This is a genomic window from Schaalia georgiae DSM 6843 (assembly GCF_000429245.1).
Lineage (GTDB): Bacteria > Actinomycetota > Actinomycetes > Actinomycetales > Actinomycetaceae > Pauljensenia > Pauljensenia georgiae.
The window spans coordinates 1-57,671 of record NZ_KE386870.1 but is presented as its reverse complement, the minus strand read 5'-3'; the positions used below and the strand labels follow the sequence as shown (position 1 = coordinate 57,671).

49 protein-coding genes, 1 tRNA gene and 2 pseudogenes (1 of these 52 running past the window's edge) are annotated in these 57,671 nt (G+C 70.8%); 20 read left to right on the top strand and 32 right to left on the bottom strand.

From position 1 onward, the window contains the following. Together G447_RS0108850 and G447_RS0108845 are read left to right on the top strand one after the other, a co-directional pair. Positions 1-884, top strand: the 3' portion of a protein-coding gene (locus G447_RS0108850; RefSeq protein WP_026430781.1) for an asparaginase. Its footprint begins 151 nt before the window's first position; the window shows 884 of its 1,035 coding nt (coding positions 152-1,035); its start codon lies off the left edge, out of view; it ends in the stop codon at positions 882-884. A 54-nt stretch (positions 885-938) separates the two neighbouring features. Continuing rightward, the gene (locus G447_RS0108845) at positions 939-2,447 is read left to right on the top strand and encodes an aminopeptidase P family protein (RefSeq protein WP_026430780.1); all 1,509 of its coding nucleotides are present in this window, start codon (positions 939-941) and stop codon (positions 2,445-2,447) included. A 390-nt stretch (positions 2,448-2,837) separates the two neighbouring features. On the opposite strand, the gene G447_RS0108840 is transcribed toward G447_RS0108845, so the two are convergent. Next, entirely contained in the window at positions 2,838-3,758 is a 921-nt protein-coding gene (locus G447_RS0108840; protein WP_026430779.1) for a YflT domain-containing protein, read from the bottom strand. Positions 3,759-3,860: 102 nt separating this feature from the next. On the opposite strand from G447_RS0108840, the gene G447_RS0108835 reads away from it, so the two are divergent. From G447_RS0108835 to G447_RS12405, 5 genes and pseudogenes are all read left to right on the top strand, one after another. Beyond that, positions 3,861-5,150, top strand: coding sequence for a magnesium transporter MgtE N-terminal domain-containing protein (locus tag G447_RS0108835; RefSeq protein WP_034476949.1), 1,290 nt, complete (start codon positions 3,861-3,863; stop codon positions 5,148-5,150). After that, entirely contained in the window at positions 5,143-5,691 is a 549-nt protein-coding gene (locus tag G447_RS0108830) for a DUF1003 domain-containing protein (protein ID WP_005868044.1), read from the top strand. The genes G447_RS0108835 and G447_RS0108830 overlap by 8 nt, the downstream gene beginning before the upstream one ends. 64 nt (positions 5,692-5,755) lie before the next feature. After that, complete coding sequence (locus G447_RS0108825) at positions 5,756-6,886, top strand: Mrp/NBP35 family ATP-binding protein (RefSeq protein WP_005868048.1); 1,131 nt, start codon at positions 5,756-5,758, stop codon at positions 6,884-6,886. A gap of 119 nt (positions 6,887-7,005) precedes the next feature. Continuing rightward, positions 7,006-7,653 (top strand): O-methyltransferase, encoded by a 648-nt coding sequence (locus G447_RS0108820; protein ID WP_005868063.1) that lies wholly within the window; start codon positions 7,006-7,008, stop codon positions 7,651-7,653. A gap of 872 nt (positions 7,654-8,525) precedes the next feature. After that, positions 8,526-8,885, top strand: a pseudogene (locus tag G447_RS12405) (integrase core domain-containing protein); the annotation flags it as partial. Positions 8,886-8,986: 101 nt separating this feature from the next. Here G447_RS12405 and G447_RS11430 read toward each other — a convergent pair. The 9 genes from G447_RS11430 to G447_RS0108770 all read right to left on the bottom strand — a co-directional run bounded on the left by G447_RS11430 (position 8,987) and on the right by G447_RS0108770 (position 16,711). Beyond that, positions 8,987-9,151: a DUF3117 domain-containing protein gene (locus G447_RS11430; RefSeq protein ID WP_005872368.1), complete on the bottom strand. Its 165-nt coding sequence runs from the start codon at positions 9,149-9,151 to the stop codon at positions 8,987-8,989. A 124-nt stretch (positions 9,152-9,275) separates the two neighbouring features. Next, positions 9,276-10,028, bottom strand: a complete 753-nt coding sequence (locus G447_RS0108805; RefSeq protein WP_034476942.1) for an LOG family protein — start codon at positions 10,026-10,028, stop codon at positions 9,276-9,278. Between the two features lie 4 nt (positions 10,029-10,032). After that, complete coding sequence (dapE, locus tag G447_RS0108800; RefSeq protein ID WP_026430775.1) at positions 10,033-11,181, bottom strand: succinyl-diaminopimelate desuccinylase; 1,149 nt, start codon at positions 11,179-11,181, stop codon at positions 10,033-10,035. Between the two features lie 166 nt (positions 11,182-11,347). Further along, positions 11,348-12,538, bottom strand: coding sequence for a BMP family lipoprotein (locus G447_RS0108795; RefSeq protein ID WP_026430774.1), 1,191 nt, complete (start codon positions 12,536-12,538; stop codon positions 11,348-11,350). 65 nt (positions 12,539-12,603) lie between these two features. Then, entirely contained in the window at positions 12,604-13,698 is a 1,095-nt protein-coding gene (locus G447_RS0108790) for a mannose-1-phosphate guanylyltransferase (protein WP_026430773.1), read from the bottom strand. A 98-nt stretch (positions 13,699-13,796) separates the two neighbouring features. Then, positions 13,797-14,390, bottom strand: coding sequence for a 50S ribosomal protein L25/general stress protein Ctc (locus G447_RS0108785; RefSeq protein WP_005869112.1), 594 nt, complete (start codon positions 14,388-14,390; stop codon positions 13,797-13,799). Between the two features lie 156 nt (positions 14,391-14,546). Further along, a complete protein-coding gene (locus G447_RS0108780; RefSeq protein ID WP_026430772.1) occupies positions 14,547-15,518 on the bottom strand; it encodes a ribose-phosphate diphosphokinase in 972 nt (323 codons plus the stop codon). Between the two features lie 24 nt (positions 15,519-15,542). After that, positions 15,543-16,592: a bifunctional UDP-N-acetylglucosamine diphosphorylase/glucosamine-1-phosphate N-acetyltransferase GlmU gene (locus tag G447_RS0108775; protein ID WP_026430771.1), complete on the bottom strand. Its 1,050-nt coding sequence runs from the start codon at positions 16,590-16,592 to the stop codon at positions 15,543-15,545. A gap of 48 nt (positions 16,593-16,640) precedes the next feature. Further along, positions 16,641-16,711: transfer RNA gene (locus G447_RS0108770), tRNA-Gln, on the bottom strand. A gap of 238 nt (positions 16,712-16,949) precedes the next feature. On the opposite strand from G447_RS0108770, the gene G447_RS0108765 reads away from it, so the two are divergent. After that, entirely contained in the window at positions 16,950-17,573 is a 624-nt protein-coding gene (locus G447_RS0108765) for a TetR/AcrR family transcriptional regulator (RefSeq protein ID WP_026430770.1), read from the top strand. 846 nt (positions 17,574-18,419) lie between these two features. Here G447_RS0108765 and G447_RS0108760 read toward each other — a convergent pair. From G447_RS0108760 to G447_RS0108720, 9 genes are all read right to left on the bottom strand, one after another. Then, entirely contained in the window at positions 18,420-18,698 is a 279-nt protein-coding gene (locus tag G447_RS0108760) for a DUF1540 domain-containing protein (protein WP_005867496.1), read from the bottom strand. Between the two features lie 354 nt (positions 18,699-19,052). Beyond that, complete coding sequence (locus tag G447_RS0108755) at positions 19,053-21,038, bottom strand: ABC-F family ATP-binding cassette domain-containing protein (RefSeq protein WP_026430769.1); 1,986 nt, start codon at positions 21,036-21,038, stop codon at positions 19,053-19,055. A gap of 4 nt (positions 21,039-21,042) precedes the next feature. Next, on the bottom strand, positions 21,043-22,008 hold the full coding sequence (locus G447_RS0108750) for a 4-(cytidine 5'-diphospho)-2-C-methyl-D-erythritol kinase (protein WP_026430768.1): 966 nt from the start codon (positions 22,006-22,008) through the stop codon (positions 21,043-21,045). Beyond that, entirely contained in the window at positions 22,001-22,951 is a 951-nt protein-coding gene (gene rsmA, locus G447_RS0108745; protein ID WP_243441521.1) for a 16S rRNA (adenine(1518)-N(6)/adenine(1519)-N(6))-dimethyltransferase RsmA, read from the bottom strand. The genes G447_RS0108750 and rsmA overlap by 8 nt, the downstream gene beginning before the upstream one ends. Before the next feature lie 122 nt (positions 22,952-23,073). Then, a complete protein-coding gene (locus G447_RS0108740; protein WP_005867487.1) occupies positions 23,074-24,498 on the bottom strand; it encodes an aggregation-promoting factor C-terminal-like domain-containing protein in 1,425 nt (474 codons plus the stop codon). 54 nt (positions 24,499-24,552) lie between these two features. Continuing rightward, positions 24,553-25,704, bottom strand: a complete 1,152-nt coding sequence (locus tag G447_RS0108735; protein ID WP_005867498.1) for a resuscitation-promoting factor — start codon at positions 25,702-25,704, stop codon at positions 24,553-24,555. 177 nt (positions 25,705-25,881) lie between these two features. Further along, positions 25,882-26,793 (bottom strand): TatD family hydrolase, encoded by a 912-nt coding sequence (locus G447_RS0108730; protein ID WP_026430766.1) that lies wholly within the window; start codon positions 26,791-26,793, stop codon positions 25,882-25,884. 156 nt (positions 26,794-26,949) lie between these two features. After that, positions 26,950-27,534 (bottom strand): DJ-1 family glyoxalase III, encoded by a 585-nt coding sequence (locus G447_RS0108725; protein ID WP_026430765.1) that lies wholly within the window; start codon positions 27,532-27,534, stop codon positions 26,950-26,952. Positions 27,535-27,667: 133 nt separating this feature from the next. Then, the gene (locus tag G447_RS0108720) at positions 27,668-31,102 is read right to left on the bottom strand and encodes an ABC transporter ATP-binding protein/permease (protein WP_026430764.1); all 3,435 of its coding nucleotides are present in this window, start codon (positions 31,100-31,102) and stop codon (positions 27,668-27,670) included. A gap of 118 nt (positions 31,103-31,220) precedes the next feature. On the opposite strand from G447_RS0108720, the gene G447_RS0108715 reads away from it, so the two are divergent. Then, positions 31,221-31,808: a GNAT family N-acetyltransferase gene (locus tag G447_RS0108715; RefSeq protein WP_005870143.1), complete on the top strand. Its 588-nt coding sequence runs from the start codon at positions 31,221-31,223 to the stop codon at positions 31,806-31,808. A gap of 47 nt (positions 31,809-31,855) precedes the next feature. On the opposite strand, the gene G447_RS0108710 is transcribed toward G447_RS0108715, so the two are convergent. Then, the gene (locus G447_RS0108710; RefSeq protein ID WP_026430763.1) at positions 31,856-33,766 is read right to left on the bottom strand and encodes a cation:proton antiporter; all 1,911 of its coding nucleotides are present in this window, start codon (positions 33,764-33,766) and stop codon (positions 31,856-31,858) included. Positions 33,767-34,012: 246 nt separating this feature from the next. On the opposite strand from G447_RS0108710, the gene G447_RS0108705 reads away from it, so the two are divergent. After that, entirely contained in the window at positions 34,013-34,660 is a 648-nt protein-coding gene (locus tag G447_RS0108705; protein ID WP_005870147.1) for a methylated-DNA--[protein]-cysteine S-methyltransferase, read from the top strand. A 28-nt stretch (positions 34,661-34,688) separates the two neighbouring features. Here the strand turns inward: G447_RS0108705 and G447_RS0108700 are convergent, their stop codons facing one another. After that, entirely contained in the window at positions 34,689-36,005 is a 1,317-nt protein-coding gene (locus G447_RS0108700; protein ID WP_026430762.1) for a YkvI family membrane protein, read from the bottom strand. Positions 36,006-36,231: 226 nt separating this feature from the next. Here G447_RS0108700 and G447_RS0108695 point away from each other — a divergent pair, with 226 nt between their 5' ends. The 5 genes from G447_RS0108695 (at position 36,232) to G447_RS0108675 (ending at position 42,018) form a co-directional block, all read left to right on the top strand. Beyond that, a complete protein-coding gene (locus G447_RS0108695; protein ID WP_034476936.1) occupies positions 36,232-37,512 on the top strand; it encodes an MFS transporter in 1,281 nt (426 codons plus the stop codon). 151 nt (positions 37,513-37,663) lie between these two features. Beyond that, a complete protein-coding gene (locus G447_RS0108690; RefSeq protein ID WP_005870145.1) occupies positions 37,664-38,398 on the top strand; it encodes an ABC transporter ATP-binding protein in 735 nt (244 codons plus the stop codon). A gap of 7 nt (positions 38,399-38,405) precedes the next feature. After that, the gene (locus G447_RS11425) at positions 38,406-39,830 is read left to right on the top strand and encodes an FtsX-like permease family protein (RefSeq protein ID WP_051226301.1); all 1,425 of its coding nucleotides are present in this window, start codon (positions 38,406-38,408) and stop codon (positions 39,828-39,830) included. Next, on the top strand, positions 39,830-41,311 hold the full coding sequence (locus G447_RS11420; protein WP_051226300.1) for a sensor histidine kinase: 1,482 nt from the start codon (positions 39,830-39,832) through the stop codon (positions 41,309-41,311). Before G447_RS11425 ends, G447_RS11420 begins: the two co-directional genes overlap by 1 nt. Next, entirely contained in the window at positions 41,308-42,018 is a 711-nt protein-coding gene (locus tag G447_RS0108675) for a response regulator transcription factor (protein ID WP_005869536.1), read from the top strand. The genes G447_RS11420 and G447_RS0108675 overlap by 4 nt, the downstream gene beginning before the upstream one ends. A 66-nt stretch (positions 42,019-42,084) precedes the next feature. Here the strand turns inward: G447_RS0108675 and G447_RS0108670 are convergent, their stop codons facing one another. Continuing rightward, on the bottom strand, positions 42,085-42,810 hold the full coding sequence (locus G447_RS0108670; protein WP_026430759.1) for a nitroreductase: 726 nt from the start codon (positions 42,808-42,810) through the stop codon (positions 42,085-42,087). Between the two features lie 256 nt (positions 42,811-43,066). On the opposite strand from G447_RS0108670, the gene G447_RS0108665 reads away from it, so the two are divergent. Continuing rightward, a complete protein-coding gene (locus G447_RS0108665) occupies positions 43,067-43,999 on the top strand; it encodes a 5'-nucleotidase (RefSeq protein WP_026430758.1) in 933 nt (310 codons plus the stop codon). A 469-nt stretch (positions 44,000-44,468) separates the two neighbouring features. On the opposite strand, the gene G447_RS0108660 is transcribed toward G447_RS0108665, so the two are convergent. The 6 genes from G447_RS0108660 to G447_RS0108635 all read right to left on the bottom strand — a co-directional run bounded on the left by G447_RS0108660 (position 44,469) and on the right by G447_RS0108635 (position 50,749). Further along, positions 44,469-45,323 carry a hypothetical protein gene (locus G447_RS0108660; protein ID WP_026430757.1) on the bottom strand — a complete coding sequence of 285 codons (855 nt, stop codon included), beginning with the start codon at positions 45,321-45,323 and terminating at the stop codon, positions 44,469-44,471. Positions 45,324-45,391: 68 nt separating this feature from the next. Next, entirely contained in the window at positions 45,392-46,396 is a 1,005-nt protein-coding gene (locus G447_RS0108655) for an AraC family transcriptional regulator (protein WP_034476932.1), read from the bottom strand. 7 nt (positions 46,397-46,403) lie between these two features. Beyond that, a complete protein-coding gene (locus G447_RS0108650; RefSeq protein ID WP_026430755.1) occupies positions 46,404-47,225 on the bottom strand; it encodes an oxidoreductase in 822 nt (273 codons plus the stop codon). Positions 47,226-47,402: 177 nt separating this feature from the next. Further along, entirely contained in the window at positions 47,403-48,110 is a 708-nt protein-coding gene (locus G447_RS0108645) for an SDR family oxidoreductase (RefSeq protein WP_026430754.1), read from the bottom strand. Next, positions 48,110-49,972: a Na+/H+ antiporter NhaA gene (gene nhaA, locus G447_RS0108640; RefSeq protein WP_026430753.1), complete on the bottom strand. Its 1,863-nt coding sequence runs from the start codon at positions 49,970-49,972 to the stop codon at positions 48,110-48,112. The genes G447_RS0108645 and nhaA overlap by 1 nt, the downstream gene beginning before the upstream one ends. Continuing rightward, complete coding sequence (locus tag G447_RS0108635) at positions 49,973-50,749, bottom strand: SDR family oxidoreductase (RefSeq protein WP_026430752.1); 777 nt, start codon at positions 50,747-50,749, stop codon at positions 49,973-49,975. A 461-nt stretch (positions 50,750-51,210) separates the two neighbouring features. On the opposite strand from G447_RS0108635, the gene G447_RS0108630 reads away from it, so the two are divergent. Continuing rightward, positions 51,211-52,044: a class I SAM-dependent methyltransferase gene (locus G447_RS0108630; protein ID WP_026430751.1), complete on the top strand. Its 834-nt coding sequence runs from the start codon at positions 51,211-51,213 to the stop codon at positions 52,042-52,044. A gap of 36 nt (positions 52,045-52,080) precedes the next feature. Here the strand turns inward: G447_RS0108630 and arfB are convergent, their stop codons facing one another. The 4 genes from arfB to G447_RS0108610 all read right to left on the bottom strand — a co-directional run bounded on the left by arfB (position 52,081) and on the right by G447_RS0108610 (position 54,820). Next, entirely contained in the window at positions 52,081-52,521 is a 441-nt protein-coding gene (gene arfB / locus G447_RS0108625) for an alternative ribosome rescue aminoacyl-tRNA hydrolase ArfB (protein ID WP_026430750.1), read from the bottom strand. 555 nt (positions 52,522-53,076) lie between these two features. After that, positions 53,077-53,454 (bottom strand): hypothetical protein, encoded by a 378-nt coding sequence (locus G447_RS0108620; RefSeq protein ID WP_005868549.1) that lies wholly within the window; start codon positions 53,452-53,454, stop codon positions 53,077-53,079. Further along, entirely contained in the window at positions 53,451-54,206 is a 756-nt protein-coding gene (locus tag G447_RS0108615; protein ID WP_131295730.1) for an ATP-binding cassette domain-containing protein, read from the bottom strand. Before G447_RS0108615 ends, G447_RS0108620 begins: the two co-directional genes overlap by 4 nt. Positions 54,207-54,274: 68 nt before the next feature. Beyond that, positions 54,275-54,820, bottom strand: a complete 546-nt coding sequence (locus tag G447_RS0108610) for a PadR family transcriptional regulator (RefSeq protein ID WP_005868552.1) — start codon at positions 54,818-54,820, stop codon at positions 54,275-54,277. A gap of 271 nt (positions 54,821-55,091) precedes the next feature. Here G447_RS0108610 and G447_RS0108600 point away from each other — a divergent pair, with 271 nt between their 5' ends. The 3 genes and pseudogenes from G447_RS0108600 to G447_RS11790 all read left to right on the top strand — a co-directional run. Beyond that, positions 55,092-55,667: a DapH/DapD/GlmU-related protein gene (locus G447_RS0108600; protein ID WP_026430748.1), complete on the top strand. Its 576-nt coding sequence runs from the start codon at positions 55,092-55,094 to the stop codon at positions 55,665-55,667. Positions 55,668-55,999: 332 nt separating this feature from the next. Further along, on the top strand, positions 56,000-57,124 hold the full coding sequence (locus G447_RS0108595) for a DUF6318 family protein (RefSeq protein WP_081697904.1): 1,125 nt from the start codon (positions 56,000-56,002) through the stop codon (positions 57,122-57,124). Positions 57,125-57,416: 292 nt separating this feature from the next. Beyond that, positions 57,417-57,671: pseudogene (locus tag G447_RS11790) on the top strand (hypothetical protein); the annotation flags it as partial.

The following is a 57,671-nucleotide window of genomic DNA, read 5'->3' as shown; positions in this document are numbered from 1 at the left end:
CCCTCATCGACTCGGCTGAGGCCACCCCCGGCGACTGGCAGGCCATCGCCGATGACATCCGCGTCCACGCGCCCGCGGCCGACGCCTTCATCGTCCTGCACGGCACGGACACGATGGCGTACACCAGCTCCGCGCTGTCCTACGCGTTGGCGGACCTCGGCCGGCCCGTCGTCCTCACCGGCTCCCAGTGCCCCCTCGGAGTCGTCGGCTCCGACGCCTCGCCCAATGTCACCGGAGCGTTGCGCGCTGCGATGTCGGGGCGCGCACAGGGCACCACACTGTTCTTCGGGCACCTGCTGCTGGCGGGCAACCGCGTCACGAAAACATCGTCGTGGGCCTTCAACGGCTTCGACTCGCCCGCGGTGCCGCCCCTGGCGCGCACTGGGGGCCCCTGGCGGTGGGGCGGCCCGCCCTCCCCCGGGACCGGCTGGGAGTCGCCCAAGCCCTTCACCGCCCACGACGTGGCAGTCATCAACGTCGTCCCCGGTATGAGCGGCGCCCGTCTGCGAGCGATGCTCTCCCCCGCCCCCGACGCGGTCGTCCTGCGCTGCTTCGGGGTCGGCAACATCCCGGCCTCCCAGCCGGGCCTCGTCCCCGCCCTGGCCGCCCTCCACGAGGCGGGCGCGCCGCTCGTCGTCGCATCCCAGTGCCACCAAGCGGAGGTCGTGCTCGGCCACTACGAGGCGGGGGGCGCCCTGGCCGGGCTCGGCGCGATCAGTGCCCACGACATGACCTTGGAAGCCGTCTACGCCAAAACGGTGTTCCTGCTGTCCCAGGGTCTGCGCGGGGAGGAGTTCGCAGCGTGGATGAACCGGTCCATCGCCGGGGAGCTCACGGCGCCGCAGGACGGGGCCCACGACCACCACGGTCCGGCGCGCCCCTGAGGGCCGCTCGTGTTCGCGATCACCCGTGGGCCGGCGGCGTCTAGAATCGTGCTCATGAGCGAACAAACCTCCCAATCGATGGCGGACCGCGGCGAGAACCGCTCCCGCCGCCCCAGTTCCACCGCCTTCCGCGACTTCATCGGCTCCGGGTGGGGGCCTCGGCCCTCGGCGCTGCCGGAGCGCCAACCGGTGGCGGACTACGTGGAGGCACGGGCGCAGCTGGCGGGCGCGCCGTTCACGGGCCAGCGCCTCGTCGTCCCAGCCGGCCCCTACAAGGTCCGCTCCAACGACTGCGACTACCGCTTCCGCGCGCACTCCGCTTTCGCGCACCTGTCGGGCCTGGGCGCCGAGCGCGAGGCGGACACGGTCCTGGTCCTGGAGCCCACCGACGACGGCGGGCACGAACCGGTCCTCTTCTTCAAGCCCCGGGCGCCCCGCTCGTCGAAGGAGTTCTACGCCGACGCCCGGTACGGGGAGTTCTGGGTGGGCGCCCGCCCCTCGCTGGAGGAGCTGAGCGCTGAGACCGGCCTGCGCTGCGAGCACGTCGACACCCTCCGCGACGCGCTGGCCAAGGACGCCGGAGCCATCCAACTGCGCGTTGTGCGCGGCGTCGACGCCAACGTCGAGGCCATGGTCGACGAGGTGCGCCTCCAGGCCGGACTGCCTACCGGGGAGGACGCGCGCGAGGCCGACGAGGCCCTCGAGGAGCGCCTGTCCGAGATCCGCCTCAAGAAGGACCGTTTCGAACTGGACGAGCTCGCCCGCGCCGTCGCGGTCACGAAAGCGGGCTTCGACGACATCATCCGGGCGCTGCCCCGCGCCGTCGGCCACCGCCGGGGCGAGCGCGTCATCGAGGGCGCGTTCAGGGCCGTCGCCCGCGAGGAGGGCAACGGCGAGGGCTACGAGACGATCGCCGCCTCGGGCAACCACGCGAACACGCTCCACTGGATCGACAACGACGGCGAGGTGCGCGAGGGAGACCTGGTGCTGGTGGACGCCGGAGTCGAAGTGGACTCCCTCTACACGGCGGACATCACCCGCACCCTGCCGGTCAACGGCCGCTTCACCGAGGTCCAGGCCCGCGTGTACCAGGCGGTGCTCGACGCGTGCGAGGCGGCTCTGGCGCGCGCGAACCAGCCGGGCTGCCGCTTCAAGGACGTGCACGACGCCGCCATGGGCGTCATCGCCGCGCGCCTGCATGAATGGGGCATCCTGCCCGTGACCCCCGAGGAGTCCCTTTCGCCCGAGGGCCAGCAGCACCGCCGGTGGATGCCGCACGGCACCAGCCACCACCTGGGCCTGGACGTGCACGACTGCGCGAAGGCGCGGGCAGAGCTCTACCAGGGTGCGCTCCTGGAGCCCGGGATGGTGTTCACCATCGAGCCGGGCCTGTACTTCCGCGCCGACGACATGCTGATCCCCGAGGAGTACCGGGGCATCGGCGTGCGCATCGAGGACGACGTGGTGGTCAACTCCGACGGATCCGTCACCCGTATCTCCGAGGACATCCCCCGCACAGTCGCCGATGTCGAGGCGTGGATCTCCAGGGTCCAAGCCGGGTAAGCAGCGGGAGGGGCCATGTAGGCCGCGGGAGGGCCGGTCGGTCGGGCGTGCGCTCGGTCGGCTGCGCCCTCCAAACGGAGTTTTGTAACGCGAAAAGGTTCGTATCGCGAAGCGGGACGGGGTCGAGCCTGCGCCAGGCCGGTAGGGCCCTCCAGGCGGAGCTTTGTATTGCAAAGCGCGCCGACTGGGGCAGCGCGCAGGCTGTTTTGCAAGCGAAGCGGAGTTTTCAAAGGGATACCGTCACTTTGCAAGTGTTATAACGCTTGCAAAGCGTGGTATCGCTGTGAAAGCGGAGGTGTCGCTGTGAAAACAGCCCACGTCATGGGGCACCTGGGCTCCAGTCGCTCGCGGCCCCAGTAGCCGGGCAAGTGGCCGTAGCCGCTCTGTTCTCTATCGGTTAGAGCCGCCGGTGGGGCCGCCGTGGCCGGGGGCGCCCCCGTCGCTCTCCCCCATCGGCACGTCAACCGCCCCGGTCCGGGCCTCTCCGCCTGCAGGCGCAGCCTCGTCCGTCGGCACAGGTGCAGGCGCGGCCTCGTCCACCGGCGCGGGCGCCCCCTCCCCCGTCACCGCTGCCTCCTCTGACGACGCCGCCACGGGCACGGAAGCGAGCCCCTCAGCAGCGGCCCCCACGGCAGCGCGCCCACCGTGCGCCGCCCCGGCAGCGCTCGACTCCGTGCTGACCGGAGCACCCTGGGTGCCCCCGGTCGGCGCTCCGTCGGCGCGCCGAGCGCCGGACAAGCGCACACCGAAACGCGGCTCCTCGTCGGCGCGCGATCCGTACTCCGTAGGACCGGAGTCCTCGGTGCGCTCGCGCGCGGCCCTGGCGCGCGACTGGTTGCCGGGCGTGCGCTGCAACAGGCGGTACGCGGTGTCGATGTCCGAACTGGCCAGAACCGCGTAGCGCGAGGCCACCACCTGCGAGGAGGAGACGAAGTCCCTGCGCCCGCCCCGGGCGGTGTACGCGAGGGCGGACAGCCCCATCCCCAGCAGGGCGCCCCCCAGGAGTCCGCCGAACACCCATGCGCCGGTCGCCGCACCGCCCGACCCCGCGGACATGAGCATCCCGAACAGCGCCCCCCACAGGCCCCCGTTCGACGCGCCCGACAGGGCGGCGCGGGCGATCGTCAAGCGCCCCGTCACCCGTTCGACCAGGTGCAGGTCAGAACCGACGATCGTGATCGCCGAGACGTCGAAACCGTTCTCGGACAGGAAATCCACCCCTTGTTGCGCCTCGAGGTACGTGGCGTACGAGGCGACCTCCGTCCCCGTGGGCATCGTCGGAGCGGGGTGCGTGCGCGTCACTTGGGGCATCTGTCCTCCTGTGGTGTGTTTGCCCCCATTTTCCCACGGGTCGAGGGGCGCGGGGCAAACGGAGGGGCTGCGGCATAAACTGCTGGGGTGAGCAATGCACCCATGGAACTCGGCACAAAGGGACGGCGCGTCTACATCGGCAAGCTGGCGGGCACCTCCGTGTTCGACCCCCTGGGCGACCAAGTGGGCAAGGTCCACGACGTGGTCGTGGTGTTCCGCCTCAAATCCGAGGCCAACGTCATAGGCGTCGTCGTCGAGGTGGGGCCCCGCAAACGCGTGTTCCTGCCACTCACGCGCATCACCTCCATCGAGTCGGGGTCGGTCATCACGACCGGGCTGCTCAATATCCGCTCCTTCAACCAGCGCCCCATCGAAACCCTGGTCGTCTCCGAGCTCTTCGACCGGGTCGTCACCATGAACGACGGGTCGGGACAGGTGCAGATCCTCGACGTGGCGATGCGCCAGCGCCGCCCGAAGGACTGGGTGATCTCGACCCTGCACGTCCAGAGGGTGCGCACCTCCACCCTCGGCTTCTCCCGGCGCGGCGAGACCCTCACCGTCGACGTCTCGGAGGTGTCGGGCCTGCTCAAGACCGATTCGAACCAGGCGGCCACCGCGCTGGTCCAGTACACGGAGGACATGCGGCCCGCGGACCTGGCCGACTTCATGCACACGCTGCCCCTGGACCGCAAGATGGCCGTCGCCCTGCAACTCACCGATGCCCGCCTCGCCGACGTCCTGGAAGAGCTCGGCGACGACGACAGGGTCGCGATCGTGTCCGGCCTCGACGCCGCGCGCGCCGCCGACGTGCTGGACGTCATGCAGCCCGACGACGCGGCGGACCTGGTCTCCGAACTGCCCGAGAAGCAGGCCCAGTCGCTGCTGGCCCTCATGGAGCCCGAGGAGGCCGCCGACGTGCGCCGCCTCATGACCTACGAGGAGTCCACGGCCGGGTCGTTGATGACCACCGAGCCCGTGATCCTGGGGCCCAACGCGACCGTCGCGCAGATGCTGGCCGCCGTGCGCCGCGAGGACATCCCCGCTTCCATCGCCACCATCGCATTCATCACCCGCCCGCCCCAGGAGGCCCCCACCGGGCAGTACCTGGGGATGGTCCACATCCAGCGGGCGCTGCGCGAGCCACCGCAGACCCTGTTGGGCACCATCCTGGACCGCGACATCGAGTTCGTGGCCCCCGAGTCGCATGTGGCCACAGTGACCAGGCTGCTGGCGACCTACAACCTCACCGTCCTGCCCGTCGTCGACGAGGACGGCCACCTGATGGGGGCGGTTTCCGTGGACGACGTCCTCGACGCGCTGCTGCCACAGGACTGGCGGGACTTCGACGACGACGTGACCGACCGGATAATGGCAAGGAGCATCGATGGCTGACCGGCTGGACAACCCTCTGGAGCGGCGCCGCTGGTTCTCGCGCCGCAAGGGCGCGGGCCGCGGCGACGGCTTCGGCCGCTTCGCCGAGGCGACCGCTCGCTTCATGGGCTCCCCGAAGTTCGTCCTCTACATGACGGTCTTCGTCGTCGTGTGGATCGCCGCGAACCTGATGCTGTACCGGATCTCCGAGAAGGCCGCGTGGGACCCCTACCCGTTCATCCTGCTCAACCTGGCCTTCTCCACGCAGGCGTCCTACTCCGCCCCCCTCATCATGCTCGCGCAGAACCGCCAGGACGACCGCGACCGCGTCCAGGCCCAGCAGGACCGCCAGCGCGCCGAACGCAACCTGGCCGACACCGAGTACCTCACGCGCGAGATCGCGGGCCTGCGGCTCGCCCTGCAGGATGTCGCCACCCGCGACTTCGTCCGCTCCGAGTTGCGCGACATGCTCGAGGAGCTGCGCTCCGACCTGTCCGAGCCCCCCGAGGGGGGCGAAGGAGGGGAAGGCGCGGCGGGCGCGGAGAGCCCCGATCAGGGCTGACCCGCGCCCGCCACAGGGGGCCGCCCCTTGGAAGAAGGCCCCCGGGAAACGTAAAATCGTCTCTATGACGCCTTCAATCGACATGGTCATGGATGCCCTCTCGCAGGTCATCGACCCCGAGATCCGCCGCCCCATCACCGATATCAACATGGTGACCCCCGACCTGGTCCGCATTGACGGCGCCGTCGTGCACGTCAAGGTCCTCCTCACCACTGCGGGCTGCCCGCTCCGCACGGCCATCTCGGAGGACGTGACGGCCCGCGTCGGCGCGCTCGACGGCGTCGAGCACGTCAACGTCGAGATGGGCGTCATGGACGACGAGCAGCGCAAGGCCCTGCGCGAGAAGCTCAACGGCGGACGGCCCGAGCGGGAGATCCCGTTCGCGCGCCCCGACTCCCTCACCAGGGTCATCGCCGTCACCTCGGGCAAGGGCGGTGTCGGCAAGTCCTCGATGACGGCGAACCTGGCAGCCGCCCTGGTCGGCGAGGGCCTCAAGGTGGGTGTGATGGACGCAGACATCTACGGGTTCTCCATCCCCCGCATGCTCGGAATCAGCCACGACCCGCAGGTGATCGACGGGATGATGATCCCGCCCGTGGGGGCCTCCGGGGTGAAGGTCATCTCGATCGGCATGTTCGTCCCCGACGGCCAGGCGGTGGTCTGGCGCGGCCCCATGCTGCACAGGGCGCTCCAGCAGTTCCTGGCCGACGTCTTCTGGGGGGACCTGGACGTCCTCCTCATCGACATGCCCCCGGGAACGGGCGATGTCGCGATCTCGATCGCCCAGCTGCTGCCCACCTCGCAAATCCTGGTCGTCACGACGCCGCAGGTGGCCGCCGCCGAGGTCGCCGAGCGCGCCGGCTCCATCGCCTCGCAGACGAACCAGAAGGTCATCGGGGTCGTGGAGAACATGTCCTTCCTCCCCCAGCCCGACGGCTCGCGACTGGAGATATTCGGCTCGGGGGGCGGCCAGTCCGTGTCCGAACGGCTCAGCGCCCAACTGGGCTACGAGGTGCCGCTCCTGGCGCAGGTTCCCCTCGACATCGCCCTGAGGGAGGGCGGGGACCGCGGTCAGCCCGTGGTGGACGCGCAAGGGCCGTCCGCCGACGCCCTGCGCGCCATCGGGCACCGTCTGGCGGGCGCGGAACGCGGTCTGGCCGGGCGCCCCCTGGGCGTATCCCCCGTCCATCGCTGAAGGAACGCACGAGGGGGGCGCGCCCGCTCCGTTCCCGCTGGGGAACGCGCGGGGGCGCGCCTACGCGTCCAGCGGACGGAAGACTGTAGGCTGAGCACCGAAAGCGGGATGGGCCCGCGATGATCGAGGAGGGCGCCGTGGCGGACAAGGCTCAGGCGTGGGTCTACACGGAGGACTTCATTCCGCTCAGCGACGCGCTCCTGCAGGCCCATCAGACGGCTTCCGAGCTGGGTGTCCCACGGGTGTCCACCGGCACGGGGACGGCGCTGCGTATGCTCGCCGCAGTCTCCGGGGCGCGGGCCGTCCTGGAGATCGGAACCGGGACGGGCGTATCCGGGCTGTGGCTGCTCGACGGCATGGCGGCCGGAGGGGTCCTCACGACGATCGACTGCGAGTCCGAGTTGTTGCCGCACGCGCGGCGGGCGTTCCGGGGCGCGGGCGTGCCCTCGCACAGGACCCGCTTGATCGCCGGACGGGCGCTGGACGTGCTGCCCCGCATGGCCACTGGCGGCTACGACATGATCGTCCTGGACGGCGATATCGCGGAAACCCCCCAGTACCTCGACTACGCCGTGCGCGTGCTGCGCACGGGCGGAACCATCGCCATCGTCCACGCCCTCTGGCACGACCAGGTCGCCGATCCCGCCCGCAGGGACACCGAGACGGTCGTCGCGCGCGAGGTCGTGAACTTCCTGCGCGAGTCGGACCAGTTCATCCCCGCTGTGCTCCCCGTCGGGGACGGGCTGGCGGTGGCCGTGAAGCGCTAGGCCGTGTTGTCTGATTCCGGTTCTTTGTGCGCGTGGTTGTGGGGAGGTCCATGAGCCGCGCCCTTGAGCGATCCATTCCGGTTCCTTGTGCGCGTGGTTGAGAGGAGGGGCTGTGTGTGCGGTTCATTGTTGGCGCTTTGTGCGACGCTCCGCGCTGTGGGATTCGCTCGCCGCTGCGCCACTTAGCCCTCCGTTGCACCACTTAGCGCGCCGCTGGACCACTTAGCTCGCCGTTGCACCACTTAGGTCCAAGCGGACCCTGCTTCTCCCGGCGTGTCGGGGGCCTAAGTGGTGCGGGCGATGCCTAAGTGGTGCGGGCGCGGGCTCGGGGTGTGTTGTGCGAGTCGTTCGAGCCGGTGGCCGGTGCCGGCTGTGCGGGTGGTGGCTCGGTTCCGGGCGGCCAGTGCGCCCGTGACGGGCAGCGGGAGCGCGGTGGCGCTTGGGGTGGTTGGAGCGCCGCCCGGTGGGACGGGCGTCCCTGCGGTGCTCCGGTCGCGGTGGGGCGATGGGCCCGGGGGGCGGGTGGGGCTTTCGGCCCGCCGACCGGCCACATGGGGTCGGCTTCGACGGGGATCGTGGCCCCGGCATGGCGCACGCGGCCGGGCGCGGTCGCCCCCGCCGGGAATGGGCCTTGCCGAGGCACCCGAGCGGGACGCGCACACTCCGGTCCCGGCCCGCCGCGCACGCGAATCACCCCGAGGACCGGGACCATCATCGGACGATCCGCCGCTCGGCCCGGTGCCGGAAGTGCCGCCGACGACCCGCACCCGGCCCCGACGGCGGCGCGAACCTTAGCGGACCACTCGCACCCCGACCAGCCCGGGGCATGGTCGCAAGGCCCTCCCTCAACCCTTGCGGGCGCTGTCATGGCGCGCGCCCGCGCCTTCTTCGAGGCCAACGGGATCGGGCGCATCACGCGCCTGGTCACCGACAACGGATCGGCCTACCGCTCCACCGCTTTCAACGACGCGGTCCGCGATTTCGTGGGCCGCCACCAGTGCACGCGCCCCTACACGCCGCGGCACAACGGCAAAGTCGAGCGCTACAACCGGATCCTGGCCGAGGAGTTCCCCTACGCCCGTCCATCCACCAGCGAGGAGCAACGAAGGGACCAACTGGGCCAATGGCCCACCCACTACAATTACCACCGACCCCACACCGCCACGGCGGGCAACCCACCCGCCAGCAGCCTCCCCACCCCCGCAAACAACGTCACACCCTCATACAGCTAGCGCGCCTCCACCCCCGACGGGCGGTCGCTGGGCCGACCCGGATACGGCACTGCCCCGGTCCTGTCGGACCGGGGCAGTGGGCTCTTAGCTTTTGGAAAGGCCTAGATCGCCTCTGAGAGGGCAGCGGCCAACTGGCTCGCCTCCTCGGGGGTGAGCTCGATGACTAGACGGCCACCCCCCTCACTGGGAATGCGCATAACGATCCCGCGCCCCTCTTTCGTCGCCTCCAGGGGCCCGTCTCCGGTCCGTGGCTTCATGGCTGCCATGTGCGCACTCCTCCCGTGCTGGAGCTGGCAGCGCCGGGCGCGCCGCAGCAAACGCCCTCATTTTACCCGATGGGCGCGATCTTTCTTCAAGAGTGAGCAAAATCTAATCGGATAAACGTTGCGATCACGCGGATAACGAGCCGGTGGCCAGATCGACCGCCTCCTCGACGCCGTCCACCACGCTCAGCAGATCCAGGTCCTCGGCTCCCACCATGCCCGCTCCCACCATCGTCGAGCGCACCCAGTCGATCAGCCCGTCCCAGTAGCCGTGCCCGACCAGCACCACGGGGAAGGACTCGATCTTCCCAGTCTGCACGAGTGTGAGCGCCTCGAAGAGCTCGTCCATGGTGCCGAACCCCCCGGGCATGACGATGAACCCCTGGGAGTACTTGACGAACATGGTCTTGCGGGCGAAGAAGTAACGGAAGTTCACGCCGAGGTTGACCCACCGGTTCATCGACTGTTCGTGGGGGAGCTCGATGCCCAGGCCGATGGAGGTCCCGCCCGCTTCCCACGCGCCCCGGTTCACGGCCTCCATCATGCCCGGCCCTCCGCCCGTGATGACCCCGAAGCCGCGCTCGGCCAGCATGCGCCCGATGCTGCGCGCCCTCTCCCAGTCGGAGCTGGAGGAGGGTGTGCGGGCGGAGCCGAAGACGGAGATGGCGGGACCGACCTCGGCCAGGGCGCCGAAACCGTCGACGAACTCCGACTGGATCCGCAGGACCCTCCAGGGGTCCTCGTGCATCCAGTCGGCGCCTGCCCCGGTGCGCAGCAGCGAGGCGTCCGAGGTCTCGTCGGGGATCTGGTGCCCCCGCAGGATCACCGGCCCGCGTTGGTAGATGCGGCGCCCATTCGTCCGCTCCGCGTCGTGCGCCATCGTGTCACAGTCCTTTCCCGGTGAGCATTGCCATGAGTGTGTCGGAGCACCGCACGACCTCGTCGGCCGCGACGTGCTCGTCGCGGGTGTGGGCCGCCAGGGGGTCGCCGGGGCCGAAGTTCAACGCCGGCACCCCCGCCGCTGAGAAACGGGCGACGTCCGTCCACCCGACTTTCGCGCGCACCCGCACCTCTCCGCCGTCTCTCCCGGCGACGGCGCGGGCCGCGTCGATGAGGCGCGAGGCAGCGGGCGAGTCAGCGCCCGGGCGGGCGCCGTCGCACAGGTCGTCGACCTCCAGGCGGGCGCCGCTGCCCTCGAAGAGCCCGCGCACGAAGTCCAGGGCCTGCTCGGCGCTCTTCGACGGGGCGAAACGGTAGTTCACGGTCATGGAGGCGGCGTCGGGGACCACGTTGTCGGCGACGCCCCCACTGATGCGGACCACGGACAAGGACTCCCGGAAGTCGAGCCCATCGACTGCGACCACGGGGTTGCCGAAAGCGGCGACGCGGGCGATGACGGGCGCGGTCTTGTGGATCGCGTTGTCGCCCCTCCACGCGCGGGCCGAATGCGAGGCCTCGCCCGTAAAGCGCGCGATCACGCGCAGGGTGCCGTTGCAGCCGCCCTCGATGTGGGCCCCGGTCGGCTCACCCAGGACCGCCAGGTCGGCCTCCAACCACTGGGGGTGGTTCCGCTGGACGCGCCCCAGGCCGTTGAGGTGCGAGGCGACCTCCTCGTGGTCGTAGAAGATCCACGTGGCGTCCGCGGTCGGCGGTTCTCCGGCCCGGACCATGCCCCCGATCCGGCAGGCGGAGGCCAGGGCCGCAGCCACACCGCCCTTCATATCGACGCTGCCGCGCCCCCAGACGGTGTCGCGCCCGTCGCGCCGCTCGCGCCGCCCGGGGACGTTGTCCGCGATGGGCACGGTGTCGAGGTGGCCGGCGACCGCGATCCGCGTGGCCAGGCCCAGGCGGGTGCGCGCGCACACGGCGTCCCCGTCGCGCAGGATCTCCAGTCGGGGGTCCTCCCCGTACCCCGCGGCGCGCAGGGCGGCCTCCACCGCCGAGGCGGCCCGCGCCTCGTCGCCGGAAACGGACGGCAGGTCCACGAGGGCCAGGGTGAGGGCGACGGGGTCGTCGACGGGAAGCTGGTTCATGTGCGGGCCCTCCGGGTGCTCGGCGTCGGCTCCAGGATAGCGGCAGCGCGACGCCCCTGTGGTGCGACGCCCGCCGCGGCCATCGGGCGCAGTCCCCTCCCGCGCGGGCGCGGACTCGTGGTGGCTCTGCCGCCCGGCCTGGCGGTTCAACGCCCGGCCCCCGGTGTCACAGCCCGACGACGTCGTACTGCGTCGTCACAGTGAGGCCGCCGGTCTCGATCTGCCCGGCCATGTCGGACAGCCCGAGTTTGAGCTCCGTGGACAGCATCGGCGTGTAGGAGCCGAAGCCCGTGAGGATCACTCCCCCGCTGATCAGGCTCACGTACTGCATGGGCGCGGTGGTCCCGCCCGCTGCGGAGGCGATGAGGGCGTCGAAAGCACCCGAGTAGTCGACGACCACGGAGGTCAGGACGGGGGCGCCGATGGCGGCCCGGGCCTTGTCGCCCAACTGGATCGAGGAGAACGCGTCGGCGAAGGAGGACGTGTCCACCCTCTGCGTCTGGGCGCCGCTCTGGCCCGACATCGGCGGCTGGCCCGCCTCCTCGGACTGGGCGTCCTCGCGGGAGAGCCCCTTGAGGTCGGACTTGTCCAGTCCCGTCCACACGAGGCGGAGCGCCGGGTTGTCCCGGGCGGCGATGGCCTGGGCGGCACCGGAGTTGGCGGCGTCGGCCACGGGCATGACGATGTCCGCGCCCTGGGCGATGAAAGTCTCGGTGAACCCGCGCACCCCGTCGGCGTCGGAGGCGAAAGCGCCCTCCTGCGTCACAGGGCTCCACCCCAGGACCTGGATGGAGGTGCCCGTCGCCAGGTTGTAGGCGTCGACGCCCTGGACGAAGGCGTCCATCTGCGACAGGGTGACCATGTCCCGCGCGCCGCCGACGACCGCGACCGTGCCCGTGGTGGTCATGCCGGCGGCCGCGTACCCGGCCAGGTACGAGCCCTGGGAGGCCTGGACGTTGATGACCGTGCCGTTCGACGGCTTGCCGGGGTTGCCCTTGGAGTCGGTGAACGCCGAGCCCACCAGGGCGAAGCGCTTGCCCCCCGTGGAGCGCGCCGCGTCGGAGACGGTGGCCGCCAGCGTCGAGTCGGTCGCCACGACCAGGGAGCAGTCCCCTGCGGCCAGGGAGGACACGGAGTCCGCGCCCTCGGCTGCCTCGAAGGAGGCGCCCGCGCGCGCGGCGGCGTCCGCCAGGGAGCGCGCGACCGGGTCGGCCTGCGCCCCGCCGTGGGAGCCCGACACTGCGGCGCACACCTTGATCCCCGCCGCGTCGGCGATGCTCTGGCCCTCGCTGTTCGAGCACGCCGCCAGCCCCACCAGGGCGACCGCAGTCAGGGCGGCTGTCATCGTCTTCTTCACTGCGGGGCCTTTCGTCTCGGCTGCGGGTACGCGGCACACGGTATCAGGGAGGGGCTGGCGCCGCCTCATAGCAGGTCGTCCCTGCCGGAGGCGCCGAGGGCGTCGACGACGGCCTTCACATTCTGGCCCATGCCCGAGCGGATCACGGCGACCGCGTCGTCCGCGACCACCACGTTCACGTCCGGCACGCCCACCAGGGCGACGGCCTGCCCGGTGGTGGAGAACACTCCGGCGCCGTCGGAGTGGATGCGCACCGCATCTCCGAGGGCGCCCTGGAGTCCCCGAACGGCGTTGAGCGCGTCGAAGTCGCCGAGGTCCGTCCACCCCAGCGCATCGTCGGCGGGGACGACGGCCACGTCGCCCTGGGCGGCCGCGGGCTCAGCGATGGCGTGGTCGATGGCGATGCGTGTCAGGTGCGGCCAGTGAAGCGCCAGCGCGTCCTCAAAGCCGTCGCCCCCCCACTGGGCCGCGATCGCTGTCAGCCGCTCGTGCATGTCGGGCATGAGGCGCGCGAGGTGGCCGGCCAGAGCGCCGGTGGTCATGAGGAACATGCCCGCGTTCCACAAGAACCCCTGGTCGACGTAGCGCTCGGCCGTCGCCTCGTCGGGCTTCTCCACGAAGGAGCGCACCGCCAGGGCTCCGGAGGGGGCCGGGAGCTCCCCCGACTGGTCCGGCTGGATGTACCCGTAGGCCGTCGACGCCCCCGTGGGCCCGATGCCGACGGTGACGACGTAGCCCTGGCGGGCCGCCCCGATCCCGCTGGCCACGGCGCGCTCGAGCAGGTCCGGGCGCGCCACCACGTGGTCGGCGGCGAAGGAGCCCACGACCGCGTCGTCCCCGAAGCGGGCGCGGACCACGTAGGCCGCCAGCCCGATGGCCGCCATGGAGTCGCGGCCCGAGGGCTCGACCAGCAGAGTGCGGTCGTCGCGCGAGGCGAACTCCGGCAGCTGCTCGAGCACTCCCTCGCGGTGGGCGGCACCGGTCACGATCGTCACCGACGAGGCGGACGCCGCCATGCGGTCCACCGTCGCCTGCAGCAGGGTGCGCCCCGACCCGGTGACGTCGAGGAGGAACTTGGGGCGCGCACGGCGGGACAGCGGCCACAGGCGCGTGCCCGCTCCGCCTGCGGGAATGATGACGTGGAAGCCCGGGGAGTTCATACGGTCAAGGGTATAGGAAGGCGGTCCCGGCCGACTCCCGCAACGACGAGGGGCGCGGGCCGATTGGGCCCGCGCCCCTGCCACAGCTGCGAGCGGCCTCACTCGGCCGCGGTGGCCTCCGCCTCTGCGGGGGCTTCCTCCTCCTCGGCGGCCGCGGTCTCCTGGATGGAGACGACGACCTGCTCGGGGTCGAGCTCGACCTCGACGCCCGCGGGCAGGACCAGGTCGGCGACGCGAACCGCGGAACCCGCCTCGAGGCCCTCGATGGAGACCTTCAGATCCTCCGGGATGGCGGTGGCGGACGCCTTGACGAGGATGGTGAACTCCTCGATGGTGTGGGCGGTGCCGGGCGCGGACTCGCCATCGACGACGACGGGGACCTCGACGTCGACCTTCTCGCCGGCCTTGACGGCCAGGAAGTCCGCGTGCAGCAGGTTGCGGCTGACGGGGTGGACCTGGACCTCCTTGACGAGGGCGAGCTGGCTCTTGCCGTCGATCTTCAGCTCGACGAGGGCGTTCTTCGTGCCGCGCACGACGAGGAACAGGTCGTGCTCGGGGACGTCGATGTGGACGGGGTCGGCGCCGTGGCCGTAGAGGACGGCGGGGACCTTGGCCGCACGGCGGGTACGGCGGGAGGCGCCCTTCCCGAACTCGGTGCGGATCTCGGCGATCAGGACGGGGGTGTCGCTCATGGTGTTCCCTCCAGGGTAGTGCGGACGCCGGCGTCGACGAACCCTGGATCCCCACAGCGGGGAAGGCCCTGTCGATAACGGCGGACACGGGTCCGCCCTCGCCGGAGCAACCCGATCAGGGTACCGCACGGCGGGGGCGGAGGGAAACCGGGCCTATCAGGTGAAGAGCGATGTGACAGAACCGTCCTCGAAGACCTCCATGATCGCCCGCGCCAGCAGAGGGGCGATCGAGAGGATCGTGAGGCTGGGGAAGCGCTTCTCAGCGCTGACCGGCAGGGTGTCCGTTATGACGACCTCGGTGGCGCCGGACTCGGTGAGGCGGCGCACTGCGGGATCGGAGAGGATGCCGTGGGTGGCGACGACGATGACCTTCTTCGCACCCGCGTTCGTGAGGACTTTGATGGCCTCGGTGATCGTCCCCGCGGTGTCGATCATGTCGTCCACGAGGACGCACTCCTTGCCCGCGACCTCACCGACTACCCTGTTGGCCACCGCCACGTTCGGGCGCGTGGTGTCGCGGGTCTTGTGGACGAAGGCCAGGGGGCAGCCGCCGAGTTTCGTCGACCACTTCTCCGCGACGCGGATGCGCCCGGCGTCCGGGGAGACGATGACCGTGTTGGCCAGATCGACCCTCCCCCGCACGTAGTCGACGAGCACGGGCATGGCGAACAGGTGGTCGACGGGGCCGTCGAAGAACCCCTGCTCCTGGGAGGCGTGCAGATCGACGCTCATAATGCGGTCCGCGCCGGCGGCCTTGTAGAGGTCGGCCATGAGGCGCGCGGAGATGGGCTCGCGCCCCTGGTGCTTCTTGTCCTGGCGCGAGTACGGGTAGCAGGGGGCGACCACGGTGATCCGCTTCGCGGAGGCGCGCTTGGCGGCGTCGATCATGATGAACTGCTCCATCAGCCATTTGTTGATGTCGCCCGCGATGGACTGGAGCACGAAAACGTCCGCCCCACGCACTGACTCGTTGAAGCGGACGTAGATCTCACCGGAGGCGAAATCGTATGCGGTGACCGGCGACACCCCGCATCCGATCTCCTCGCCGACGGCCTGCGCTAGGTCCAGGTGTGCCCGTCCTGAAACCAGGACGAGGTTCTTCTCTCCGGTGGTCACTAGTCCGCTCATGCGGCTAATTCTCCTTGCCTCGGTTCAGGCGCGCGGCGCCCGGATCGTCGTGCCGATCGTGCTGTACGGCTCCACTATCGTATCCGCTGCGACCGCGCCGCCCCCGACCCACGCCGTTGGGACGACGGCGCGTTCGCCGACTTCCGCGTCAATCAGAGTGGCGGAGGGACCGATTTCACAGTTACTAGCAATATTTGTCGCGCCTCGGAGGACGGTTCCCGGATGGATCGTCGTGTCGGCGCCGATGACCACGTCGACGCCGATCCACGTGGAGGCGGGATCGATGATGGTCACGCCCGCGCGCATGTGTCCCGCGCAGATGCGGCGGTTGAACTCGGCCCCCAACTCCGCCAACTGGACGCGGTCGTTCGCACCGGCCGCCTGCCACGCGTCATCCAGTTCGAGCGCGCCCGCCCCTCGCCCCGACGACGCCGCAGCCGCGAGGACGTCGGTGAGGTAGACCTCGCCCTGGTCGTTGTCCGTGCCCAGGCCCGCCAGCGCGCCGCGCAGGAAGTCCGCGTCGAATGCGTAGATCCCGGCGTTGATCTCTGTGATGAGGACCTGCTCGGCGGTGGCGTCGCGCTGTTCGACGATGGCAGTGACGCTCCCGTCCGGGGCTCGGAGGATCCTCCCGTAGCCCGTGGGGTCCTCGACGCGGCTGGTGAGGACGGTGACCGCGTCGCCGCTGGCCTCGTGAACCCCGACGAGGCGGGTGAGGGTCTGGGACGACAGCAGAGGCACATCCCCGTAGGTGACCAGGACCGTCCCATGGACGGAGCCCCTCGCCCCGTCGAGCGCGGCGAGCCCGCATTGGACAGCGCGCCCGGTCCCGGGTACCTCGTCCTGGTCTGCGACGATGGCCGAGGGGAGGACGCGGAGGATCTCGGCGGCGACGACATCGCGCTGGTGGCGGACCACCGCGACCACGTCGTCGGGGTCGACGCCGACTGCGGCGCGCAGGGCGTGGCCGATCATCGACAGCCCCGCGACGGGGTGGACGACCTTGGGGAGCTCGGACTTCATACGGGTTCCCTGGCCGGCGGCCAGGACGATGACGGCGGCTGGACGTGCCACGGGCCCTCCTGAGCGTTCACACACGCGGACCGGCGGCCCCGGCCCGAGCTCCGCCCCTAGGATTCGAACCTAGACTAAAGGCACCAAAAACCTCTGTGCTGCCGTTACACCAAGGCGGAAAGCACTTTGATTCTGCCATATGGCGGCCCGGCGCGCGAGGGGGTGCAGCAAGTCCACGGCCATGCCCAAGCGCGTTGCGCAGGCGGCCCGGCGCGCGAGGGGTGGCGCAACCGGTTCCCGCTCCACGTGGCGGGCCAGCGCGGGCGCACGGAAGCGCGTCGACGCGCCGGGGTACGCCGGCACGGCACGAACCGAGGGGTGGAACGGGGGTGCGGGAGGGCGTGGGATACTGGGGGCATGGCTGAGAAACGCACGCGCATGAGCGGGGTCGCGCGCCGCGAGCAACTGGTGGCCGTGGGCCGCTCCCTTTTCGCCGAGAAGGGCTTCGACGCCACCAGCGTCGAGGAGATCGCGGCGCGGGCGAAAGTCTCCAAGCCCGTCGTCTACGAGCACTTCGGCGGGAAAGAAGGCCTGTACGCGGTGGTCGTCGACCGCGAGGTGCAGTCCCTCATCGCCTCCCTGCACTCGTCGCTGGAGTCCTCCGACCGCCCCAGGCTCATCCTGGAGAACGCGACGCTCGCACTGCTCGACTACATCGAGTCGAATACCGACGGCTTCCGGGTCCTGGTGCGCGACGCCCCGACGGACCGAACGGCAGGCTCGTTCTCCTCCGTCATGGGTGATGTCGCCTCACGGGTGGAACATGTGATCGCGGCCCAGTTCGAGCGCTCGGACTTCCCGACCAGCTGGTCGCCGCTTTACGCGCAGATGCTGGTCGGACTCATCGCCCAAGTCGGGCAGTGGTGGCTGGACGACCGGCACATGAAGAAGGACGAAGTCGCCGCCCACGTCGTCAACCTGGTGTGGAACGGGCAGCGCAACCTGCGCCCGAATCCGACACTGCGGCTCCGCCAGGCGTAGGGGCACCGCGGGGCAGCCCTTCGGGACCGGGCGCCTGGGGAGGGCTCCCGGCCCAAGGCGGTTCGCGGCCCGGGTTCGTTCTTGGCCCGACGGCGCCCCGCTGGGAACCTGGCGAGCCGCCTGGGCAGTGCCTTCCGATGATCGGACGGCCCCCTCACATGTAAGGGTGGCCCCTCACGACGCCGACGAGGCCAGGGCCCGGATCTCAGACCATAAGGACCCCCTTCCCCATCACCCCCGACGGGCGCGCGCAGCCGCGGGCACAGAACCCCGACGATAAAGGCAGCCTTCCCCGTAGAAGTTGGAGATGGTAGGGAACATGGGGGCGCGGAACCCCCAAACTATGAGGGCGCCCTCCCCCATCACCCCCGACGGGCGCGAGCAGCCACGGGCACAGAACCCCCGACTATAAGGGCTGCCTTCCCCTCGTGGTGGAGTTCCGCGTTGGAGAGCGGGCCGACTGGGCGGATGTCCGGGCTGTTTTGCAAGCGAAGCGGAGTTTTCAAAGGGAAGTCTCACCCGTCAGGCAGGTGCGGAGGGCTGTTTTGCAAGCGGAGTTGAGTTTTCAAAGGGATACCACACTTTGCAAGCGTTATAACGCTTGCAAAGTGTGGTATCCCTGTAAAAGTGGAGGTATCGCTGTGAAAACAGAACCCACCACGCCCGACGCGCCCGGGTTCGTCGGGGCCACCCGCAAGACGGGCACCACAGGACTCGATCTACCACGCGCCACCGGGCCCGGGGGAGGAGGTGCTCCCCCGGGCCCGGTGGCGCAGTGCTTGTCGAAAGCGGCTCTCCTACCGGGGGGACGGCCATCTGGGCGCGTCGGCGTAGTGCGCGCGGGCGTTACTTCGCCTCGTAGGAGAGGCAGTCAGCCGTTCCGGCGCCCACGGAAATGGAGTCGGCGGTGCACTCGAGGGCGCTGTTGTGCACGCAATCGGCTTTCTGACAGGCGCCCACGAAGGACTGGGGCTTGTCCAGGCCCCCCTTGACGGACAGGGGGATGAAGGTCGTGCAAGTGGACGCGTAGCCAACGGTGATTGCCGCAGCGGCGCACGACTTCGTCTTGTTGTAGGAGCAGGACGTCACGGAGCAGTCGAGGATGCGGGGCATTGCGGTTGTCATGGTGTTCTCCTTTTCTCGCCGCCCTGGGGCGGTTCTAGGTGGAGGCGGCCGACCGGTTGGCCGACGTGATGGGACTATCGAACAACGAATTGCGAACCCCGGCAATCGGCATTGATTTTCCCTTGCGGTTCCAACACTTCAGAAGATCGCCCAATAGGGTGAATTCCATATTCCCGCCCTCACTAATTCCACTCGATTCCAGCCCTATTCTTTTACGTTATTCACGCAGGTTAGGCTGGGCTACCCCAACGCGCCCATGGAACCCTTCGGCGTACTGACGGCCTTATTCCCGCACCGATAGCACCCTTCGATCCCGCGGTATCCGGCTGCCCCGTCCCGCCCGCTCAGCGGCTCTCACTCCAGCAGTTCCGCGGCCTCCAGCCACGCTTCCTCGAGTCCGTCGATATCATCCAGCACCCGCTGGTGCTCGGCGGAAACCCGCGCCAGAGAGTCGATCGCGCCGGGGTCGGAGGCCACTTGGACCGCCAGCGCCTCGAGTTCCCCCTCCAGCTCCGCGGCCCGTCCGCGCAGCCTCGCGATCCGGCGGTCGAGGCGGTCCGCCTCCTTCTTCGCCGCACGCCGCTCGGCTGAGGAAGCCGCGTTCGCCCCGCGCGCCCCAGTGCCCGCGCCCGTCGGGGCACCTCCTCCATCCGGGCCGGGCCGGGTTCCGCCAGCAGTGCTTCCATTCCCGATCGCGACGCCCCTGGGCTCTGCGGCACCGCCCGGCTCCGCACTGTTGTTCGCCCCACCGGCAGCGCCCCCGGAGGGGTCAGTCGCCGCGTCGCGCCGCATCTGGAGGTACTGCTCGACGCCGCCGGGCAGGGCGCGGAGAGTCCCGTCCCCCAGCAGGGCGACCTGGTGGTCGGTGACACGCTCCAACAGGTAGCGGTCGTGGGATACCACGACCAGGGTGCCCGCGAAGGAGTCGAGGAGGTCCTCCATGGCGGCCAGCGTGTCGGTGTCGAGGTCGTTCGTGGGCTCGTCGAGCAGCAGGACGTTCGGTTGGGACATGAGCAAGCGCATGAGCTGCAGGCGGCGCCGTTCCCCGCCGGAGATCTCCTTGACCCGCGTGTGGGCCCGTTCCCGGGTGAATCCCATGCGCTCAGTCATCTGCTGGGCGGTGATCTCCTTGCCCCCAGCGACCACCGTTTGCGCGATGTCTGCGACCGCCTCGACGACCCTCATCCCCGCGACGGCATCGAGTTCACGGGTCTCCTGCGACAAGGTGGCGACCCTCACCGTCTTCCCGCGCCGGACGCGCCCGCCCGTGGGCTCCAGGTCACCGCGCAGTAGGTTGAGCACGGTCGTCTTCCCCGCGCCGTTGACGCCGACGACGCCCACGCGCTCGCCCGGTGCCAGCCTCCATGTGACACCGCGGAGGACGTCGAGGCGGCCGGAGTCGGGCCGCGTGAAGGAGACGGACACGTCCTCCAGGTCGATGACGTCCTTGCCGAGGCGCGCGCTGGCCATCTCCACCAGTTCGACGCTGTCGCGGGGTGGAGGCGTGTCCGCGATGAGGGCTTCGGCTGCCGCGATGTGGAACTTCGGTTTCGAGGTGCGCGCCGGCGCTCCCCTGCGCAGCCACGCGAGTTCCTTGGTGAGCAGGTTCGCGCGCTTGCGGGCGGCCACGCCGGCCTGCCGCGCGCGCTCGGCCCTGGCCAGCGTGTAGGCGGCGTAGGAGCCGTCGTAGATCTCGACGCGCCCGGGGATCTGGGGGCGCTCGCCCCCGGGGTCCACTCCGGGCACCACTTCCCAGATGTGTTCGCACACGGCGTCGAGGAACCACCGGTCGTGGGTGACGGCCAGCAGCGCGCCGGAGGCCCCGGGCCGCGCGAAGCGGGCGTTGAGGTGGTGGGCCAGCCAGGCGACGCCCTCCACGTCGAGGTGGTTGGTGGGCTCGTCGAGGCACACGATGTCGGCGTCGGCCGCCAGGACCCGGGCGAGGGCGACGCGCCTGCGCTGGCCGCCCGAGAGCGCGCCCACGGCGGCGGCGGGGGGCACGGAGGCCAGAAGCCCCTCGTGGATGTCGCGCACACGCGGGTCGGAGGCCCATTCGTACTCGGCTTTGCCCGGGTGGACCGCAGCGACGACGGTGTCGGCCGGGTCCAGGGCGTCGGCCTGGGAGAGCACGGCGACGCGCAGCCCGTCGCGGCGGGTCACGATACCGCCATCGGGTTCCTGGATCCCGGCGACGATGCGCAGCAGAGTGGATTTGCCCGCTCCATTGGGCCCCAGGATCCCGACGCGGGAGCCGTCGTCGAGCCCGACGTCCACGGACTCGAGGAGTCTGCGGCTGCCAGCCATCGCGGCGACCGACTGTGTTCCGAGCAGGTGCGCCATGCGCCTACCTCTCGTCCTGGTGCTCGACGCGCGCCCCCGGCGCCGGTCCCATGGTCGTTAGGACGCGGGCGACTGCGGGGGCAGCGGCGAGCCGTTCGGCGATCTCGTCGGCGTGGTCGGCGCTGGACGCCAGGGCGGCGACGGTGGGCCCGGAGCCGGAGACGATGGCGGCGAGGGCCCCCGCCGCGCGGGAGGCGCTCAGTGTGCCCCCCAGTTCGGGCCGCAGGGACAGCGCCGCTGCGGTGAGGTCGTTGACGAGGCGGGGGCCGGCGAGCCGCGCGGGCCCGGTCAGGTCGGCCAGTTCCTCGTCAGTGGGGGCGGCGGGGACTGCCGTGCCCTGGGCGGCGCGGTCGAACTCGGCGAACACGTCGGCGGTGGAGAGCCCCTCGTGGGCGAGGGCGATCACCCAGTGGTGGTGGGTTCCCGGGCACTCCAGCGGCGCCATGTGGTCGCCGCGCCCCGTTCCCAGGGCGATGCCGCCAGTGAGGCAGGCGGGCACGTCGGCGCCCAGGGCGCGCCCGATCCGCTCCAGTTGGCCGGGCCCCAGGCCGAGTCCCCACAGCTCGTTGCAGGCGACCAGGGTGGCGGCGGCGTCGGCGGAGCCCCCGGCCATCCCGCCGGCGACGGGGACCCTCTTGTCCACGCGGATGGCCAGGCCCGCGGCGGTGGACGCCCACGGTCCGGCGGCCGCAAGGCGCTGCATGGCCCGTGCGGCGCGCACCGCCAGGTGGGACCGGGGCGGCACGGCCCGCATGAGTTCGCCGGTGGCGCGGTCGATGTCCCCTCCGGGCAGGTGGGCGACGGTCTCGACGGTGGTGCCCGGGGTCCTCGTGGTGCGCACGGTGACTGTTTCCCGCAGGTCGAGGGCTTCGAAAACGGTGGCGAGGGGGTGGTAGCCGTCCGCGGTGGGGGCCCCGGCGCGCAGCACGAGGTTGACCTTCCCGGGGGCGGACGCGGTGACCTCACGCATTGGCGGGCCCCGCCGTCCGGGGGTCGGGGCGCTCGGCGACGGCGCCCGAGGCGCGCAGGCGGATGAGGGCGGCCCCCAGTCGAGTGAACTCGTCGATAGTGAGGGTCTCGCCGCGCCGCGCGGGATCGATGCCCGCCTCGGCGAGCAGGGCCTCGGAGGCCGTTGCTCCGCCCGCCCAGTCCTTCAGGGCGGCGCGCAGGGTCTTGCGGCGCTGGCCGAAGGCGGCGTCGGTGGCTTCGAAGGTGGCGCGGCGCAGGGCGTTGTCGCCGCGCGCCTTGGCGGATCTGCGCAGGCGCACCAGGGCGGAGTCGACGCCGGGGACGGGCCAGAACACGGAGCGCCCGATTGTGCCGGCGCGCGTGGCCTGGCCGTACCACGCGGCTTTGACGGAGGGCACGCCGTAGGTGCGCGACCCGGGGCCGGCGGCGAGGCGGTCCGCGACTTCCGCCTGGACCATGACGAGGACATCGGTGAGCGTGGGGAAGGAGTCGAGCATCGCGAGCAGGACGGGGACGGCGACGTTGTAGGGCAGGTTCGCGACGAGTTTGGCGGGCGGGGGCCAGTCGGGGCCGATGTCGGCCGGACCGGTGATGGCGGTCGCGTCCGCCGCCACCACGTGGAGGCGGTCGGCGGCGTCCCCCATGCGGGCGCGCACGGTTTCGGGCAGGGCGGCGGCCAGGACGGGGTCGATCTCGACCGCGCGCACCCGCGCTCCCGCTTCGAGGAGGGCGAGGGTGAGGGAGCCGAGGCCGGGGCCGACCTCGATGACTTCGTCCCCTTCGCCCACTCCTGCGGCGGCGACGATGCGGCGCACGGTCCCGGCGTCGTGGACGAAGTTCTGACCGAGGGCCTTCGTGGGGCGGATACCCAGGGCGCCGCTGATGGCGCGCACTTCCACGGGCCCCAGCAGGCCGGTGGCCGAGGGCTGGGCGCCGTCGGGCAGGGCGGGGTCGGTGCGGCGGCGCGCGGGCGTTCCCTGGCGCGCGCGCGACGAGGCGCGGGCGCGCTGCGGCGACGGGGGGCGGTTGGCGGTCACGGGGACGAGTCTAGTGGGCGCTGGCCGTATCAGTACCAGCCCACGGCGTTGGAGTGCGCCCACGCGGAGCACGGCGTGCCGTAACGCCCGGCGATGTAGCCCAACCCCCAGTTGATCTGGGTGACCGGGTTGGTCTGCCAGTCGGCTCCAGCGGAGGCCATCTTCGAGCCCGGCAGGGCTTGGGGGATGCCGTAGGCACCGGAGGAGGCGTTCTGCGCGTGCGGGTTCCACTGGGACTCGCGGTTCCACAGCTGGACGAGGCACTGGTACTCGGAGTCGGACCAGCCGCGCGCGGCCACGAGCGGGCGCGCCAGGGATCGGGGGTCCTCGCCCGAGTAGACGAGGGGGACATTGGGCGTGGGAGCGCCCGCGCCATTGCCCGACGAGCCGCCCGCCTCCTGGGTGATCTTCGCGATCTCCTCGGGCGTGGAGATCGAGCCGAGCTTGGCGCGGTAGCGCACCGAGGTGGTGCCGTTGGACTCCGTGCGCTCCTCGAGGGTGGCCTTCGGGTCGATGCCCGCCGCGATGAGGGCCGCGGGGGTCGCCTCCTTCGTCCCCTCGCTGCGCACTTGGGCGACGGGCGGGGTCGTCGCGTGCTCGGTGAGCGGCACCGAGGTGAGGACCTTGTCGCCGTTCTGCTCCTGCCACACGGTCCACGTGGTGACGCCGTTGACGCCCTGCGTGGTGACCTCGGACTCCCCGACGAAGAGGTCGGAGGAGGTCGTCGTGGTCTCGGAGAAGGGGATCTCTGCGGTCTCGGTGGCCGGTCCACGGGTCACGCGCTGGACGTCGACGGTGAGGGCGCCCGCCTCGTCGGTGGACACGGCGACCCGGTCGAGGGGGTGGACCGCGACGCCCGCGTCGTGCAGGGTGGCCCGGGCGTCCTGGCCGGGGCGCGCCTCGATCTGCTTGCTGGTGCCGTCGGCGTTGAGGACCACGGAGCGCTGCCGGGAGACGAGGGGAGTGAGCGAGTCGCGCGAGGAGGAGCGGTCAGCGGCCAGGGACACCTTGGAGCCCAGGGCTCCGGCATCGGCGAGGATCGCATCGGCGGAGGCGGCCGTGGTCCACACCGTGCGGACCTTCCCGTCCACTGCCACTGAATAGGGCTTGGCGGAGCGCACGACGATGGTGTCGCCGTCGGCCAGGGCCTCACCGGCCCCGGGCTGGACCAGGTCGGAGTCGGCGACCCGGACCCCTGCGGCTTTGAGCGCGTCGGACACTGTGTTGTTGCCCCACACCGCGACAGGGCGGCTGACACCGTCGACCTCCAGCATGACGTTGACGTGCGAGGAGGCGATGGACACCCCCGCCGTGCCGAGCACGATGGCCCCCGTGGCCGTCGCGCAGGCCAGGACCATGACGGGCGACGGCGCGAAGGCGCGGAGGCGCCCACCGATGGCGTGGACCGCCATGGAGACAGCGGACGGCAGGGACACTTTCAGATGCGTGCTCACGGTTCTCCTGGTTGCACTGGCCTGGGACTACTCATCGTAGCGAAACGGGGCGCCTCAGACGAGGCCCAGTTTGTATGCGCATCCCCACTGGCCCCAGCCCGCGCGCTGCTGGAGCATGCGGGCCCGCATGGTCTGCTCCTCAGCGCTGGCCTCGGAGGGCAGGCCGGTCCCTCCGACGCTGCGCCAGGTGGGCAGTGAGAACTGGTACATCCCGTAGTAGCCGTTGCCCGTGTTGGTCGTGGGGTTGCCGCCGGACTCGCATTGGGCGATGGCCGCCCAGATGGAGGCGTCGTCCCCGCTGGGGGCGGAGGCCCCGGAGTCGGACGGGGCGGAGGATCCGGACGAGCCGGAGGACGGGGCGGATGGGGCGGGAGCGGGCTGCGCCGCCTCCTTCGTCCCGTTCGCGACGATGCGGGCCGTGGGCTCGGTGCGGGTGGTGGAGAGCACGGCGTTGACGGTGACCACCCCGTCGATGCTCTCCTGGTAGGCGACGGTGGTCTCCGAACCGGCGGCGCCCTCTTGCACCGTCTTCGTCGTGCCCTTGTCCAGGGTGTCGTCGTCGCGCTCCTCCGTGGTGTAGTCGATGCTGGTGGAGGAGGTGACGTTGCCACGGGTGACGCGCTGGACGCGCAGGGTCACGCCGTCGGCGCCGCGGTGGAAGGCGACCCGGTCGAGGGGGCCGGCGCTCACGCCCGCCTTCGCGAGGATCGCCGAAGCGCCGTCCAGCCCGGTTGCGGTGACGTCCGTGGTCTCGCCGTCGGCGGTCACGTGGACCGTGTCCGCGCCGACGGGCATCTCGGCGCGGGACTGCGAGCGGTCGGCTGCGATCGCAACACTCCCGGCGGAGGGGACCGCGTCGAGGACCCCGCTCACGGAGGAGGCCGTGGACCACGCGGTGGTGGGCGCGCCGTCGACGCTCACCCGGTACTCGGTGGCGGTGCGGACCACCACCGTGTCGCCGGAGGCGACGGAGGATTCGGGGGCGGGGGCGATGAGGTCGTGGTCGCCCGTGGTGATCCCACCGGCGCTGATGGCGTCCCCGACGGTCGAGAAGAAGCCGGAGACCCGCTGGGAGGCTCCATCCACCTCGATGGTCACGGTGCGGTGGGAGGCGTAGGCCAGGCCCGCGGCCCCGCCCCCGATCACGAGGGCCGCGGCAGAGGCGGCGGTGATGACTGTGCGCCGGGTGTGCTTGAGTGTCCTCACGTGGCTCCAGACGTTGTAGGTACCGGCAGGCAGGCCCTCTGGCGATGGGCGCCCTTTCCCGGCTTGTCCCCCACACCGTAACCAATTTGTTACAGGAGCGCGAAATCCATGTGCTGTACCACACCAAGCTCGTTCGTCACAATAAGCTGGGCCACCCGTTCCACCCAGTGGCGCGGCTTACCACTCGCCATACACGCGCACTGAGTTCGCCATCAGCTGCTGGCACGCCGATTCCTCATCGACCTCCCATAGATCGGCGATGAAACGGACCGTATGGGATATGACGTAGGACGCGTTCGGGCAGCCACGGTAGGGCGCGGGCGTGAGGTAAGGCGCATCCGTCTCCACCAGGACCAGCTCTCTGGGCAGGGCGAGGAGGGCTTCGCGCAGGTGCCCGTTCGCCGGGTAGGTCACAGGCCCCGCGAAGGAGGCGTACCAGCCGTTCTCCGCCAGGGCCAGGGCCATCTCGCGGTCGCCCGAGTAGCAGTGGAAGACGATCCCGGGCACGCCCGCCCCCGCCTCGGCGAGGACCCCCAGCGTCTCCCTGTGGGCGTCGCGGTCGTGGATCTGCAGGGGCAGTCCCGCCTGGCGGGCGAGTTCCAGGTGGGCGCGGAACGACTCCGCCTGCGCGCCGCGGCCCTCCTGGGCGGTGCGGTAGAAGTCGAGGCCGCTCTCCCCCACCGCCACCACAGCGGGATCCCCCAGGTGCGACTCCACTTCCGACAGCGCCTCGTCCAGGGGCACGTGGTGGACGCGCACCTGCGGGACCAGGCCGTCGGGCGAGGGCTCGGCCACGCCCGCGTGCAGGGCCGCCTCGTTCGGGTGGAGCGCCAGGGCGACGCGCACCCCCTTATGGGCGCGGGCGACCTCCAGCATCGGATCGAAGTCGGGGATCTCGCACGCCGAGGAGACCACGCGTTCCACGCCCACCCGCCGGGCACGCTCCAGCTGGTCGTCCAGGCTGAGGCGCTCGCCCTGCGGGGAGGGGATCTGGCCGGGGTGGACCGGCAGGTGCGTGTGGTTGTCCATGACGGGCCCCGCCAGGGGGGCGGCGGGGTCCGGCCAGCGGCGGGGCGGGCGCTTGCTCATGCGGGTGTCCTTCTTTCCTCGGTGCGGTGGGCGCGGGGCCCGGCGCGGCGGCCCCGGCAGGGGCGCTGGCGCACGCCGGGCGGGCACCGCGGCGCTGCCGGTCCGGGTCGGCCGTGGCCGCGCGGGACAGCCGGGCGCCAGTGCGCGGCAATGGGTTCAGTGGCTGTGGATGATTCCGGCGCGGACGGCGTCGGCGGCCCCGTCGCCCAGCATCTGGCGCACCAGCTCGAGGCCGAGGTCGAAGGCCGTCCCCGCGCCGCGGCTGGTCGTGATGGCGCCGTCCACGACGACGGGCTTCTCCTCGGCGGTGGCGCCGCCCTGCGCGATCGCCTCCATGAACGCGGGGTTCGCGGTGGCGCGACGACGGTCCAGGACCCCCAGCTCGGCCAGGATGGACGGTGCGGCGCAGATCGCGGCTATCGGTTCCCCCGCGTCGGCGCGGCGCAGAATCTCGAGGGGGACGGCGGGGCACGCCTTGAGGTGCAGGGTTCCGGGCATGCCGCCGGGCAGGTACAGCAGGTCGTAGTCCGCCAGTTCCACATCGGCGATCAGCGCGTCCGCAATAATGCGGACCCCGTGGGAGCTGACGACCTCGAGGGACTGCGAGACCGAGACGAGGTCGGCGCGGATCCCGGCGCGGAAAAGGGCGTCCACGACGGCCAGGGCCTCCACCTCCTCGCATCCGGCGGCGAGCAGGACGGCGGCCTTCTTGTCGGTGGCGAGCTGTGGGGGTGTCGGCATGGCGGCTCCTTCGCTGGGCGGGACGGGTGGTTGCGCGACCAGGCTACGCCACTTCGCACAGCACCCACGATTGTCCGGTAAATGACGGTCGGGGGCCCGATCCCAGCACGGGCTCCTCCGGGTCCCGGGGCGCCTACTCCGAGCGCAGGGCCTCCACAGGATCCTGGCGGGCGGCCCTCGAGGCCGGGATGAGGCCGGCGAAAACAGTGAGCCCCACCGACACGGCTATGAGCGCCCCGGCCGCCACGGGCGACAACTGCGCGATGCCGTGCACGTCGAACACCGAGGAGACGACCGCGTTGACGAGGGAGCACAGGCCGTAGGTGATCCCCACCCCCATGACGCCCGCCAGGAACCCCTCGATCACGGTCTCGGCGTTGAACACGCGGGACACGTCGCCCTTGGAGGCGCCTATCGACCGCAGGATGCCGATCTCCTTGCGCCTCTCCAGGACCGAGATGTACGTGATGATCGCGATCATGATGGAGGAGACCACCAGGGAGATGGAGACGAAGGCGATGAGCAGCCACGAGATGACGTCGATGATACTGGTGACCGAGCTCATGAGGGTGCCCATGAGGTCGGTGTAGGTGATCGCCTTGTCCGGGGCCCCCGCGCTGACCTGGTCGGCGCTGTAGGCGTCGAGGATCTTCTTCACCTCGTCCTTGTCCGCGAAGCTCTTCGGGTAGATGCTGATCGTGGTCGGCGAGTCGATGGCCGCCCACCCCAGGCCCCTCAGGTTCGTGTCGTAGTCCGGCACGTTCGTGCTCATCATGGTGGCCATGAGGGCAGCCAGGGACTTCTCGTCGAAGTTCATGGAGAACGCGTCGGCGAAGGCGCCGGGGTCGATGGACACGGCCGAGCTCATGGCCTCGGCGAAACCGTCCATCGCGGAGGAGATCCGCGCGCGGATCTGCTCGGCGAACCCCTCCATCATCTGGCCCATCGCCTGCCCCATCGTGTCGCTCATCATCTGGCTGAGGACCGCGCCCATTCCTTGGCCGAGGAGTCCGGAGAGCTGACCGGCGATCTGGGTGGAGATCGCGTCGGCGATCTGCTGGGACACGGCCTGCGCGATCTGGGCGATCGCCGGGTCGTCCCCCAGGGCCTTGGTGAGGTTGGCGATGAGTTTGCCCGAGTCGATGACCTGGTCGGAGGTGACGGCGTCGGTCAGCTGCCGGAGGACGTCGGCGGATTTCATGTAGTCGCTGACCAGTTCCACCAGGTCGATGTCGGGGATGCCGTCGCCGTCCAAGTCGGGGGCCTTCGCCGCCTGCTCGCGCACGTAGGCGATGAAGTCCTGGGCGATCTGCGAGGCACGGGACGCCAGGTACTCGCCCGCGCCCTCCTTCACGGCACCGTCCTTGAGGGCAGCGGAGACGATCCCCGCGAAATCGATGTCCGCCAGCTGCGGGAACTGCTTCGTGAGCTCCCCCAGGTCCATGCCGGGCAGCAGGCCCGACTGGGCCCCCGAGGGCACCAGCGCGGACGGGTCGAGCCCACTCAGGTCCATCCCCGACATGTCGAGCTGCGAGAAGTCGAAGCCCGACAGGTCCAGGCCGGAGAAGTCCAGAGCGGACATGTCCATCTGCAGTTTCGACGGGTCGATCTGGAACGCGGCCCCCAGTTTGCCCTCGTCCACGCTGAACAGGGAGGACATGTCAAAACCCGACGCCTTGTCCTTCTGGCCGTCGGCGAGCTCCTTGAAGGTCTTTCCGGTGAACACGTCGATGGTGGGCGAGGCGATCTGGTCCTTGACGATCTGGCTGGCCCCCGCCTCGTCGATGACCCGGTAGGTGAGGTCGGCGGTGTAGCCGATCCCCTGGCGCAAGGGGGTGCGGCTGGAGGACTTGGGCTTGACGATCCCCGTGATGGTGAGGCGCTGGCCCTTGGAGACCAGGTCCTTCATGTAGTCGGTGTCGGCGGAGTGGTCGGTCCACACCCGGTACGTGGAGTCGTAGGTGTACTGGTCCGGGGCGTTGACGCGGGAGAACGCCGTGCCCAGGATCTGCGAATAGTCGTACACCGTGGGCGAGGCTCCCCCGGCGCCCGACTGCGCGCCTGACTGGGGGGAGCCAGCCCCCCGGCCCATCTGCCCCGAGTAGTACGAGCGCATGAGGGACTGGAGGTCCTTGTGGTCCTTGAGCCCGAGGGTGTACTCGAAGACATCGGAGATCTGCCCCTCCGCGTCCAGGACCAGGACCAGGTCGTCGGCGCCGGTGGGCCACGTCCCGGCGAGCACGTCGTAGGCGTCCGCGTACAGGGACCGGTCCGTGGGCATCTGGTAGAAGGCGTCGGTGGACAAGGAGGTGGAGGACATGGGGTTCGCGCTGCCGCCCCTGGCGGAGGCGATCGGTGAGAACGCCGGCTCCGGACTCACCTGGTTGAGTCCCTTGCTGGTGTCCTGCTGGAAGATGAGGGGGGTGGTCCCGTAGCCGTACTCGACGGACGAGGCGTGGGACCTGATGCCGCCGCCGTTGTTGTCCAGGTAGACCTTCAGGGATTTGAGGTCGTTGGTCTTCGCGTTCTGGATCATGCCGGTCAGGGACTGCCGCGACGAGACCCTCACTCCCCCGGGGTCCCCCTCCGTGGACGAGCCGCCCAGGACGGCGCTGCTCATCATCGACTCCATGGAGAACCCCTGTTTCTGGATGGTCAGGGGGTAGGAGCTGAGCGCGTCCTCCTCGGTGCGCTGGATGTAGGCGTTGGCCCCGTTGGCCAGCGCCAGGATGGCCGCGATGCCGATGATGCCGATCGACCCCGCGAAGGAGGTCATCAGGGTGCGGCCCTTCTTCGTCATGAGGTTGTTGAAGGACAGCGCCAGGGCGGTGAGGAAGCCCATTGAGGTGCGCCTGGCCGGCTTCGCCTCGCGGACCTCCTCGGTGCCGGGCGTGAACGGCTCGGAGTCGGCGACGATCCGCCCGTCGGCCAGTTCGACGATGCGGGTGGCGTACTGGTGGGCGAGTTCGGGGTTGTGGGTGACCATGATGACCAGGCGGTCCTTGGCGACCTCGCGCAGCAGATCCATGACTTGCACGCTCGTCTTCGAGTCGAGGGCGCCGGTCGGCTCGTCCGCCAGGAGGATCTCCGGGTCGTTGATGAGGGCGCGGGCGATGGCGACGCGCTGCATCTGCCCGCCGGACATCTGGGAGGGCAGTTTGCGGACGTGCTCGGACAGCCCCACGCGGTCTAGGGCGTCGAGGGCGCGCTTGCGCCGCTCGCCCCGGGACACTCCCGACAGGGTGAGGGCGAGCTCGACGTTGGCCAGGACGCTCTGATGGGGGATGAGGTTGTAGGACTGGAAGACGAAGCCGATGCGGTTGTTGCGGTAGGCGTCCCAGTCGCGGGCCCTGTAGGCCTTCGTGGAGACGCCGTCGATGACGAGGTCGCCCCTCTGGAAGCGGTCGAGTCCGCCGATGACGTTGAGCATGGTGGTCTTGCCCGACCCCGACTGCCCCAGGACCGCGACGAACTCGTTGTCCCGGAAGGCCACCGACACGCGGTCGAGGGCGACTTGGACCAGGTTCGCGGTCCTGTAGGCCTTGGTGATCTCGCGGAGCTCCAGCACGGTCAGCCCTCCTCCTCCAGCACGGATTCCCCTCCACCCTAACGCCGCCCGGGTTCCGCGAGCGCGCCCTCCTCCCCTGGTTCTCCCCTGATTTCCACCATCCCGTAGACTACGGCACATGACGAGCGCTCCACTGACGCCTGTTCGCGTTCCCCTGCGCGGGCCCATCGCCTCGCAGGTGCACGCCCTCTACCGCCGGGCGTTCCCCCCTGAAGAGCGGGTCCCCCTGCCCCTGCTCCACGCGAGCGCGATGCGGCGGCGCGCCATTTCCTTCACGGCGTGGGTGGACCCGGAGCTGTCCGACCCCTCGGCGCACGACGCGGAAGTGGTCGCCTTCACCTACTCCTTCGTGTCGAAGGACCTCGTCTACCTGGCTTTCCTGGCGGTGGACGACCGGCTGCGCTCGGCGGGCTACGGGAGGCGGATCCTGGAGTGGTTCGCCGACGAGCACCCGGATCTGCCTTTGTTCCTGGAGATCGAGCCCATCGACGAGTCCGCCGGCAACTACGGCCAGCGCCTGCGCCGCCTCGCGTTCTACCAGCGCAACGGCTTCACCGTGTCGAATATGCTCACGCACGAGGCCGGCCAGACCTTCCGGGTCCTCCACAGGGGCCCGGGCGCCGGCGCCATCAGCGCGGAGCGCCTGGAGAGAGAGCTCAACGCCTTCGGGGCGGGGCTCGTGCGCACCCGCGTGACGACCGACTGAGGGCGCCCGAGGGCAACGCGCCCTAGTGCCCCTGAGGGCGTCGTGCCCTAGTGCTCCGGGCCGTGGGAGCCCAGGACCAGGAGGATCTCCTCATTGTCGAGGCGTGCGAGCGCCCCGTCGAGGGCGACGGAGGAGAAGACCCCTTCGTCGCGCGCGTCCAGCAGCGCCTCGCGCTGGGCTTGGATCGCTTCGAGGGCGAGCTCGCGGATCTGGCAGCGGGTGAAGGCTCGGGCGACCTCGTCCGCGTCAGTGGGCCCATCCGCCGGGCCAGCTCCATCGGCCCCGGCGCCCGCGGGGATGTCCGCGAGGACCGCCCGCAGTCCTTCTATGGCTCGCTCTTGCGCGCGCGGGGGCGGAGCACTGTCCCCCTGGGCGTGCTCGATGCGTGCGAGCGTGTGCGACAGGCCGGCCTGCGCCAGCTCCTTGCCGTCCATCTCCTGGATGGCCTGCGCCAGCGCGGTGTCCACGAGAGCGGACCCCATGACCTGGGCGAGGAGCCTGCGCTCCTCGTCATCGACCTCGCCCGACGCCATCTGGGGTTTCACCAAGCGGATGACGGCGGGCAGCGTCAGCCCCTGGATGATGAGCGATCCGGCTGCGACCAGGAGCGCGACCAGCAGAAGGAACCCCCGCATCGGCACGTCCTGGGCGATCGTCTGCGAGGCCGCCAGGGTGATGGCCCCGCGCATCCCCGCCCACACGACGACGGCGCCCTCGCGTGGCCCCAGGGGCTCGTTCGCGAAGTACTCCAGGTCTGAGCCGCGGCGCGTCTTCCGCCGTTGGACGCGGTCGAGGCGGCGGTGCCACCTGTTCAGAGCGGCGCGCCATTCCTCCTCGGAGAGGTTGCGGGCCTGGAGCACCTCCTCATCGACCGTGCACGCGTCGGCGAGGCGCTCCTCGAAGACCCCGATCCGGGCCTCGTCGCGCTCGTGGCGGCGTTTGGAGTGCTTGCGCCTGTGGTCCAGCCATGCCAGCAGGGCGCTGACGAACCCCGCCCGGACCGCGACGGTGGCGCCCCCTGCGACCACCGCCACCAGGGCGGCGCGCCCGAGCCCCTCATAGCCGGTGCCGGTCGCCTCGTCGGTGACGATCCCGTAGGCCTGCAGGCCCATCACGAGGAAGACCCCGCTCTCGAGCACCACTGTGACGGTCGACCAGTTCTGCGTGGCGAAGCGCCTGTTGTTCGCCGAGATCAGGCCGACGCGGCGGATGGACACGACCAGGCCCGCCACGACGGCGGCCACCAGGCCGGACCCTCCCAGGTGCTCGGCCGGGATGGACGCCAGGAAGGGCATGGCGAAGGAGAAGACCGTGTCGGAGGTGGGATCCTTCAGGCGGGCGCGCACCCGCACGCCGAGTTCGCCGACGGCCCAGCCCACCCCGATCGCGACCACGAGCGCGATCAGGAACGCGGAGGCCAGGGCACTGGGGTTGAGCGCGTTCTCGCTGGCGGCGACGCCCGCGCTGGTCGCCGCCGCGAGGAGGACGAGGGCGGTGGCGTCGTTGAACAGCCCTTCGCCCTCCAGCACGGTGATGATCCGGTGGGCGACCCCGCTGCGCTTGGCGATGGAGACGGCGACCGCGTCGGTCGGCGAGATGACGGCGCCCAGGGCGATGGCCCAGGGCAACGAGACCTGTGGGACCATCCAGTTGACCAGGAAGCCGATGGCGGCGGCGCTGATGACGACCAGGGGGATGGCCAGCATGGCGACGGCGGACAGCTCGCGCCGGAAGTCCATGGTGGGCATCCGCACCGCAGCGGAGAACAGCAGCGGGGGCAGGACCATTTCCAGAACGATGCGGGGGTCGATCCTGACGGGGGCGACCACGGGCAGGAAACCGATCGCCAGGCCCACGCCGAGCAGAATCAGCGGCGACGCCACTCCGACGCGGGGCGCGGCGAACTGGCAGGCGACGATGATGAGCATTCCGATGAGGAAGATGGGCAGCGGTTCCACCTTTCCAGTGTAAGTGGGCGCCCCCTCGCCAGCGGCCTGCGCCCCCGGTCGCGGGCTCGCGGGAATCAGGTCCCCAAACCTCTGTGCCCCGGCCCACAAAGGACGTATCCTTAGAGTCCATAGAAAGGAGCGGCGCCGACTGCTGAAGCGGAACCCCCCGGTTCCCCCGGCGTCCCGGCCCAGTCGCGAGGCCCCGGACCAGGACGTCGGCACACGCCCCGGCAGTGGCCGCGACCGCCCGGGATTATGCGCACGAAGACGTTCCCCACCAGTGATGATCTCGCTATCGCCATCCACCGCGGCCCGTTGGGCCCGATGACCCTCGCCGCTCACGGGGGCACTCTGGTGGGGGCGTGGTTCTACCGGCAGCGCTTCTTCGGCGCGCCCTATGGTGTGGACGAGGCAGTGGTCGGCTTCGCGCGCGACGCCGCGGACCCTGCGCTGCGCGCGGCGGACGCGTGGCTGGACGCCTACTACGCCGGCTCCAACCCCCCGCTGGACTTCCCGCTGCGCGCGTACGGGAACGACTTCCAGCTCCGCGTGTGGGACGCCCTGCTGCGAGTCCCCTACGGGACGACGACCAGTTACGGCAAGCTCGCCGAGGCGCTCACCCAGGAGTCGCAGCGCCCGCAGGGAACCGGCGCGCAGTCCGGCAACGGGGGCAAGCGCGCGGCGCACCGCACGGCGGCCGCCTCCAGGCCCGTCTCCCCCCGGGTGGTCGGCTGGGCGGTGGGGCGCAATCCGATTTCCCTGTTCGTTCCGTGCCACCGGGTCCTGAGCGCGTCAGGGGGCGTGTCCGGGTACGCCGGGGGCGTGGACCGCAAGGAGTGGCTGCTCGCACTGGAGTCGGGCAGGGTGGTCGCGGGCCTCTTCGGCGGCGTCGAAGGGGCGTGAGCCTCCCGGGGAGGCACCGGAGCCGGGATCAAGCGCTTCGGGACTCCACCAACTCGGCGACCTTGTCCTCGTCCACCGGCAGGTTCGCGTGGGCGAAGGCGCGCACGTCGTCCTCGTTGGCCACGATCTGCCCGGCGAGCTCGTCGGCGTCGGACCGCAGCTGGGAGGCATCGGCCACCGAGGCCTCGGCCAGCGCGCGCACGTCGCGCCGGTGCTCGGTGGTGTAGGGGGCGCGGGGCGCGTGCTTGTGCAGCAGGAGGCGGACCATTTTGCGGCGCAGGTTCTCCTCGCGGCCGATATTGTGGCGCTCGCGCCACCAGCCGGCGGCGACGACCACCATGAGACCCATGCCCAGGTGGCCCAGGATCGGGTACATCATGCCGACCAACGATTTGAAGCCCGCCATCGAGGCGGCCAGGCCCGCGGCGACGACCCCGATGAGGATGAGGCGCATCCTGGCCTCGCTGCCGCCCGCGAAGCGCCGTGCGACCGAGTAGAACAGCGAGAACACGGTGTTGTAGATGAGGGCGAAGATGGCGAGCGTGTAGACGAGCGCGAAGAAGGGGTGGACCGAGCGGGCGATCTCCTGCATTGGCACGTCGACGTCCTTGACGGTTCCGACGTTGAGGAACAGGGTGATGCCGGTGAGGGTGACCACCCCGGCCAGGATGACGCCCCCGATGCGCCCGGCACTGCGCGCCACGTCGATGCGGAGCACGGAGCCGCCGAGCACGAAGGCCATCGCGACACCGCCCAGGACGCACAGCGCGCAGTAGTTGAGGGCGGACAGCCACACATTCGGCAGCGCCGGGACGACGGAGCGGGCGGCTGCGTCGAGCTGTTCGACCGGCGGGTGGGACTGGGTGAGGGTGTGGGCGGTGAGGACCAGGATCAGAACGACGATCACCGGGGTGAACACGCCGATGACCCGGGTGATGCGGTCGATGTCGAGGAACGCGGTGACCACCACCAGGAGGCCGCAGATGACGGCGCCCCACATGGTCGGCAGGCCGAATGCCTGCTGCAGGTTCGCCCCCGCCCCGGCCAGCATGACGAATCCCATGATGAAGCTGGAGGCCACCAGGACGACGTCGATGAGGCGGTTGACGACAGGGTGGGCGATCCGCCCGAACACCTCGTCGTGGTGGTCGGAGCGGAAGTAGGAGCCCAGCTGCAGGGCGAGCGAGCCGAAGACCATGTTGAGGCCGCCCATGACCGCGATGCCGAGCACGCCCATCACCCCGAAGCTGAGGAAGTACTGGAGCAGGTCCTGTCCCGAGGCGAGTCCGGCGCCCGCGACGACCCCGACGTATGCCATCGCGACGGAGAGGTTCTTCTTCGGCATGTTCGCCTTTCAGTTCGTTTCCCGCCATTATCAGCGGTTGAGACGCGAACCACCGTACGCGACGCGCCGGGCCGCGGCGGCCGAAGGGGATGCAACTCACGCCGCGTGCTTTGCAAGGTTTTTATGAAAATGAAATACGGATTTGATCCAGAACCGCACCACCGATCGGCCCCGGAGGCCCCTGGACCCATTGACCAGCGAGAAGCGCCACGCTACCCTCGTTCAAATGACGCCGGACACACCCCCCGCCCCCGCGCCGGTGAGCGCTTCCGGGCGCCCGCTGGCGCCGAACTGGTGGTGGGTGGTCGCCACGATCTGGAGCGGCCAGGCGTTCTCCGTCATCACCAGCGGGGCGTCGGGGTGGGCAATCATCTGGCACGTCACCACCACCGAGGGCTCGGCCCTCAAACTCGCCCTCGTCATGGCCCTCTCCCAGTTGCCCCTGGGGCTGCTAGCCCCCCTGGGGGGCCTGGCAGCGGACCGGTACAACCGCCGTGCCGTCATGATCGTCTCCGACTTGGGCGCGGGGTCGATGTCACTGGCGCTGGCCGTCCTGGCGTGGTTCGGGCACGGCGCCTTCGCCCTCATATGCGTCTTCGCGGCGCTGCGCAGCTGCTTCCAGGCATTCCACTTCCCAGCGATGAGCGCCGCAATGCCGATGCTGGTCCCCGAGAAGCACCTCATGCGCATCAACACGCTCGACCAGGCCGTGAGCGCCATGTCGAACATCGGCGGCCCCGCGATCGGCATCGCCCTCTACTCCGCCTTCGGACTCCCCTTCACACTGGGGCTGGAGTTCACGGGCGCGCTGCTGGCGGTGGCCGGCCTGGCGCTGGCCAGGATCCCCTCGGTCGAGGCGGAGATGCCCCCGACCGTCATGGGGCAGATCCGCCAGGGGTGGAGGGCGCTCAGCACCAACCGGGGCCTGGTGGTCCTCATCGCCGCCCTCACCGTCGGGATGATGGTTTTCGCCGCCATCCAGGCGGTGTACCCGCTCATGGCGAAACAGCACTTCGGCGCCGATGGGGCCATGGTGTCCCTCGCCGAGGCGATCACGGGCTCGTGCATGCTGGTCGGCGCGCTCATCATGATGGCCTGGGGAGGGGGGAAACGGCTCGCGCTGCTCATGAGCTGCGCGACCATGATCGTCGCGCCCCCAATTGTGGCCATCGGGCTCCTGCCCCCGGGTGGGTTCTGGGCGTTCGTGGTGCTCATGGGCTTCGCCTGCGTGTTCCTGGCGTGGTTCCACTCACCCCTGATGACGCTCATCCAAAGGCACATCGAAGAGGACAAGGTCGGGCGCGCACTGGGCTTCTTCCAGATGATGCTCGGATTGGCGATGCCCGTCGGCGTCGCCCTGGGGGGCGCCATCGCGGAGCGGACGGGCGTGCCCGCGCTCTTCACCGCCGCGGGCCTGGTCTTCGGCGCGCTCGGGGCGTTCATGTGCGCCGCCCCCAGCGTCCGCGCGCTCGACGCCCCCGCGCCCGCCGCCGACGGCCCGCAGTAGCCCGCCAGCAGGCGGGAGCGTGGTTGTCCACTGGAGATGGCGATCGCGCGCCGCCCCTGGCGCCCGGGCCGCCCGCCGCTGTTCCATAGGAATCGGGAGGACCGCCCTCCCCCGGGGCCGGGCGCCCCGCAGACGGATGGAGGAGGGCCCGATGGGATGCGTGGTTTCTGCGCGCGGCGTGTGGAAGGAGGTCTCCCAAGGGGGCGTACCGCTCACAGTCCTGCGCGACTGCTCCCTCGACGCCGGTCCCGGGGTGACCGCCCTGGTCGGGCGCTCGGGGGCGGGAAAGACCTCCTTGCTCCACATCATGTCGGGCTTGGACGCCCCGACCCGCGGCGCGGCCGTGGTGGACGGCCAGGACTTGGGCGCCCTCAACGAGGCGCGGCGCACCCGGTTCATGCGCGAGCGCGTCGGCTTCGTGTTCCAGGACGCGAACCTCGTCCCCTACCTCACCCTCGAGGAGAACGCCGTCCTTCCGCTCGAGCTCGCCGGGGGCAGGGCGGACCCCGCGCAGGTGGACCGCCTCTTCTCCCGTTTCTCCTTGGCGGGGAGGCGGCGCACCAGGGCGGAGGCCGCCTCGGGGGGCGAGGCACAGCGCTGCGCGGTCATCCGCGCGCTCCTCAGCGCCCCGAGGGCGCTCTTCGCGGACGAGCCCACCGGGGCACTGGACTCGGGCAACTCGCGGGTTGTGCTCGAGGCGCTGAGCGCGATGGGCGAGGACGGGACGACGGTCGTCATCGTCACCCACGACCCGGCGATCGCCTCGTCGGCCGACCGCGTGGCGTTCATGCGCGACGGGCGGATCACCCGCGTCGCGACCGCGCTGTCCGCCGGGGAGGTCCTCGAGGGGATGGACCAGCAGTGCGGGGAGGCGCCCGGTGCCTAGGCGCGCATTGAGGATCCTTGCCAACGACTGGGGCGCCTGGATCCCCCTGGTCGTCGTCATGTCGCTCACGACCGCCCTGGTGGGCGTGTGCGCCAACCAGTTCGTGTGGACGCACTCACCGGAGTTCCTGGCGGCCGCACGGGCGTCCGGCTTGCGCGCGGAGGAGTTCCACATCGTCTCAGTGTCGGTCTACTGCTGCGTCGCACTGGTGGCCGCCTTCTCGCTGACGGTGGTCGGATCGGCCACCGCGGTGCGCTGCGCCCCGGACTTCAGCCGCTGGCGGCTGCTGGGGGCGACGCCCGCACAGGTGGGGGCCACCGCGCTCGCCATGACGGCGGTGGCGTGCGGCGCCGGGGCACTGGCGGGCTCCCTGGCCTCGGTGCCCGCCTCCTTCGCACTGGTCCCCTGGTTCAACGGGCTCGCCGCGCAGGGATTCCCCGGCGGCACCGGGGGCTTCGACCCGCCTTTCAGGGCATCGCCCGGGGCGTGGGCGGCGTCGCTGGCCCTGTCGTGGCTCACGTGCATGCTGGGCTCGCTGGGCCCCTCGCTGCGCGCGGCCCGCATGAGGCCCGTCGATGCGCTCCGCTCCTCGAGCGCCGGAGCCGAGGGCGCGTCCGGCCATCCGGTGGCTGCGGCCGCAGTCGCGGCCCTCGCGCTGCTCTTGCCGGTCGCCGGGACTTGGGACCCGGCGGTCGGTGGAACAGGCGGGGGCGGGGCACTGAGCTCGCTCATGGTGTGGCCGGGCGCCCTCCTGCTGGTCGCGGCCGCCCTGTGGGGCGCACGGGGCGTGGAGGCGGCCATCGCCTGCGCGGCGGCCCTCCCAGCCCTGGCCGGTTCGACGATGGGAGTGCTCGCGGGCAAGGCCCTGCGCGCGCGGGCAAGGCGCAGCGCCGTCGCCACGATCCCCCTCGTGATCGCCGCAGGGGGCGGATCGCTGCTGCTGTGCATGGTCCGCACTTTCGAGCGCGTCATGCGGGCAATGGGCGTCCAGACGGCCTTCAACTACACGGACACCACCGCGCTGGTGGGCCTCGTGGCCCTCTTCTCCCTGGCGACGGCCGCAGCGGTGACCGCGCTCAGCGCGGACGACCAGGGACCGGGGATCACGGCCTTACGAACCCTCGGCGTGCCGCGGCCGCAGGCCACCCGCATGTTGGTCTGGCAGGCGGCCCTCCTGGCGGCGGCCACGGGGCTGCTCTCCCTCGCCCTGGCCCTGGCCGCAGCGGGCATCGGGTTGTTCCTCTCCCTGCGCCTCTTCGCAGTCCCGGCCTTCTGCCCGCCGGTGGATCTGTGCGCCGTATTCGCCGTGGCGTCCTTCCTGGCGGTAGTGTCGATCCTGCGGTGGCGGCTGGCCGGGTGGCTCGGGCGGTGGCCCGCGCTGCGCGGGGACACCGGAGGCGCCAGGTCGGCGGAGCGCAGGAGGAGGAGTTGATGGGCGGCGGCCGCAGTGCGCTGGGCCGCTGGGGCTGGGTCCCAGTGGCGGTCTGCGCGTGCTACGAGGCAGCCGTCCTCGCCTCAGTGCTCGTCCCGGGGTTCCCCTCCGGACCCGCAGTGCCGCAGGGACTGGGCGCCGCTGCCACGGCCCTGGCAGCGGCGGCATCGGCGGGGGGCCTGGCCTGCGTGGCGGTGCGCCGCGCGCGCCCGGCGGCGGCTGCCTTGATCGCAGCGGGCTTGTACGCGGCCTCCACGGCGCATGGGGCCGGCGCGTTCCTGGTGCTCCCCGTGGTGATCGCCCTCTACTCGCTCGGCCGCCACGCCCCCTCGCGCGCGGCGGCACCGGTCGGCGCAGTGTGCGCTGCGGCCACTGGCCTCGGCGGGGCCATGGGGGCCTCCGGGGACCGGGGGGCGGAGGCGCTGGCCTCGTTCACCACTTTCGCGCTGGTCTGCTGCTGCGGCATGGTGCTCCGCGCGCGCGAGCGCGCCCGGGAGGGGCACAGGCGCAGCAGGGAGGCGGCGCTGCGGGCCGCGTCCCTGGAGCAGGAACGGAACCTGGCGCTCGCCCAGTCCCGTGTGGCCGCCGAGCTCCATGATTCCGTGGGCCACGGGCTGACCACGATCATCGTCCTGTCGGAGGGGCTGACCGGGGCAACGGGCGACGCCGAGGTCGACGAGGCGCTGGCGGGCATCAACGCCGCCGCCCGCGAGTGCCTGGAGCAGACCCGGGAGGCGGTGCGGGCACTGGGCCGGGGAGGGGGCGCGCCCGCGGGCCCTGGGCGGCACACGTGGGACGACATCCATTCCGTGATCGCCAGCGCCCGGAGCACGGGAATGGCTGTGGCCTTCCACGAGACCGGGCGCCGTTCACGGGACGCGGGCCAGGCGGACCTCGCCTTCGCCGTGGCGCGCGAGGGCATCACGAACGCCCTCAGGCACGCGCGGGGCGCCTCCGTGATCACCGTGTCATGGGACCACCTGGACGACGGATGGATGGAGGCGTCCGTCCGCGACGACGGACGGAAAGAGGCGCCTGACTTCGGCGCCGGCGGGAGCGCGCCCGGCGACGACAGACAGCACGGAGCACCCGGCGACGGCGCCGGCGGGGGCCCGCCCCTTCCCATCGTCGCGCCGCCCCACTCGGGGCTGTCGATGGTCCGCTCCCGGGTCGTGGAGGCGGGCGGCGCCTGCGAAGCGGGATGGTCCGGGGCGGGCTGGGTACTCCACGCGCGCATCCCGTCGCGGCCGGGGGCACCGGACCGCGACGGGACAGCGGTGGAGGCGGACGCGGGAACAGGCGCCGCGGCAGGAGCGCGCCCGTATGCAGAATCGGGAACGGGTGCCGGAACGAGTGCTGGGAGCGGAGCGGGCGCCACGGTTGGAACGGACGCCGGGGCCGGAACGGGCGCGGAAGCAGGGGCCGGACCGGGCGCGGAAACAGGAACGGACGCCGAAGCTGGAACGGGGGCCGAGCGGTGATCCGGGTGATGGTCGTCGACGACCAGCGCCTGACCCGGCTCGGCATCGCACTCATGCTCAGGCGCGACCCGGACGCGGAGCTGGTGGCCGAGGCGCAGGACGGACAGGAGGCTGTGGACAAGCTCGACACCCTGTCCCTGCGCAACGGGTCCATGCCGGACGTGGTTCTCATGGACGCGCGGATGCCACGGCTGGACGGGATAGACGCGACGCGCCTGGTGACCGCGCGCTACCCGGGGATCCGGGTGCTCGTGCTGACGACGTACGACCAGGACGACTACGCGTTCGGCGCCCTGGCGGCCGGGGCGTCGGGGTTCCTCCTCAAAGACGCGACCGCCCGCCAGCTCTGCGACGCCGTGCACGCGGTCGCCCACGGCGACGCCGTGCTCACCCCCCGCATCACGCGCGAGCTCATCCGCCGCGCGGCGGCCTCCCCGCTCTTCGCAGGTGGTTCGGGGGAAACGGGGGTGGAGGCGGTGTTCAGCGCGCTCACCCCCCGGGAGCGCCAGGTGGCCGCTCTGATCGCCGACGGCATGTCGAACGCGGAGATCGCCGGGCGCCTCGTGATCGAGACCGCGAGCGCGCGCAGGTACGTGAGCAGGATCCTCGCCAAGACGGGCCTGCGCGACCGGGTGCAGATCGCCGTCGCGTGGCACCGGGGCGAAGCCCCTGGCGGTCGGCGCCGGCCCCGCCCAGGCGATCAGTGACCGCCGTCCATTGGGACGGGGGCGACGGCCCGGGCCCGGTGGCGGGACGGGCGCTTTCCTGCGGCGTCAACGCCCCTGGATCAGGGAAACAGGGCGGCGCGGGGCGCGGAAGGCATTGACGGGCGCCTCCTGATCGGCGTAGCCGAGCGCGAAACCGGTGATGAGCGCGTAGTTGCGGGGCACGTCGAACTCTGCGTCGACGGGGCGCCGCCACGCAGCCAGGATCCCCAGGGGGCACGAGTCCACTCCGTGGGCCTTGGCCGATAGCCACAGGGTCTGAAGCATGATGCCCGCATCCAACGCGGAGAAGGGCATCAACCCCTTGTGGACGAAGGCGAAACCGATGACGGGGGCGTCAAAGGCGACCGCATTGCGCCGGTTGGCGCGGTCGCGGCCCTCGTGGTCGTGGCGCTCCACCCCGTAGGCGCCGTACAGCAGGCGCGCCACCTCGATCTGGTGGGGGCGCAGGTCCTCGGGGTAGTGCTTCCACACCTTGTAGTCGCCGTCGGGGGCGTGGCCGGAGAGGACGAGTTTCGCGGCGGCGAGTGGTTTGCGGTGCTGGACGTCCAGGGTCCGGTCGAACTCCTCCGTGTAGGCGGCGCGGAGCCGGTCGGCCCGCTCGCCGGTGGCCAGGGCGAGGGCGAAGGGGCGCGTGTTCGACCAGCTGGGCGCGGCCGAGGCATCGGCCAGTATCGCGTCCAGGACATCGGAGGGGACGGGGCCGGGCTTGAACGCGCGGACGGAGTGGCGCGCGGCGGCGAGCGAGGAGAATGTTCCTGCCAGATTCGTCATGCCCCCATGGTCGCACGGCGGGACGCGGGTGGCAGCCAGGCGGAGAGCCGCCGTGCCGACGCGCACGGCGGACGCCAGCCGTACGGTCCGCACACGGGGATCAGGCCGCACCGGGCAACGCGGGCAGCGCCCGGAAACGCGGGTCCAGGAACGCGGTCCGCGCCCGGCGGAGGGGGCAAGGCGGCGCAGGCGCGCACCGGCACCGCTACCCTTGTCCGCAAGGGCGCGGAGCCCGTAGTGAGAGAAAGGAGGCGCGATGCCCGGGAAGCTGGATCTGGAGCGCGCCCTCGTCATCGGGGTCGCCTCCAGCGCGCTCTTCGACTTGGGGGCGTCGGACGCGGTGTTCCGCCAGGAAGGCGAGCAGAAGTACCGCGAATACCAGCGCGATCACATCGACGACGCGCTGGGACCGGGGGTGGCCTTCCCCTTCATCCGGCGCCTCCTGGCCCTCAACGACCTGTCCGAGGACGAGCGCCTGGTCGAGGTGGTCGTCCTGTCGCGCAACGACCCGGAGACGGGGCTGCGCGTCATGCGCTCAGTCGAACACCACGGCTTGGACATCACGCGCGCGATCTTCATGCAGGGCCACGCTCCCTACCGTTTCATGGAACCGCTGCGCATGTCCCTGTTCCTGTCGGCCAACGAGGCCGACGTGCGCAAGGCGATCCGCATGGGGTTCGCGGCTGGCCGCGTCGTGGGGCGCGCAGTGGACGACGACGGGGGCACCGATCTACGCATCGCCTTCGACTTCGACGGCGTTCTGGCCGACGACTCCTCCGAGAGGATCTACCAGGAGGGGACGCTGGAGGCGTACCAGGAGAACGAGAGCGCCCTGGCCGACGTGCCCCTCCCCAAGGGGCCGCTGGCGACCTTCCTGGAGAAGATCAACCACATCCAGCGGATCGAGGACGCCAAGCGCGACGCCGATCCTGACGGCTACGAGCGCAGGGTCCGCGTCGCCGTCGTGACGGCGCGCAGCGCTCCCGCGCACGAGCGCGCGATCAACTCGATCCGTGGGTGGGGACTGCGCGTCAACGACGCGTTCTTCCTGGGCGGAATCGACAAGGGGCCCGTCTTGGGGACTCTGCGGCCGCACATCTTCTTCGACGACCAGCGCCGCCACGTGGACACGGCCTCGCGCTCGACGCCCAGTGTCCACATCCCATTCGGGGAGCTCAACGAGGCGTAGGCCCCTTCCTGCTCCGCGGCCTCCTCACGCCCCACCCGAAGGGCGCGTTCAGGAGCTCGACGCTGGTAAGACGCTGGTCAGGCACCCGAATCGCAGGGCCGCCCGCGGTTGTGGTCCAAAATGCGTCTGAGTCTCGAGTGGGAACGGAGACCCGACAGTCGAGTGGTCCAAAATGCGTCTGAGTCTCCGGCGAAACGGCCAAATTCACCGAATCCGGGTTAGCCCAGACGCATTTTGGACCAACAGACGTCGGCACCGGCAGAACGCAGCGAAGCCCAGACGCATTTTGGACCAGTCCGGAGCGCACGGGCGCCACCAGAGTGAACAGCGCGCCCCGCGCAGGACTTCGGTGCCCGGCCACCCGTCACGGGCCACCAGCGCCACGATTCGGTTCTTGGATGGAACCGACGGTATCCGGCGCCGACCACGCAACGGTGCTGGATAGAGCGCATCACATCCGCAGTGCCCCTCACCGCCAGTACATCGGCTGGCCGACCGCCAGGGCGGCGTCGATCCCCTCCATGAGGCGCTTCCCAGCCCAGTACTCGCCGTCGTCCAAGAAAGGGGCGGTGCGGGCCTCGACGCGGCACTCGACGCGGTCCCGCTGGCCGTGGACGAGCGGCGAGGGCAGGTGGACAGTGCCGCGCCGGTCGAGGAACTCGATGCGCACAGGGCGCTCGTCCGACTGGTCGGAGGGCTCCTCCCAGACCTGGACGAAGCGGCGGGTCGCGATCCCCGTTCCCCCGTCCTCGATGAACACGACGGCATCGGAGTCCATCAGGACCCCCACGTCCGCGCCCTCCGGGGTGCGGTAGGAGCGCCACCACGAGATGTCGGCATCGACGCAGTAGAACAGGGGGTCGTCGTACCCGTCGGCCACGAGCGCCCACGCCTGCGCCTCCACCACCCGCGCGTAGAAGTCCTCCAGCTCTGCCCTCACCGCGGGCATCCGGTCGACGGCCAGGCACCCCTCGTTGTCCGACGGCAGCAGCGCGTCCAGGTGCGGGTACCGGGCGCGCCCGCCCAGCAGGCCCACCAGCGAGCGGAACTCCCTCACCATCGCCCAGTTGCCGATCTGTTCGGCCCACGCGTACCCCCACTTGTGGGCGCACGGCGCCTTCGCCCACTCGTTGAAGCGGCGGAGCGCGTCTTGGGCGCCGGGGCTGAAGGAGGCCGCGGTCTGGTCGTCCAACCCCTCCTCCTCGAAAGCCCTGACGGCAAGTTCGCCGTAAGAGGTGCGCACCAGTTCGCCGATACCGGCGGGCGGGTCCGCGAGCAGCCCGTCCTCGAAGCACCGGCACGGAACCACGGCGTCCAGACCCATGGCGTTCCCCTTTCAGCGACGTCGCCCCCAAGCCTACAGATCCGGCTCCGGCCGCGCGGCGCAGCCCATCACGCGGGAGCCCCGCTGCCGTGCGCTGCCCGCCATTGCCCCACACCGGTGCCCGTCCACGTCCGGAAAGCACGGAGGAAGGAGTTCGTCTCCAGGTACCCCAGCAGGTAGGCGACCTCCCGGACCCCCATCTCCGCGTGCGAGAGGTAGCCGAGCGCCAGGTCGTGGCGGAGCGAGGCGAGTTCCTTCGAGAAGGTGGTTCCCTCCTGGCCGAGTCGGCGCTGCAGGGTGCGGCGGCTGACGCCGAGGCGGCGGGCGGCGTCGCCAGCGGCGCACCTGCCCGAGGGCAGCAGCTCGACGAGGCAGGCGCGGACCCTCTGCGCCATCGACGCGCCCAAGTGCAAGTCGGCGAGGCGGCGGCTGAGTTCGGGTTCGAGGTACTCCCACATGCTCCGGTGGGAGGTGGTGAAGGGGAGAGTGGCGTCGGCCGCGCGCAGCACCAGGCGGTCGACGGCCCCGGCCCGGAGGGGGCATCCGAGGTACTCCTCCATTTCCGCCAGGTCCTCGCCTTGAGGGGGCTCCACCATCGTGGCGGCCAGCGCGTTGACGGGCTCCCCGGTCGCCGAGCGGATGATTCCCAGCAGGAAGGCGGTCTCGACGAGCACCTGGAAGGCGGGCACCGGGGACGCGTCCCCCTCCGCTGTTATGACGACGCCCACTGCCGACGCCTCCCGCTCCACCGTGAACCGCACCGGTCCGATGAGCGGTTTGTACCGGGCCAGCCGCTCAAGGCACTGCAGCGCGTCGTCGGCGCAGTAGGCCGCGAGGACCGGCGGTGAGAAGCGTTCGACCCCCTTCCCCGTCGCCAGCGCTATCGCGCCTTTCGCGCCGCCGGCGAGGCGGCTGAGCGCTTCGATGAGGGCGTTGTGCTGGGCGGGCGCGAGCACCGGCCTGGGGCCGACGAGGGCGTCGCCGGGCAGGCCCGCCGCCCGGAGCAGGCGCGACGGGTCGATGCCCGCGTTGCGCAGCAGGCGGGTGTACTGCCCGTCGAGCACGTAGTCCATCGCCGCCCTAGCTGGTGCGCTTCACGATCCAGTCGAAGGCGCGCGCGGGCAGGAGCGCCCGCAGCGCCACCACGGGTTTGGCGCCGAATCCGATGAGGTAGCGCGTCCTGGGCCTGGGCGCGCTGATCGCCCTCTCCATCGCGCGGACGACCACGTGCGGGGCCGAGATCACCGGGGAGGAGTAGAGGCGGCGCATGACGGCGGCGGTCCTGGCGGCCCGGGCCTCGTAAGCGCCGCCTTTCGACGATTCTTCGAGGTGGTCGGCGGCGATGGCGCCCCACTGCGTTCTGATGGCGCCCGGCTCGATGAGGACGACGCGGATGCCGAAGTCCGCCAATTCCACGCGCAGCGCGTCCGAGAGGGCCTCCAGGGCGTACTTGGTGGCGTGGTACCACGCCCCCATGCGGGAGACGACGAGGCGGCCGCCCATTGAGGAGACGTTGATGATCGTGCCCGAGCGCCGCTCGCGCATGCCGGGCGCGACCGCCTTCACGAGGGCGGCGGCCCCGAACACGTTCACCTCGAACTGCCGGCGCGCCTCGGCCAGCGCGACGTCCTCGACGGCGCCGTAGGAACCGTATCCGGCGTTGTTGACGAGCACGTCGACGCGCCCCTGCTCGGCGAGGACGCGGCCGACGGCGGCGCGGCAGGCGCCCTCGTCGGTGATGTCGAGTTCCACGGGCCGCACCCCGTCCGCCACGAGCGCCTCGATCCTCCCCAACCGGCGGGCGGCCCCGTAGACGATGTGGCCTTTGCGCGCCAGGGTGCGGGCGGCGGCGCGCCCTATTCCTGACGACGCACCAGTGATGAGGATGACTCGGGGTTCCACGTTGGCCTCCGTTCACGTTCGCGGGACCGGTCCGGCCCCTTCCGCGCTCGTGTATTCAGCCTAGACGGCGCGGGGCGCCCCATCGCGGGCAGAACGCGCCATTTCGCTATCAATCCGCGCCAAGGGGCTCCGGTCGGCCCCGCGCGGCCCCGAAGCGGGACCCGTGGAAGCGCGGGGCTACGCCCAGCCCTGCAATGTGGGCACCAGGACGATGTCGTGGGTGCTGACGTGGGCGGGCTGGTCGAGCTCGTGCATGATCACCGCTGACACGTCCTCGGGGGTCAGCGGAGTGTCCGCGAAGGGGCTCTCCAGGACCGTGGGCTTGATCGCCTCGATCGCCCGGGTCCGCACGTAGCCCAGGTGGATGGAGCGCACCCGCACGTTCTCGTGGCGCAGCTCCACGCGCAGCTGCTCGCCGAAACTGTTGCGGGCCGCCGACCCGGCCCCGTACACGACGGCGTTCTTGAAGGCGGTGTCGCCGGCGATCGAGCCGATGACCACGATGTCTGCGACGCCGTAGTCCCGCCCTGTCTGGATGAGGGCTGGCAGCATCACCCTGGTGGGCACCACCACGGAGAGCACGTCGTTGGACAGGTGCTCACTCCACTCGTGGGCGGGCCTGTCCCCCAGGGCGCCGTTGGCAGCGCGGCCCGCAGCCACCACGAGCGCGTCGATGCGGTCCTCGGACTTGGCGAGCGAACCCAGGGCCTCCTCGACCTGGCGGGCACTGGACAGGTCGACGCGGACGAAGCGGGCGTCGACGGTGCCCGACGGGGGGACCCGGTCGACGATGACCGCCTCGTCGCCCTGCGCGGCAGCCGCCCGTGCGACGGCCAGGCCGATGCCGTGCGCCCCTCCGGCGATCACGATCGTTCTCTTGCTCATCAGTCATGCTCCCCTGCGGTACGCGCTGCTGTTCTGGGATCGAGCGCGGCCCTGGCCGCTTCGAGGGCCTCGATCAGTGCCTCGGGCGTGTGCTCGCCCTGGTAGAGTTCCTCGCCGATGAAGAAGGCGGGCGCGCGGGTCAGGCCCATGCTCGCGGCATCGTCGGCGTCGTCGTGGACGCGCCCGATGTGCGGGCGCTGCAGCATCTGCGCGTCGAGGCGCGCCAGGTTCGCGCCCATCTCCACCGCTGCCCGGCGCAGCACGTCCCGGTCGAGGTCCGCCTCGTCGCACAGGCGCGCCACTTCCACGCGCACCGGTTCGAAGAGGTCGGGACTCTGGGAGGCCACCGCTTCGAGCATCTCGGCGGCCTGCTCGGCCCCCGGGTCGCCCAGGGGGTTGTGGCGGAAGACCAGGCGCAGGTCGTTGTCGAAGTGGTCGCGCACCTCGCGGAGCAGTTCGACGGTGGCGCCGTCCTCGAGGCAGCCCAGTTGCCCGTACTGGACCAGGGTGAGGGCCGAGGCGGGGTTCCCGGCGATGTGGTCGCGCCGGGGGTCCACCGGCCTCGTGAGGCGGGTCCGGGCGGGCGCTCGCCGGGCGTCGAGGAAGGCGGTGAGGGCGAGCACGAGGGCGCCGAGGAGGGCCGCGAGGAGGGAGGCGGCGAGCACCCCGATACGGGCGTCCGCCTGCGCCGCGCCGTCCTCGATGGCCAGGTCGATGATGAACAGCGAGATCGTGAAGCCGATGCCCGTGAGCATCGCGCCGCCGTTGATGTGGCGCAGACCCAGGCCGGGAGCGAGTTCGCCGATCCTGGTCTTGGAGGCCAGGACCGACGCCCCGAGGGCTCCGACGTATTTGCCTGCGACGAGGCCGGCGACGATGCCCCACGTCAGCGGCGAGTGGAGGGCGTGGACCAATGTGTCCCGTGAGATGGCGACCCCCGCGTTCGACAGCGCGAACACAGGGACTACGAAGAGACTGACGATGGGGGCCATGCTCAGCTGGTGGCGCTCGTTGATGGAGACCGCCCGCAGGATCCCGTACACCGCGTTCCTACCGGTCAGGGCCGTGGGGGCGCGGCGGAACCGCTGGGTGAGTTCCTCCGCCGTGAGCAGCGCGGAGCGCTCGGGCGGGAAGACGGGCATGAGCAGCCCCAGGACGACACCCGCGATGGTCGCGTGCACCCCAGAGGCCAGGAAGAGCAGCCACAGCAGCGCCCCGAAGACGATGTACACGGAGGCGCGGCACACGCGGGCCCGCTGGACGGCGTAGAGCGCGGAGGCGACCAGCAGGGCGCCCGCCAAGGGGACCAGGCGGACGGTGTCGGTGTACACAGTCGCGATGACCGCGAGCGCGCCCACGTCGTCGACGACCGCCAGCGTCACCAGGAAGGAGCGCAGCTGAACGGGGAGCCGTTTGCCGAACGCCGCCAGGATCCCCACCACGAATGCGGTGTCCGTGGAGATCACGATGCCCCAGGCGCCCGCGTGGGGGCCGCCCGCATTGATGACCCCGAACACGACGGCGGGGACGACCAGGCCGCAGACCGCCGCCAGCACGGGCACGCAGGCGCGGCGCCATTCCCGCAGCTCGCCCATCACGAAGTCGTGTTTGACCTCCAGGCTGACCAGCAGGAAGAACATCATCATCAGGCCGTCGTTGATCCAGTGCCGCAAGGACATGTCGATGCCCCAAGGGCCCAGGTGGACTGACAGGCGCGCGTTCCAGAACGCCTCGTAGCCCAGGGCGCCCGCGTTCGCCCAGACCAGGGCGACGGCGGCGGCCGCGAGCAGCAGCAGCGCCCCGGACGCCTCGCGCGCCGCGAACGCCTTGAGAGCGTCGCGGACTGTGCTGATCCGCCTCATTCAATGGCTCCTCGTCGGTTGAACCACCGCGTTGGCGAAGTTGACGTGCGCGGGCAGCGACACCATGAAGGCGACCTCACTGGCCAGGTGCTGCGTGCCGATCGGCTCGATGTACTCGATGTCGTCGGGCAGGATGTCATGGTGGGCGCTGGTGGACCGGTCCGCGCCCAGGTTGCCGTGGGTGAAGAAACTGCCCGCCGTGTACAGGGACTCGATGTGGTGCACGCGCACTCCCCGGGGGCCGTACTCGGCGCGCAAGTGCTTGGAGAACTGCGACAGGGCGGCGCCGAAGGAGGAGAACACCGAGTACGCCTGCTGGCGCTCGTGGGCGGGCGCGGTGGCGAAGGTGACGATGTCGGCGCACTCCCCCGCCTCGCCCGCGGCCAGCACGTCGTGGGCGAAGATCTGAACGGCCTGCAGGGTCCCGCGCACGTTGGTGTTGAGCATGAGGTTCCAGTCGGCGGGGACGGCGTCCTCGAAGAGGGCGGCGCGGCGCACCCCGGCGGCGGTCACCACCAGGTCGGGGACGCCCAGCTCCCGGTGCACGCGCTCCCTGGCCTCCACAAGCTCGTAGGCGCTGGACACGTCGGCGGGGCACACGACCACCCGCGCGTCGTCGGGGAGCCTGCCCCGCAGGCGCTCGAGGCGGCGGCGGCCCCTCGCGATGATGGCAACGCCCGCGCCACCCTCGACCAGGGCGCGCACCACCGCGGATCCGATGGCGCCGGTGGCACCGGTGACCACCGCGATGCGCCCCTTGAGGTCATATCGTGTCATGGGATCAGTTCCTCGATTCAGTCCTGCCCGTCCCGCGCCGCACTTGGGTGTCGGTCCTGACCGCGGGGCCGGTGGTGGCGGGCCCGAACCCGGGAACCTTCCGCCGTACCGCTCAAGGATACGCGAACGCACGGCGCCCCGGGTACGGGTTCGCGGTTAATCCTGTTCACAACGCGGACCGAGCGGTAACAGGGCGTGAGGGAGCCGGTCAGGGACCGCGCCGCGCGGAGGGGAACCCGGGGGCCGATGCTCCCGACCGTCCCCCAAGCGGCGCCGGGGGCGCGGTGGGGGGGCAGCCGACTCTGATCGAGGCGGGGAGGGCGTCCGCGCACATGGCGGACCAGTCCCAACGCGGTGCGCGGCCCCGGTTCCGCCCGGGCCCCTGCGGTGAGCAGCTATCATAGTGGGAGCTGGGCGGTGCTGCCCGGCCTCGGAAGACAATAGCCAAGGGGCATCGAACAATGCCGAAACGAAACAGCGGCCGTGTAGTCGTGTTCGACCACGATTCCAGGGAGTACTGGAACAAGCGGGCCGCGACGTTCACCCGCACAGCCACCAGGGCCTACGAGCACTGGCTCATGAAACTCCTCGCGCTCGACCCATTGGACACGGTGCTGGACATGGGCTGCGCGACCGGAACGCTGGCCATCCTCCTGGCGAAACGTGGGCACCACGTGCACGCCTGCGATTTCGCCGAGGCGATGCTCGCCGTCCTCACCAAGCGCGCCACCCGGGACAGGCTCCCCATCACCGCGCACCTGCTGGCGTGGGACGACGACTGGGAGGGGGCGGGCCTGGGCGCCGACAGCGTGGACGTCGCCTTCGCCTCGCGGTCGCTGGTGGCCGACGACGTGCGCGCGCACATCGGCAAGCTGGACTCGGCGGCCCGCACGAAGGCGGCGGTCACCGTCTCCGCCAGCCCCCTGCCCTCCTACGAGCCCCGCCTGCTCACCCACCTGGGGCGAGTCGCGAAGCGGCCCCACGCCGTCCGGGACGTCAAGCGGGCGCTGTCGGGCATGGGCAGGGTCCCGTTCTGCGCGAGCACGACGACGTTCCGCCCGATGCGCTTCGCTTCTTTCGATGAGGCGCGGGCCGACCTGCGGCGCCTGGCGGGCCCAGAGCCTTTCACCGCGCGGGAGCAGAAGCTCTTCGACGCCTACGCCTCGGATCACTTCACATGCGTGCCGCGTCCGAACCCGACTGGGGACCGCTCCGGGCACTGGACGCTGGACTACACGCTGCCCGTCACCTGGACGTTCATCGGCTGGCGCACGGATGGGAGCGAATGGGAGTAGGCGGGGCCGGGGCGCTGCGGGACGAGGCCGGGCGCCTCATTCGGCACTGGGGCGGCGTCGGCGCGCTTTGACCTCGGAGCGCTTCCTCTTGTCCGCCAGGCGGCGGAGCTTGGACCCGCGGGTCGGCTTCGTGGGCCGCCGGGGCCGGAGCGGGGCGAGCGAGCCGCGCAGGAGGGCGGCCAGCCGCTCGCGCGCGGCCGCGCGGTTGCGCCGCTGGGAGCGGTGCTCGGCGGCCACGACCGTCAGGACGGTGCCCGACAGGCGCTCGCCCAGGCGGGCCAGTGCCCTTTCGCGCTGCTCCTGGTCGAGGGCGGTTGTCGTGGCCAGGTCCAGGCTGAGTTGCACGCGCGAGTCCGCGGTGTTCACTCCCTGGCCGCCGGGGCCCGAGGCGTGGGAGAAGCGCTCCCCCAGCTCGCCCGCGGGCACGACCAGCCCCCGTGGGCAGCCGGGGCCGGGCGGGATGCGCAGGTCGTCCATGCCACCAGTGTGCCACCAACCGCCCCCGGCGCTTCGATCCCAGGTACGGGGCATCGAGCCAGGCGATCGGTTCTGGCATGTCGCTCCATTGAGCCGCGCTCCGCGCATCCGCGCCCTCAGCCAGACTCTTCCACCGACGATCCGCACGGCGCACCGCCTGGTCGGTGGCATCGATGAGCTCCGAGGGCACTTGCCCGCCCTTCTTGTGCTCCCCCATTGCCAGGCCCTTTTCAACTTCCTCACTACCCTCTCAGCACTCCCCGGCAACGACTTCTCGCGGAGGTGCAGGAGGAGCCAGTATTTCGATGCACGGGTGGGAGATCGCCGCATAATGCTTCTCCGAATCGCCGAGTCATTTCTCCAGCTCCGCTCTGTGCGGAGCACTTTCATCTCTGTCGCAGACGATCCACGCCCCAGCTACGCCAGACGGCGCTTCGTCCTTCTCCTCGTGCCGTATTGAATCCACCAGTTCGGTCAATGACGAGCAGTTCCTCGATGAGACAGATTTGAAGGCGACGCCTTCATACCGGTTCAACGCACCGATCGGGGAGATCTTCAGCCCAGGGCGATGACGAGCGTTGCTGCTGCCAGTAGGAGGCTGGTCGGTGCCATCGTCCAGCGTTCGGCGGGGCTGCGCGAGAGCGCGTTGAGCGCCACGCTCGCGGCGAAGAACGCGAACACCACCCAGGTCAAGACGATCACCGCTGTACTGCCTCCGGCCGGGAGAACGCCCGCACGGCTGAGCAGCAGGGCCGCCAACCCCGCGTACACCAGCACCGACGCCGCACTGGCGACGCGGAGCCCGCGCGGCAGAACGCGGTGCTGGCCGCCCCACCCGAAACGACCTAGGGGAAGGCCCGACGCGGCGAGGATCTGCAGGACGGCGAGCGCCGCCAGCAGCGCGAGCGCGACGACAAGAGCGATGGCGGTCATGCGGTCTCCTCTCGTCGAGCCACTGCATTGCGAGCACATGCGCGCAGATGCCGTGGCCCAGGGTCGCCCGCCGGTAGCGGTAGGCCTGCTGGACGTCGTCCGAGAACTCTGTAGCATCGAGTTCCGCTGCCAACGAGGCGAGCCGATCGGCATCCGCCGCGATCCTCCCGCGCGGCACCGCGACGCACGCACGCACGCCGGTCGGCTGCGGGAAGCCGTCCGAGCAAGCAGACCTTCGCGAGCATCGTCGGCTCGGCATCGGAGGCGGTGACCGGCGCGCGCTTCCACTCGCGCCACGCCTGCTGGCCGGCATCGTTGACGACGTAGAGCTTCTTGCGCCGACGGGAGTCGTCGGCGTCGAGGATCGTCACCCACCCATGCGACTCCAGCTGCCCGAGCGCGCGCTGGATACTCCCGAAACTGGCGGTGTAGAACAGCGTGATGCCCGCAGCGAACTGTTTGCGCATGTCGTAGAGCGAGAGCGGCCCATCCAGCAGGGTGCCGAGGATCAAGAACCGCATGAGGTCGCTGAACGGATTCAGCCCCAAGACCCGGGCGCTGGCCTGGGTGGGTCGGCGGAGACCTGCCAGCGTCTCCACGGTCGTGGTCTTACCGGCACCGTTCGTGCCCAGCAGACTGAAGACCTCCCCCGCGCGGAGCTGCAGGTCGATGCCGTCGACCGCCGTCTTGCTCCTGTACCGCTTGACCAGGTGCCGGGCATCGACAGCCAGGGGCGGAGTCGCGGTACCCATCATCCGCTCCTCAGATCGTGGGCCTTGCTCAGCCGGGTACGTGCCGGTAGGGCTCTTCCTGGTCACGGTCACTCCTGAGAGTTCTCGGTCGGCTCGGCGAGTCCGAGCAGGCTGGCGCGCGTCTCGCGCAGCCACTCCCGTTCGGCCTCGGCGTGGACCAGGCCATTGCGCAGGGTCGCCGTCTGCAACAGCCCCATCAGGTCATCGGAGCTGGTCGAGAGCGAGGACAACGTGGTCGACGCCTCGTTCATCTGACGTTCCCGCTCATCAAGCATCCTCTCCACCCCTTCCCGGCCGATCAGGGCGGCAAAGAACAGCCGGGCGAGGAACGGCTCCTTGGGAAGGTCCTCCTCCACCGGAGACGACAGCCAGTCCGTCAGCTCCGCGCGCCCGGCGTCGGTCAGGGAGTGCACCTTGCGGTCGGGCTTGCCATCCTGTCGCACCACCTCTGTCGTGATCGCCCCCGCCCCGCTCAGCCGGTCCAGCGTCCGATAGATCTGCGACCGGTCGGCGTGCCAGAAGTGCGCCACCGAACCTGCGAACGCACGTGCCAGGTCGTAACCGCTCGCGGAACGGATCGACAGCAGCCCGAGGATCGCGTGCTTCAACTCCATGCCACATAGTCTACCACACATCTAGATGACTATGCACCTATGAGTTTGGAATCTACAAGCACGCTGGTGCTGTGGCCACCTGTCCAGGGACGGCCAGCCATAGCGTGGGCCGCGGTCTTGAGTCAGGGCGCACGAGGATTGGAGTTGGCGGTGACGTTCCTCGACAGCGCGGCCGGTGGCATCGCGCTGCGTCTGCTCGATGGCACGGGCCTGCTTGATGCGTCGAAGCGCCTCAGTGGGGGCGAGTGCGCGTAACGCCTACACTGCCCGCATGGACGTGAACGAGTTCCGCCAGCGCATCGCGCGCGGCGAGCAGATGACCGCCACGAACGACCTCGGGGCGTTCATGCACGAGCGCGCCGTCGAAGTGCGGCGCGCCTGCCGCATCATCAACGCCCAGCCCCTGGACGACGACACTCTGCGCGAGCGCATCGGGGCGCTGCTCGGGGAGCCGATCGACCCGACGACGACCATCCTGTCCCCCGTCGTCTTCGACGCCGGTCTGAACGTCCGTTTCGGAGCGCGCGTCTTCGTCAACGCCGACTGCAAGTTCCAGGACCAGGGCGGCATCTGGATCGGCGATGGCGCCCTGATCGGGCACAACTGCGTGTTCGCTACGCTCGACCACGACGAGGACCCCGCCCGCCGCAGCACGCTCCACCCGCGCCCGATCGTCCTGGAGGAGAACGTGTGGATCGGGTCGAACGCGACCATCCTGGGGGGCGTGAGGATCGGCGCGGGAGCCATAGTCGCAGCCGGGGCCGTGGTCACCCGCGATGTCGCGCCGATGACGATCGTCGGCGGCGTTCCGGCGCGTTTCATCCGCGAGGTGCGCACCGAGGCGTGAGCCGCGGTCCTGCGGTCCACTTCGACGGTCCGCCGATGCGGGGCGCACCCCCTCCCCCTCGGTTACGCACACAAGGACGGTGTTTTCGCAACACGTGATCGCACACAAGGGCTTGATTCCGCCGTTGTGTGCGACTAGGTGTTGCGTAATCCGGGCCCTTGTGTGCGGTCCTGGCAGGAATCGGGCAACCAGTGGGCGCGGACGACCAGGACGTTCATCCACAAGTTCGATCAAGGGCTAGCGCCGGGCACGCACAGAGCGTTACCATCAAGAAGGTAGCAGTGAAGCGGGCCACTACCATGGTCCGGACCTGGCACGAGGACGTGGTACCAGTGAGAGCAGATGATGCCGCCCTGTCCGATGGTGGGCGCGGGCGGGCTGACGAGGCGGGCGCCGCCGAAGCGGTTGCCAGTTCTTCCGTGTCCGGACGCGAGAACACCACCGCCGCACCGGGCGGTACGCCAAGCATCAGGAGGGGCAGCGGTCTGCCCAACGGCGGCGCCTCCACCGACGGTCCGTCGGCTGACGGTCCCGCTCGCGTCCTGTCTGACGACGGTCGCATCGACGGCCTCACCGACAATCTGCCTGCTGGGGGTCCCACTAGCGGCCTGCCCAACGGCGGTCCTGTCGACGGTCCCGTCGGTGACCAGTCGGCTGACGGCCCCGCCAGCGGCCTGCCCGACGGTGGTCCTGTCGATGACTTGCCCGATGATGGTGGTGGTGGGATGTCGCCTGTGGTGCGTGAGTACGTGGAGGGGTTGCGTCGTGAGGCTTTGGCTCGGGACGCGCAGTTGCGGGCGCAAGGCATCGACCCGTACACGGGGGTTGCCGAGGTTAAGGGGCCGCGCCGGCGGTTGGGCGCGCGGGCGTTGGTGGTGTTGGTTGTCCTGGTGGCGGCTGTGTCGGTGGGGGCGTATGTGGTGTTCTTCCGTGGTGAGCCGGATTATGGGATGAGCCATGGCTACCAGGTCCAGTCCGATGGGAGTTTGAAGCGCCCGCCTGTCACCGACAAGGCGCCAGCCCAGCCCGCGCAGATGAGCAAAGGGGACGAGGCGGGCGCGAAAGCCGCAGCACGCTACTACCTCAAGGCCCGGGCCTACGCGTGGAACACGGGGGACACCGGGCCCTTGAAGTCCATCAGTGAAGAGAGCTGCATGTACTGCCAGAACGCGATCACCCATGTTGAGGAGTTCTACGCCCACGGCTACTGGGGGACGGGCGGGTACAACGATGTCACGGAAACGCAGATCGTCAGGAGTTTGGACGAGAACGAGTTCGGACCCGGCGCCTATGCGATCCAGCTTCGTTTCGACGAGCACATGCCCAAGGGCTACACGAGCAACGGTTATGTGGACGCCACAGTCCGCGACATCATTATCAAACTGCATGTGCACTGGGACGGGAGTGCCTGGCGGGTCATGGAAGGGACGGCAGAGAATGCTGAAGATGTCAAGTGAGGCGCGGGGGCGTGCTGGCAGCGCCTTCGCAGTGATGGTCCTGGCCCTCACACTGTTCGCCCCGCCCGCAGTAGCGGAGGACCCAGACTTCTCCATGAAGGATTCGAGCGACGATAGAGTGAGTGGTCCGGCTATTACTGTCGAGGCGACTCAGAGGTCGACTACTGCTCATGGTGGTCCGCCGTCGTCGTCGGTTGTGGGTGGTTCTGCTGCTGGTGGGGGTTCCGCGGATGGCGTTCCTGCTGCGTCTGGGGCGCCCGCGGCTCCTGGGGGTTCTTCTCGGGGTGGGCCTGTGACGGGGGGTCCGTTGGAGATGGTGTGCACGGGTGAGCGGGAGGGGATTCCGGGGTCGGCGGCCAGGCCGGGGGATGCGGGCGCGGTCTCCTCGCACTGCCAGTACGTGGCCGGCACACCCACCCCCACACCCGCCGGGGACGAAGGGGAGCCCGCAGACGACAGCAGCGGTGAGGGGGAGGCGCCCAGTGTGGAGACGATCGTGCGCACCGCCCTGTCGCGGGTGGCGGTGTCGGGCGCGGGATTGTCGTGG

Coding starts and splice junctions, on each gene's coding strand:
- G447_RS0108805 (WP_034476942.1), bottom strand. CDS start 10,028: ATGGCGCACGACGCGGAGCGGACGAATGGGCGCCGCATCTACCAACGC.
- G447_RS11430 (WP_005872368.1), bottom strand. CDS start 9,151: ATGGCAGCCATGAAGCCACGGACCGGAGACGGGCCCCTGGAGGCGACG.
- G447_RS0108615 (WP_131295730.1), bottom strand. CDS start 54,206: ATGGGTACCGCGACTCCGCCCCTGGCTGTCGATGCCCGGCACCTGGTC.
- G447_RS0108785 (WP_005869112.1), bottom strand. CDS start 14,390: ATGAGCGACACCCCCGTCCTGATCGCCGAGATCCGCACCGAGTTCGGG.
- G447_RS0108790 (WP_026430773.1), bottom strand. CDS start 13,698: ATGAACTCCCCGGGCTTCCACGTCATCATTCCCGCAGGCGGAGCGGGC.
- G447_RS0108665 (WP_026430758.1), top strand. CDS start 43,067: ATGCCCGGGAAGCTGGATCTGGAGCGCGCCCTCGTCATCGGGGTCGCC.
- G447_RS0108705 (WP_005870147.1), top strand. CDS start 34,013: ATGCGCACGAAGACGTTCCCCACCAGTGATGATCTCGCTATCGCCATC.
- G447_RS0108780 (WP_026430772.1), bottom strand. CDS start 15,518: ATGAGCGGACTAGTGACCACCGGAGAGAAGAACCTCGTCCTGGTTTCA.
- G447_RS0108825 (WP_005868048.1), top strand. CDS start 5,756: ATGACGCCTTCAATCGACATGGTCATGGATGCCCTCTCGCAGGTCATC.
- arfB (WP_026430750.1), bottom strand. CDS start 52,521: ATGGACGACCTGCGCATCCCGCCCGGCCCCGGCTGCCCACGGGGGCTG.
- G447_RS0108725 (WP_026430765.1), bottom strand. CDS start 27,534: ATGCCGACACCCCCACAGCTCGCCACCGACAAGAAGGCCGCCGTCCTG.
- G447_RS0108835 (WP_034476949.1), top strand. CDS start 3,861: ATGGAACTCGGCACAAAGGGACGGCGCGTCTACATCGGCAAGCTGGCG.
- G447_RS0108695 (WP_034476936.1), top strand. CDS start 36,232: ATGACGCCGGACACACCCCCCGCCCCCGCGCCGGTGAGCGCTTCCGGG.
- G447_RS0108760 (WP_005867496.1), bottom strand. CDS start 18,698: ATGACAACCGCAATGCCCCGCATCCTCGACTGCTCCGTGACGTCCTGC.
- G447_RS0108600 (WP_026430748.1), top strand. CDS start 55,092: ATGGACGTGAACGAGTTCCGCCAGCGCATCGCGCGCGGCGAGCAGATG.
- G447_RS0108635 (WP_026430752.1), bottom strand. CDS start 50,749: ATGACACGATATGACCTCAAGGGGCGCATCGCGGTGGTCACCGGTGCC.
- G447_RS0108750 (WP_026430768.1), bottom strand. CDS start 22,008: ATGCGTGAGGTCACCGCGTCCGCCCCCGGGAAGGTCAACCTCGTGCTG.
- G447_RS0108715 (WP_005870143.1), top strand. CDS start 31,221: ATGACGAGCGCTCCACTGACGCCTGTTCGCGTTCCCCTGCGCGGGCCC.
- G447_RS0108840 (WP_026430779.1), bottom strand. CDS start 3,758: ATGCCCCAAGTGACGCGCACGCACCCCGCTCCGACGATGCCCACGGGG.
- G447_RS0108700 (WP_026430762.1), bottom strand. CDS start 36,005: ATGCCGAAGAAGAACCTCTCCGTCGCGATGGCATACGTCGGGGTCGTC.
- G447_RS0108755 (WP_026430769.1), bottom strand. CDS start 21,038: ATGGCGCACCTGCTCGGAACACAGTCGGTCGCCGCGATGGCTGGCAGC.
- G447_RS0108610 (WP_005868552.1), bottom strand. CDS start 54,820: ATGGAGTTGAAGCACGCGATCCTCGGGCTGCTGTCGATCCGTTCCGCG.
- G447_RS0108765 (WP_026430770.1), top strand. CDS start 16,950: ATGGCTGAGAAACGCACGCGCATGAGCGGGGTCGCGCGCCGCGAGCAA.
- G447_RS0108845 (WP_026430780.1), top strand. CDS start 939: ATGAGCGAACAAACCTCCCAATCGATGGCGGACCGCGGCGAGAACCGC.
- G447_RS0108660 (WP_026430757.1), bottom strand. CDS start 45,323: ATGGGTCTGGACGCCGTGGTTCCGTGCCGGTGCTTCGAGGACGGGCTG.
- G447_RS0108645 (WP_026430754.1), bottom strand. CDS start 48,110: ATGAGCAAGAGAACGATCGTGATCGCCGGAGGGGCGCACGGCATCGGC.
- dapE (WP_026430775.1), bottom strand. CDS start 11,181: ATGAACCAGCTTCCCGTCGACGACCCCGTCGCCCTCACCCTGGCCCTC.
- G447_RS0108620 (WP_005868549.1), bottom strand. CDS start 53,454: ATGACCGCCATCGCTCTTGTCGTCGCGCTCGCGCTGCTGGCGGCGCTC.
- G447_RS11420 (WP_051226300.1), top strand. CDS start 39,830: ATGGGCGGCGGCCGCAGTGCGCTGGGCCGCTGGGGCTGGGTCCCAGTG.
- G447_RS0108630 (WP_026430751.1), top strand. CDS start 51,211: ATGCCGAAACGAAACAGCGGCCGTGTAGTCGTGTTCGACCACGATTCC.
- G447_RS0108830 (WP_005868044.1), top strand. CDS start 5,143: ATGGCTGACCGGCTGGACAACCCTCTGGAGCGGCGCCGCTGGTTCTCG.
- nhaA (WP_026430753.1), bottom strand. CDS start 49,972: ATGAGGCGGATCAGCACAGTCCGCGACGCTCTCAAGGCGTTCGCGGCG.
- G447_RS0108655 (WP_034476932.1), bottom strand. CDS start 46,396: ATGGACTACGTGCTCGACGGGCAGTACACCCGCCTGCTGCGCAACGCG.
- G447_RS0108730 (WP_026430766.1), bottom strand. CDS start 26,793: ATGAGCAAGCGCCCGCCCCGCCGCTGGCCGGACCCCGCCGCCCCCCTG.
- G447_RS0108670 (WP_026430759.1), bottom strand. CDS start 42,810: ATGACGAATCTGGCAGGAACATTCTCCTCGCTCGCCGCCGCGCGCCAC.
- G447_RS0108820 (WP_005868063.1), top strand. CDS start 7,006: ATGATCGAGGAGGGCGCCGTGGCGGACAAGGCTCAGGCGTGGGTCTAC.
- G447_RS0108690 (WP_005870145.1), top strand. CDS start 37,664: ATGGGATGCGTGGTTTCTGCGCGCGGCGTGTGGAAGGAGGTCTCCCAA.